This is a genomic window from Kurthia gibsonii, assembly GCF_006539985.1.
GTDB classification, from domain to species: domain Bacteria; phylum Bacillota; class Bacilli; order Bacillales_A; family Planococcaceae; genus Kurthia; species Kurthia gibsonii.
This window is the reverse complement of sequence record NZ_BJOB01000005.1, coordinates 57,672-105,006: the sequence shown is the minus strand read 5'-3', so window position 1 is coordinate 105,006 and position 47,335 is coordinate 57,672. Positions and strand designations below refer to the sequence as shown.

General features: G+C 37.0%; 36 protein-coding genes and 2 pseudogenes (1 of these 38 running past the window's edge). All 38 read right to left on the bottom strand.

What is annotated here, in order from left to right; genetic code table 11:
* Positions 1-103: 103 nt before the first annotated feature.
* Complete coding sequence (locus tag KGI01_RS02905; protein ID WP_141273108.1) at positions 104-1,570, bottom strand: multicopper oxidase family protein; 1,467 nt, start codon at positions 1,568-1,570, stop codon at positions 104-106.
* Between the two features lie 51 nt (positions 1,571-1,621).
* On the bottom strand, positions 1,622-2,665 hold the full coding sequence (locus KGI01_RS02900; RefSeq protein ID WP_087680146.1) for a sensor histidine kinase: 1,044 nt from the start codon (positions 2,663-2,665) through the stop codon (positions 1,622-1,624).
* A complete protein-coding gene (locus KGI01_RS02895; RefSeq protein ID WP_068454670.1) occupies positions 2,655-3,323 on the bottom strand; it encodes a response regulator transcription factor in 669 nt (222 codons plus the stop codon). Before KGI01_RS02895 ends, KGI01_RS02900 begins: the two co-directional genes overlap by 11 nt.
* Before the next feature lie 392 nt (positions 3,324-3,715).
* A complete protein-coding gene (locus KGI01_RS02890) occupies positions 3,716-4,513 on the bottom strand; it encodes a TIGR00282 family metallophosphoesterase (protein ID WP_141273106.1) in 798 nt (265 codons plus the stop codon).
* 81 nt (positions 4,514-4,594) lie between these two features.
* Complete coding sequence (gene rny, locus KGI01_RS02885) at positions 4,595-6,151, bottom strand: ribonuclease Y (RefSeq protein WP_068454677.1); 1,557 nt, start codon at positions 6,149-6,151, stop codon at positions 4,595-4,597.
* 377 nt (positions 6,152-6,528) lie between these two features.
* The gene (recA, locus tag KGI01_RS02880) at positions 6,529-7,593 is read right to left on the bottom strand and encodes a recombinase RecA (protein ID WP_141273104.1); all 1,065 of its coding nucleotides are present in this window, start codon (positions 7,591-7,593) and stop codon (positions 6,529-6,531) included.
* A 160-nt stretch (positions 7,594-7,753) separates the two neighbouring features.
* On the bottom strand, positions 7,754-9,010 hold the full coding sequence (locus KGI01_RS02875; RefSeq protein ID WP_141273101.1) for a competence/damage-inducible protein A: 1,257 nt from the start codon (positions 9,008-9,010) through the stop codon (positions 7,754-7,756).
* 105 nt (positions 9,011-9,115) lie between these two features.
* Positions 9,116-9,694, bottom strand: a complete 579-nt coding sequence (gene pgsA / locus KGI01_RS02870; RefSeq protein WP_141273099.1) for a CDP-diacylglycerol--glycerol-3-phosphate 3-phosphatidyltransferase — start codon at positions 9,692-9,694, stop codon at positions 9,116-9,118.
* A gap of 90 nt (positions 9,695-9,784) precedes the next feature.
* Complete coding sequence (locus KGI01_RS02865) at positions 9,785-10,693, bottom strand: helix-turn-helix domain-containing protein (RefSeq protein WP_141273097.1); 909 nt, start codon at positions 10,691-10,693, stop codon at positions 9,785-9,787.
* Between the two features lie 21 nt (positions 10,694-10,714).
* Complete coding sequence (locus KGI01_RS02860) at positions 10,715-11,512, bottom strand: DUF3388 domain-containing protein (RefSeq protein ID WP_141273095.1); 798 nt, start codon at positions 11,510-11,512, stop codon at positions 10,715-10,717.
* A gap of 194 nt (positions 11,513-11,706) precedes the next feature.
* The gene (gene ymfI, locus KGI01_RS02855; protein ID WP_141273093.1) at positions 11,707-12,435 is read right to left on the bottom strand and encodes an elongation factor P 5-aminopentanone reductase; all 729 of its coding nucleotides are present in this window, start codon (positions 12,433-12,435) and stop codon (positions 11,707-11,709) included.
* Positions 12,436-12,439: 4 nt separating this feature from the next.
* Entirely contained in the window at positions 12,440-13,738 is a 1,299-nt protein-coding gene (gene yfmH, locus KGI01_RS02850; RefSeq protein ID WP_141273091.1) for an EF-P 5-aminopentanol modification-associated protein YfmH, read from the bottom strand.
* Entirely contained in the window at positions 13,739-15,004 is a 1,266-nt protein-coding gene (gene yfmF / locus KGI01_RS02845) for an EF-P 5-aminopentanol modification-associated protein YfmF (protein ID WP_141273089.1), read from the bottom strand. It abuts the gene before it with no gap.
* 221 nt (positions 15,005-15,225) lie between these two features.
* Positions 15,226-16,185 carry an ABC transporter permease gene (locus KGI01_RS02840; protein WP_068454702.1) on the bottom strand — a complete coding sequence of 320 codons (960 nt, stop codon included), beginning with the start codon at positions 16,183-16,185 and terminating at the stop codon, positions 15,226-15,228.
* A 1-nt stretch (position 16,186) separates the two neighbouring features.
* Positions 16,187-17,254 (bottom strand): ABC transporter permease, encoded by a 1,068-nt coding sequence (locus KGI01_RS02835; protein WP_141273087.1) that lies wholly within the window; start codon positions 17,252-17,254, stop codon positions 16,187-16,189.
* Complete coding sequence (locus KGI01_RS02830; protein WP_141273085.1) at positions 17,254-18,792, bottom strand: ABC transporter ATP-binding protein; 1,539 nt, start codon at positions 18,790-18,792, stop codon at positions 17,254-17,256. Before KGI01_RS02830 ends, KGI01_RS02835 begins: the two co-directional genes overlap by 1 nt.
* A 159-nt stretch (positions 18,793-18,951) precedes the next feature.
* The gene (locus KGI01_RS02825; protein WP_141273083.1) at positions 18,952-20,016 is read right to left on the bottom strand and encodes a BMP family lipoprotein; all 1,065 of its coding nucleotides are present in this window, start codon (positions 20,014-20,016) and stop codon (positions 18,952-18,954) included.
* A gap of 61 nt (positions 20,017-20,077) precedes the next feature.
* Positions 20,078-20,806 (bottom strand): GntR family transcriptional regulator, encoded by a 729-nt coding sequence (locus KGI01_RS02820; RefSeq protein WP_141273080.1) that lies wholly within the window; start codon positions 20,804-20,806, stop codon positions 20,078-20,080.
* A 339-nt stretch (positions 20,807-21,145) separates the two neighbouring features.
* A complete protein-coding gene (locus KGI01_RS02815) occupies positions 21,146-23,506 on the bottom strand; it encodes a DNA translocase FtsK (protein ID WP_141273078.1) in 2,361 nt (786 codons plus the stop codon).
* 83 nt (positions 23,507-23,589) lie between these two features.
* On the bottom strand, positions 23,590-25,257 hold the full coding sequence (locus tag KGI01_RS02810) for a ribonuclease J (protein WP_141273076.1): 1,668 nt from the start codon (positions 25,255-25,257) through the stop codon (positions 23,590-23,592).
* 195 nt (positions 25,258-25,452) lie between these two features.
* Complete coding sequence (dapA, locus tag KGI01_RS02805; protein ID WP_141273073.1) at positions 25,453-26,349, bottom strand: 4-hydroxy-tetrahydrodipicolinate synthase; 897 nt, start codon at positions 26,347-26,349, stop codon at positions 25,453-25,455.
* Positions 26,350-26,379: 30 nt separating this feature from the next.
* On the bottom strand, positions 26,380-27,420 hold the full coding sequence (locus KGI01_RS02800; RefSeq protein ID WP_141273071.1) for an aspartate-semialdehyde dehydrogenase: 1,041 nt from the start codon (positions 27,418-27,420) through the stop codon (positions 26,380-26,382).
* A gap of 221 nt (positions 27,421-27,641) precedes the next feature.
* On the bottom strand, positions 27,642-28,865 hold the full coding sequence (locus tag KGI01_RS02795; RefSeq protein WP_141273069.1) for a M16 family metallopeptidase: 1,224 nt from the start codon (positions 28,863-28,865) through the stop codon (positions 27,642-27,644).
* Positions 28,866-28,970: 105 nt separating this feature from the next.
* Positions 28,971-31,091 carry a polyribonucleotide nucleotidyltransferase gene (gene pnp, locus KGI01_RS02790; RefSeq protein ID WP_141273067.1) on the bottom strand — a complete coding sequence of 707 codons (2,121 nt, stop codon included), beginning with the start codon at positions 31,089-31,091 and terminating at the stop codon, positions 28,971-28,973.
* 201 nt (positions 31,092-31,292) lie between these two features.
* Positions 31,293-31,562: a 30S ribosomal protein S15 gene (rpsO, locus tag KGI01_RS02785; RefSeq protein ID WP_087680152.1), complete on the bottom strand. Its 270-nt coding sequence runs from the start codon at positions 31,560-31,562 to the stop codon at positions 31,293-31,295.
* A 174-nt stretch (positions 31,563-31,736) separates the two neighbouring features.
* A complete protein-coding gene (locus KGI01_RS02780; protein ID WP_141273065.1) occupies positions 31,737-32,684 on the bottom strand; it encodes a bifunctional riboflavin kinase/FAD synthetase in 948 nt (315 codons plus the stop codon).
* A gap of 11 nt (positions 32,685-32,695) precedes the next feature.
* Positions 32,696-33,607 carry a tRNA pseudouridine(55) synthase TruB gene (gene truB, locus KGI01_RS02775; protein ID WP_141273063.1) on the bottom strand — a complete coding sequence of 304 codons (912 nt, stop codon included), beginning with the start codon at positions 33,605-33,607 and terminating at the stop codon, positions 32,696-32,698.
* A 68-nt stretch (positions 33,608-33,675) separates the two neighbouring features.
* Positions 33,676-34,023 (bottom strand): 30S ribosome-binding factor RbfA, encoded by a 348-nt coding sequence (gene rbfA, locus KGI01_RS02770; protein ID WP_068454743.1) that lies wholly within the window; start codon positions 34,021-34,023, stop codon positions 33,676-33,678.
* 18 nt (positions 34,024-34,041) lie between these two features.
* Complete coding sequence (locus tag KGI01_RS02765; protein WP_141273061.1) at positions 34,042-34,320, bottom strand: DUF503 domain-containing protein; 279 nt, start codon at positions 34,318-34,320, stop codon at positions 34,042-34,044.
* Positions 34,320-36,299: a translation initiation factor IF-2 gene (gene infB / locus KGI01_RS02760; protein WP_141273059.1), complete on the bottom strand. Its 1,980-nt coding sequence runs from the start codon at positions 36,297-36,299 to the stop codon at positions 34,320-34,322. The genes KGI01_RS02765 and infB overlap by 1 nt, the downstream gene beginning before the upstream one ends.
* 182 nt (positions 36,300-36,481) lie before the next feature.
* Positions 36,482-36,802: a YlxQ family RNA-binding protein gene (locus tag KGI01_RS02755; protein WP_068454751.1), complete on the bottom strand. Its 321-nt coding sequence runs from the start codon at positions 36,800-36,802 to the stop codon at positions 36,482-36,484.
* A 1-nt stretch (position 36,803) separates the two neighbouring features.
* Positions 36,804-37,076, bottom strand: coding sequence for an RNase P modulator RnpM (gene rnpM / locus KGI01_RS02750; RefSeq protein WP_068454754.1), 273 nt, complete (start codon positions 37,074-37,076; stop codon positions 36,804-36,806).
* Between the two features lie 18 nt (positions 37,077-37,094).
* A complete protein-coding gene (gene nusA / locus KGI01_RS02745) occupies positions 37,095-38,222 on the bottom strand; it encodes a transcription termination factor NusA (protein WP_141273058.1) in 1,128 nt (375 codons plus the stop codon).
* 18 nt (positions 38,223-38,240) lie between these two features.
* Positions 38,241-38,723: a ribosome maturation factor RimP gene (gene rimP / locus KGI01_RS02740; RefSeq protein WP_141273056.1), complete on the bottom strand. Its 483-nt coding sequence runs from the start codon at positions 38,721-38,723 to the stop codon at positions 38,241-38,243.
* A 137-nt stretch (positions 38,724-38,860) separates the two neighbouring features.
* A pseudogene (locus KGI01_RS02735) lies at positions 38,861-40,264 on the bottom strand (PolC-type DNA polymerase III); the annotation flags it as partial.
* Between the two features lie 108 nt (positions 40,265-40,372).
* Positions 40,373-42,199 (bottom strand): group II intron reverse transcriptase/maturase, encoded by a 1,827-nt coding sequence (ltrA, locus tag KGI01_RS02730; RefSeq protein WP_141273052.1) that lies wholly within the window; start codon positions 42,197-42,199, stop codon positions 40,373-40,375.
* Positions 42,200-42,917: 718 nt separating this feature from the next.
* A pseudogene (locus tag KGI01_RS02725) lies at positions 42,918-45,851 on the bottom strand (PolC-type DNA polymerase III); the annotation flags it as partial.
* 115 nt (positions 45,852-45,966) lie between these two features.
* Positions 45,967-47,335, bottom strand: the 3' portion of a protein-coding gene (locus tag KGI01_RS02720; RefSeq protein ID WP_141273048.1) for a proline--tRNA ligase. Its footprint extends 341 nt past the window's final position; only the last 1,369 of its 1,710 coding nucleotides appear in the window; its start codon lies beyond the right edge, outside the window — the gene reads right to left on this strand; its stop codon occupies positions 45,967-45,969.

The window sequence follows — 47,335 nt, the reverse complement described above, 5'->3', positions numbered from 1 at the left end:
TCAGGAGTCGTTTTCTACGCATTCAATTGATTTGATTATTCGCATTTGAGCCATATTATTTTGTTCTGTCCCAGCCTCTTTACTTCACTCATCTATATGACTATTAATTCACTTCAATTTGCCCCATCATGCCATTATCTTCATGTTCAAGAATATGACAATGGTACATATATATACCTTTTCCTTTGAATTTAACTGCTATTTTTGCCTTTTGCCCAGGCTCTAATGAAATTGTATCTTTCAAACCTGATAAATTGGCAGGTGGTTCTTTACCATCAATTGATACGACTTGAAACTGTGTCCCATGAATATGGAAAGGATGTCTCATTCCACCCATAGCGTCTTTTACGTTTTCGATTTCCCAAACTTCCATTTTATTTTGCTTTTGGGTAAAATCAATGCGATTAGGATCAAATTTTTTATTGTTAATCGTTACATGCTGCATCATACCAGCCAATTTGATTTTCTTTGTAACTTTTTTATTTTTTATTTCATCTGACACTTGAAGTTGATTTAAGTTCTGTTTTATTTGTTTAGAAGGTAATTTTTCTTCTTTTACATGAATTGGCAAAACATTGACACCATCTTCATTTATGAGTGTTACCTCATTTGTTTTTACTTTCGTAAAATCTACAATTATTTCTGCTCGTTCTGAGGGGGAAAGCTGAATCGTCTTAGTATTATATGGTTTATTCAGTAAACCCCCATCACTTGCAATCTGTTGAAATTCCATATCATTGTTAAAGCGTAGTATATAGTTTCTCGCATTTGAACCGTTTAAAATTCGTAGACGTACTTTTTTTCTATCGACAGTTAGTTTTGGATCAATGACACCATTAATTAACAAGATATCTCCTGTTGTACCATCTGCATTCATTACTTGGTCATAATCAAGTTGATTTTCATCAGTAAATTTTTTATCTTGTAAAATAATCGGCAAATCATCTACACCATAGCGATCTGGTAAATTTAGATTTTTATCGTCAATATAAAGTAATCCCGTCAAACCTTTAAATACTTGTTTTGCAGTTTGATGCATTGGATGTGGATGAAACCAGAGTGTAGCAGCATCCTGTTTTACGTTGAATTGAATGGTTTCTTTTTCCCCTGCTTTTAACACCTTGTGCGGTCCACCATCTTCATTCCCTGGTACTTCGAGTCCATGCCAATGAAAAGTAGTATCTTCTTTCAACTCATTAACTAAATGGATTGTAACATTCATTCCTTTTTCCATCCGTACGACGGGTCCAAGAAAACGACCATTATATCCATATGTTTCCGTTTCAAACCCATTCAAAAATTTTGTTTTTCCTTGTTGCGCTTTTATGGTATATACAACCGCATTATCTGTCAGGCTATCGGGTTTTAGTACTTTTGGAAACGTTAATTCATGTTCGCCCTTACTACTTTTTAAATTAGCAGTTGTCTCGTGACCCATCTCCTCGTCCATGCGATGATTTGAATGATTCATCTCTGTACTATTCATAGAAGAATTATTACGATTATCCATACTGCAAGCAGTCAGTAACCCTAAAAGAATCAAAATACCTACTATTCTCATTTTCTTCATATAAACACGTCCTTTCTGTATAAATAATCATACAGAATAGTTATGTAGAAATTATGTAGAAAACGGTATTTGTATATGAAACGTTGTACCTTCGTTTAAGTTACTTTTAACTGTAATTTCTCCTCCATGTGCTTCAACTAATTTTTTCGTGATGGTCATACCAATCCCTCTACCTTCATATGCATTTTTCCCTCTATAATTCCATTCAAAAATTCGATTCCTTGTTTCTAAATCCATGCCTACACCGTTATCATAAATCAAAATGCAAAAATGCGTTTCCTCACGAAATAATGTAATTTTAATGGTTCCTTCTTTGCTCACATGATACATGGCATTTTTAATAATATTATGGAGAACTTGGTTAATTCTTAACTCATCAACTTCTGCATAGATTGTTTCATCTACTTCTAATTTTAAATGAATTTCTTTTTCTAATAATTCACTTGCTACTCCTGTAACAGCTTTTTCAATGAGTTTAGCTATATTACAGTCATTTTTCGAAATTTTAAATGTCGGATGATTAATATCATTTAATGTATCTAACTCACCAATCAAAGTGATTAATCGGTCCATTTCCTCTGTACAAGCTTGTAAATTTTTAGTAGTCGGATTCAAGATACCGTCTTGAAATGCACTTAGATAACTTTTCACAGATGCCAACGGATTCCTAATCTCATGAGCAAGTTCTTGCGTCATCTCTTTTCGACGTCTCTCATAAACTGTTAACGTCTGGTCTAACTTTAATAGAGATTGTCCTAGTTGTCCGATTTGGTCATCAATTGTATAGTTGATTTTTAAATTTCGCTTTCCTTTTACTAATGACAGAGCAAATTTATTCATTTCATGTATGGGCTTGGTCAAAATTCTTGCAATTAATAGGCTTGAAATCATAATCACGATTAATAAGAGTGCAATAGACCAAAGTGCTGTTTCTCTTAACGCTAAATCGAAGTGATGAATTACTTCTTGGGAGTTTGTAATGTTGAGCATCATTAAGTGCTCATGACCTTTATATAATAAAATCACTGTAATAATGAACAACATACTCATTGTAAAGGCAGCAACAATAAACGCTATTTTTATATTAAATTTCATTTTTCATAACCTTTTCATTCATTTTATAACCCAGACCAAAAACCGTTTGAATTACATCAGCGCCCACTTTTTTTCTTATATTCTTAATATGTTGATCAATAACTCGTGGATTCGTTTCTGAATCAATCCCCTCTATTTTGTTAATTAAATCTTCTCGACTAAACACCTGTCTTGGATTTTCAATTAATAAGCATATAATGATAAATTCATGTTGTGTTAAGTGTATAGTTTTACCTTTTAAACATATGTTGTTTTCATTTGTATATATTTTTATATCTCCAAATTGAAGTATTTCTTTTTGAGATTGATTTGGTCGTAATCTCTCTGCTCTCACGACCACTTCTTTTGGATGAAAAGGTTTCACAACATAATCATCTGCACCCATGCGAAAACCTTTTAATTTATCATCAATTGCTATTTTGGCAGTTAACATGATTATCGGAATATTATAATACCGTTTGACATACTCACAAATATCTTCTCCATCCATATCTGGTAACATCAAATCTAAAATAATAAGGTCTATCGATGTTTCTTCTATAATTTGAATTGCCTTTTCACCTGTATGAGAAATATAAGGAGTGTCACCATTTTTCTTAAAATACAAAGCTAAAATTTCTGTAATTTTTTCTTCATCATCTACAATTAATACATTCATCGTTCCATTCACCTGCTTTTCTAGCTTCATTACAATTATATCTATACTATACGCTATTTATTTCTCAGGAAAAAGGAAGATATTTCATATTAATAGGATGTAACATAATACTTTATTTAACAAAATTGTTCTTCATAAAATTTAACTCTGAATCGTATTAAACATACATTGGACAAAATAGCTTGTCGTAAAAAGTATTTTGAATAGAAAATATACGAATTTAAGTTCAATATATTTTCAAAACAGACTCGGACAAAACATTTCTTTTTAAGTGTTCGTAACGAAAAAACGAAACCACGCAATAGCGCAATTTCGTTTTTTCGTGAATATAATATTGTGTTTTTATACTTATGTTCAAGCCTATTACCTATATTCAGAATCCGGTCATTTCATTAGCCTTTAAATGGATGATCCTTATTAATTAAAATACGCTCACAGTGCGTTGCTTGACCATTCTTATCATCAATCTCTACAAAGAATGCACTGAGTACTTCCGCACCTCTTTCTGGCACTTCAAAGCGTACGGGCATATTCGTTTTAAAACGATAGATGACACTTTCTTTTTTCATACCTAGCACTTCATCATACGGCCCTGTCATACCTACATCTGAAATATATGCTGTGCCACCTGGCAAAATACGTTCGTCAGCTGTTTGTACATGTGTATGTGTGCCGACAACAACAGAAGCTTGTCCTGCTAAGTGCCAACCGAGTGCAATTTTTTCTGATGTTGTTTCTGCATGAAAATCAACGAAAACAATCGGTGACTGTTTCTTCGCTTCTGCAATTAATTCTTCCGCCATCGCAAATGGTTCATCATGTGCAGGTAAGAATACACGACCATGTAAATTGATTACAGAGATTGCCTGTCCATTTTTCGTAATCGTTGTTATTCCTTTACCTGGTGCTTCCTTTGAGAAGTTAGCTGGACGAATTAAATAATCCGTATCATCGATGAAATCATAGATTTCACGTTGATCCCATGTATGATTCCCCATTGTAATTACATCAACGCCCATCATTAATAAGTCTTGATAAATACGCTTTGTAATACCACGACCCTTCGCTGCATTTTCACCATTGGCAATAACTACATCAATTTGATATTTCTTTTTTAAACGCGGTAAATATTTTTCTACTGCGTCAATTCCTAAATCTCCTACAATGTCACCAATAAATAATACTTTCATTTGAACTCCCTTTTCTATGAAAAAAAGAGGGCTTCTTAGAAGTAATCACTTTAAGAAATACCCTCTCCTCTTATTTTATAGTTATTTTGCGTATTCTACTGCACGTGTTTCACGGATTACCGTTACTTTAATATGCCCTGGATAATCCAGTTCTTCTTCAATACGCTTACGAATATCTCTCGCTAAACGATGGGCTGTTAAATCATCTACTGCATCCGGACGAACGATAATACGTACTTCACGACCTGCTTGAATCGCAAATGATTTTTCAACGCCTTCATAAGACTCTGAGATTTCCTCTAACTTCTCTAAACGACGAATATAATTTTCAAGTGTTTCACTACGAGCACCTGGACGAGCTGCTGATAAAGCATCTGCTGCTGCTACTAATACCGCAATAACTGATGTTGCTTCAGTATCACCGTGGTGAGAAGCAATACTGTTAATGACAACGGGATGTTCTTTATATTTTGTCGCAAGCTCTACGCCAATCTCAACGTGACTACCCTCTACTTCATGGTCAATTGCTTTACCGATATCATGTAATAAACCTGCACGCTTCGCAAGCGTCACATCTTCACCAAGTTCAGCCGCAAGTAAACCTGCTAAATGTGCTACTTCAATTGAGTGTTTCAACACATTTTGACCATAACTTGTACGATATTTCATACGACCTAAAATTTTCATTAAATCTGGATGTAAATTATGAATACCTAATTCAAATGTTGTTTGTTCGCCTGTTTCACGAATTTGTTCATCTACTTCACGACGTGATTTTTCGACCATTTCTTCAATTCGTGCTGGGTGGATACGACCGTCTTGTACTAATTTTTCAAGTGCTAAACGTGCTGTTTCACGACGAATTGGATCGAAGCCTGATAAAATAACCGCTTCAGGTGTATCATCAATAATTAAATCAATACCTGTTAATGTTTCGAGTGTTCGAATATTTCGACCTTCACGACCAATAATACGGCCCTTCATTTCATCATTTGGTAAGTTTACAACAGATACTGTCGTTTCTGCGACATGATCTGCAGCAAAGCGTTGTACCGCAAGTGATAAAATTTCACGTGCTCTTTTGTTCGATTCTTCTTTTGCACGAAGTTCTGCTTCTTTCGTCATCACTGCAACATCTGTTGTCAGTTCATCTTCTACTTCTTTTAAGATGATCGTACGTGCTTCATCACGTGTTAATGCCGAAATTCGCTCTAACTCTGACTCCTGCTTTTGTAGAAGTTCATCCACTTTGCTTTCCATCTGTTCAATATGCTGTTGTCGATCAGCTAGACCGCTTTCTTTGCGTTCTAAACCAGCTTCCCTTTTATTAAGAGCGTCATCTTTACGATCTAGATTTTCTTCTTTTTGTAATAAACGGTTCTCTTGTTTCTGAAGTTCAGAACGACGATCACGAATGTCATTCTCTGCTTCAGTTCGAAGTACGTGAGTTTCATCTTTTGCTTCTAGGATAGCTTCCTTTTTCAAGGCTTCCGCTTCTCGTTTCGCTTCTTCAACGATTAGTTCTGCGGAGCTTTTTGCACCAGTCACTTTTGAATCATTCACTCGTTTAATTATGACATAGCTAACAACGGCACCGACGATCAGACCAATCAAAGCGGGGATGATGTAACTACTCATTCGAACACCTCCTCTAGCTCTAATGTTTGTGATTTTTAGTCGGCTGTGAATTGTTTTGACAATATACTGCCTATTTCATTTCGATTTTAGAAATTTAAAAGAATACATCCTTAATTGTATAGATGTCATGTAACGATGTCAAGGTTTCACAGTTATTGTAAGCCTTTTATTCACTGGTCTCTAAGCCTTTTCATTCCTCACTTTATAAGACTTTTACGACATTGTTTTACCATCTAGTTACATACATTTTTTAACATCAAAGTTTTTTTAGGTATGCAAAATCAAGCATTTATTCACATGTACTTTCTTTTCACATAAATTAAGCATATAAAAAGAATTGTGCCGTAACGACACAATTCTTTTGTATAGTATAAAGTTTATTTTTCTTGGTCTAATAGTAATGTTAATTCTTCATCCATTACTTCATCTTCTTCAGGAGTTGCTACGAACTCAGTTGTTGCAATACCTGATTTTTCGCGAATTTTTTGTGCGATTTCAGCTTGAACTTCTGGATTTTCTTTTAAGAATTCTTTTGCATTTTCACGACCTTGACCTAAACGCTCGTCACCATATGCATACCAAGAACCTGATTTTTGAACAATCTCTTTTTCAACACCGATATCGATGATTTCTCCTTCTTTTGAAATCCCTTCACCGTACATAATATCAACTTCAGCTGTTTTAAACGGTGGAGCTACTTTGTTTTTAACAACTTTGATTTTTGTGCGGTTACCAACGATATCATTACCTTGCTTAATTGATTCAGCACGACGAACTTCTAAACGTACAGAAGAATAGAATTTTAATGCACGTCCACCTGTTGTTGTTTCAGGGTTACCAAACATAACACCAATTTTTTCACGTACTTGGTTAATGAAGATTGCGATACAGTTCGACTTATTAATAATACCCGATAATTTACGTAAAGCTTGAGACATTAAACGCGCTTGTAAACCCATGTGTGAGTCACCCATCTCGCCTTCAATTTCAGCTTTTGGTACAAGTGCTGCTACAGAGTCAATAACAATAATGTCAATTGCGCCACTACGTACAAGCGCTTCTGTAATTTCAAGTGCTTGTTCACCTGTATCAGGTTGTGAAAGTAATAATTCATCAATATTAACGCCTAATTTTTGTGCATATACAGGATCTAGCGCATGCTCTGCATCAATGAAAGCTGCTTGACCGCCTGCTTTTTGAATTTCAGCAATTGCATGTAGTGTTACTGTTGTTTTACCTGAACTCTCAGGCCCATAAATCTCTACTACACGTCCTTTAGGATAGCCACCTACCCCAAGTGCTGTATCAAGTGCTAAAGAGCCACTTGGTGATGTTTGGATTTTGCGGTCTGCCTGTTCGCCTAACTTCATAACAGATCCTTTACCAAATTGTTTTTCGATTTGCTTTAAAGCATTATCTAATGCCGCTTTACGTTCGTTCAAATCATTTCCTCCTTCAGAAAGTACGTTCTCTTTTTATATCATAACTATACTTTATTTTTGAGAAAATCTCAAGTAAAAAGGGAACATTTATTCGTTTTTTTTATTTTAAGCTATTTTTAATATATATTTTCAAAAAACATATACATTCTCATTTTTATTATTAGATTTTACGGTAGCCTTTTGAACTTAATAATTGAATAATATGGTGAATTGCCGTTTTAACGGCGCGAATTCGATTCGTATTACGCATACCTTGTAAATTCAATTGATACGTAAGTGGCTCATCTTGGCCATACACAATCCCAATCCATACTGTGCCAACTGCACGCCCACCATGTTCTGCTGGACCAGCTGCGCCTGTTAAACCAACCCCTAAATCCGTTCCAAACTTCTCTTTAATACGAACAGCCATTTCTGCTGCACATTCCGCACTGACAACAGAATATTTATCGATTAACTCACGCGATACACCTAGTTGATTCACTTTCACATCTTCATTATATGTGACCATACCACCATATAAGACTTCACTAATTCCTGGGTTAGCAGCTAATTCTGATTGGAATAAACCAGCTGTTAAGCTCTCAGCAGCAGAGATTGTAATCTCATTCTCGATTAACATGTCCGCCAATTTAGAAGAAAGCGAGTCATCATTTACACCATATAAATACTCGCCTACTAAATCTAAAATTTCTTGACGTGTTGGTGTAATTAGTTCCCAAGCTTCTTCTTCTGTATCAGCTTTTGCTGTAATACGAAGTGTTACTTCCCCATCACCTGCTAATGGGGCAATTGTTGGATTTGTTTGTGCATCTAATAAATGCTGTACGCGATCTTCTAACTCAGCTTCGCCGATACCGTAAAAACGCAGTACATGTGACACGATTAATCCACCATCAGATACACGTTTTGCTAACTTTGGTTTCGCTTCAAATTGAAACATTGGTTGCATCTCTTTTGGTGGTCCTGGTAATAAAATGTACGTATGTGTATCATTTTCAAAAAGCATCCCTGGAGCCATACCATTCTCATTTCGCAGTACTTCACAGCCCTTTAACACAAGTGCTTGTTTACGATTATTCTCTGTCATTTTGCGATTACGCTTTTCGAAGAAAGTCGTAATGTATTCCATCGCATCATCATTTTGTTCAAGTGGTACGCCTAAATGTTTTGCAATCGTTTCTTTTGTTAAATCATCTTTCGTTGGCCCAAGTCCTCCTGAAAAAATAATTAAATCTGCGCGTTTTTCAGCATGTTCAATTACTTCTTCTAAACGTTTTGGGTTATCCCCTACAACAGTATGATAAAACACATTAATGCCTAACTCTGATAATTGACTTGAGATAAAACGAGCATTCGTATTTACAATTTGTCCTAATAATAATTCTGACCCTACTGCAATAATTTCTGCATTCATTTCATACACTCCCATTTCCATAGTTAATCGACAAAAAAAGACTCATTCGCAAAAGCGCCTTTTAAAAGGTTGTGAAAATTCGTCACAAAATGAGTCATACATAATTTATTTTGATTCTAATAGCACGCGACGATTCAACCAGAAATACTCGATTCCTGACCAAACAGTAAATACAAGAGCTACCCATAACATGATGATATCAGCTGGTATATGCCACATGTCAAAGATCATATTATTTAGCAATAATAATACAATCGCTAAAATCTGTGCCCACGTTTTGATTTTGCCCAATTGGTTGGCTGCCACAACTTCACCTTGTTCTGCACAAATTAAACGTAAACCTGTTACTGCAAATTCACGACTAATAATGATAATAATAATCCATGCTGGTGCCTTGTCCAACTCTACAAGTAAAATAAAAGCTGCTGATACAAGTAGCTTATCAGCCAATGGGTCTAAAAACTTACCCATATTTGTAACTAAATTATGTTTGCGTGCATAGTGACCATCAATCCAGTCTGTTAATGAAGCCACAATGAAAATCATTGCACCTACAAAATGTTCTACCGGTAATGTAGCACCTAATAGCGTCATATTTCCCCACCCAAAATTCATGACCATTAAGATGACAAATACAGGTATTAAGGCGATGCGGGATAGTGTAATTCTATTAGGAATGTTCATATTTTTCACCCTTCTTAACGCTGACGTTCATTTTTATAAGCACAACAACAGGAGCATAGTTCTATCATACTAGGCTCCTGTTATTCGCTGTTACTCTTCTTCAGCCAATTTGATTACAATATTTTGTGTCGGTTGTTCCGATGGTGATGTGACAAACTTCACTTCTTCACCATTTACAAATACTTTACCATTTGCAGCTGCTCCAAGTCGAATACGAACACTTTTCTTACCTTTTGCATTCTCTTTAATTTGGTCGCCTGCTGCGAACATACCAGATTCTCCAAGTGTTGTTCCATTTTCATCTGTAATGCCCACCCAGTTTTCACCTGTTACGTCCACGCGAATACTAAACTTCTTCGTACCTGATAAAGTATATGTTGTTGTAATATTATCAGCACTTACTTCACCATCTGATAATTTCTGTTTTGGTTGATCTTCTTTTTTCGTTTCTTCTTTTGTTGTATCTTCTTTTTTGTCTGTAGCATCTGTTGCATTATTTTTACTTGTATCTACATTTGTATTTTCTTGTGTTTTTGGTGTCTCTTTTGGCTCTTCGACAGTATTGCTCGGTTGTTTTAACATTAAGAATGCAAAACCAGCAATAATCACAACGATAAATAGAGCAACAACAAATTTGGGCATTACATCTCCAAATTTCTTATTTGGACCTGAAGAACGTGCAACATTCGAGCGACGTTTATTTCCAGACACTTGGTCCCCTTTTTGTATTGATACACCTGAACCTAGTGTTTCTGCAGTCTTGTTAGTAGGGAGCTCCGTTTTATACGTTTCCAAAAGTTCCGTTGGATCTAAATCGACTGCTTCTGCATATTGTTTAATGAACGCTCTTACATAGAACGTACCTGGCATCACACCGTAATTACCTTCTTCAATTGCAGAAAGATATCTTTTTTGAATCTTTGTTTTTTCTTGTAAATCATCCAGACTATAGCCCTTAGCTATTCTCGCTTCTTTCAAGCGCGCACCTAATTCAGTCAATTTTACACACCTACCTATCTCTTAAAAATTAAATCCTCCAAAACCGCCAAAACCGTCTGAATCTTGAAAACTATTTTCACGTTCCAATAATTCATATGTGATTTCTTCATCTGGATGATGTCTTAATTCAATCATATAATCGAAATCATCAATTGTGTATTCCGAATGTTGTACGAAGATGTCCGGATGCTCCACGACTTTAATTGTCGGTAACTTCATGATTTCTCGTACAAGCTGATGATGACGTTCATCGTTTGAGCGACGTGTTACAGCACCATCTAACACAAAAATATTTTGATTGCCGTACTCATCTCCATGTAATCGATTACGAGCTGTTTGTTTAATCATTGTTGAAGATACAAATAACCACTTTTTGTTCGCACAAACACTTCCAGCTACAATTGATTCCGTTTTACCGACACGCGGCATACCACGAATACCAATTAATTTATGTCCTTCTTTTTTAAAAATCTCAGCCATGAAGTCCACTAAAATACCTAGTTCATCGCGTACAAAGCGAAACGTTTTCTTTTCGTCTGCTTCTCGTTGAATATAACGCCCATGACGAATCGCTAAACGATCACGTGTTGTTGGTGGTCTAAATTTTGTTACCTTAATCATTTCCATAATGGAAACGATATTCATAAAACGTTCGATTTGTTCTTCTTTTTCTGCACGTAGTAACATGCCTCGACGTACTTGGTCTACACCATTGATTGTAACAATATTTACTCGCAGCATACCTAACAATGAAGAAATATCTCCTAATAACCCTGGACGATTGACTTGAATTTCGTATTCAAAATACCATTCTTTCACATACAACGATCCCTTCTCTTATACAACGAATAAAACATTTCTATGTTCCATGATAGCTGATTTTTGCTTACATTTAAAGTGGAAATGGGGAATGTGTACAATGAATTCACTGTTTTTTTATCCTTTATTTTGAAAAATAAACAAATGACTTATTTATTATCGTAAAAAAACAAAAAATCATTCCCCGGGAAATATTAAATATACCAGCCACCATTCAAACGTAATACTTGTCCCGTCATATAATCTGCTTTTCCTGATTGTAAAAACTGAACTAAATCGGCTACTTCTTCTGGCCTTCCAGCACGTTCCATTGGAATCTCTGCTAATACATTCGCTAGTTCTTCATGCGACAAATGTCCATTCATCTTCGTATCAATAAGTCCAGGTGCTACAGCATTTACATGAATTCCGTTATACGCTACTTCTTGCGCATAAGCTTTCACAAATGCGTGAACGGCACCTTTTACTGTAGAGTAAAGTACTTCACCAGCACCACCCGCTTCGCCCCAAATTGAACCAATCATCGTAACGTAGGATGTTTCATGTTGTCTTAACTTATACCCTAATTTTGTAATTAATTCAATTGGCGTTTGAACATGTACACGCCAAAGTGCTTGCATATCTTCTGGTGTTGTATCTTCTACTAATTTATAAAGAGATTGGCCACTTGCTACGACAATGGATTGTAGCGAAAAAACAGATTGTGTAATCCGTTCAGCTGCACCTTCTTCTAGTAAATTAGCTTGTATAATTAAAAATTCTTGTTGTGGATACATCATTTCTAATTCTTTTAGCAATGACTGAACTGGCTCTACTTGCGAATTATATTGTAAATAGAGTGACCAACCATCTGCGGCTAGTTTTTGTGCAATCGCTGAACCAATTGCACCTGAAGCTCCAAGTATTAAACTAAACTTCTTCATTCTTTTATTTCGCTTCTTTCAATGGTTTCACTGTAAATGTCGACTGTTGTGTAATGCCTTGAATAGATTTCATCGCTTGTTCGACATCTTCCATTGTCAATTCTTCAATAACTGGAACTGCATCGAATAAATTCATGTCATTGAACTTATAACGCGTGAATTGATTCGCAATAAATTCAATTGAATTCATCGCACGTAAGAAGAAACCAATCTTACGGCGTTTTACACGTTCTAATTTTTCTGCATCGAACGGTAGTGCCGCTTCTGACTCATTCATAACTGTTTTAATGGCATTCTCTAATTCAACTGGATGATTCGTATCTGACCCAACCATTGCAAAACCAAACCCTTTTTCTAAAGAGAAATCATATGAATAAGATTCGTCAATCCACCCTTTTTCATACATTTCTTCATAAAACGCTGATGAGCGTCCGTACATGAGGTCTAAAGCTAATTGGATAGCTAACTCTTGCTTTAACATTTCGTGCCCTTGTAAATGTGTTTCACGCGCTTTGAACGATACATATGCTTTTGGTTTTTGAATATCCATACGTAACTCATTCGCTACACAGTTCACTTCTAATGGCTCATCGACTTCGATGCGTTGAATCGGTGTCGCCTCTGCAAATGTTTTTTGCGCTTGGTTCTCACGAATATGCGCCATCATTTTTTCAGGTTCTACTGAGCCAATGACGAATAACAGCATATTTGAAGGATGATAGAATGTATTGTAGCACGTATATAAATGTTCTGCTGTAATCTCATCAATCGTTTCAATCGTACCAGCGATATCAATTTTCACAGGATGATTTTTGTATAGATTTTCAATCGAACCGAAGTATGCACGCCAGTCTGGTTGGTCGTCATACATTGTAATTTCCTGACCAATAATCCCTTTTTCCTTATTGACTGTTTGCTCTGTAAAGTATGGTTGCTGAACAAAGTCTAATAAAGTAGTTGTACTTTCGTAAATATGATTCGTTGCTGAGAATAAATACGCTGTACGCGTAAATGATGTAAAAGCATTTGCTGATGCTCCATATTGCGAGAACTTTTGAAATACATCTCCATCTTCTTTTTCGAACATTTTATGCTCTAAAAAATGCGCAATGCCATCTGGTACAGTTACAGGCTCTGTTTCGCCTAGTGGCACAAAGGTACGGTCAACTGAACCATACTTCGTTGTAAAAGTTACAAAGGTCTTTGAGAAGCCTTTTTTCGGTAAAATGTATACGTCTAAGCCATTGTCTAGCTTTTCATAATAAAGTTCTTCACCTAATTGTTCAAATTGTACTTTTTCCATCTATGCTTCCTCCATTCCTGTTAAGAAGAATACCGTTTGTTTTTCAACTTGTTTTGCTATTTCTTGTACATCTTCTTTTGTAACAGCATCCCACTGCTCACTTAATGCCTCTACAGTAAATGGAATTGGTAACTCACGATATTGATCAAATACTTCAATCTGTCCACGTGCAGAATCCAAAGCCTCTTTTAATTGGTTTTTTAACATGGCTTTCGTCTGATTCAATTCCATATCTGAAATATCCCCTTGTTGAATCGCTTGTAATTGCTCATCAATTAAACGAACTACCTTTTCCTCATTCTCTGCTTCAATTCCTGACGTCACATATAATACACCATACTGTGACACATACGAACTTCCACAGTAGTATGCTAGGCTTTCTTTTTCACGTACATTCATAAATAACTTTGAATGTGGATAGCCACCGAAAATACCGTTAAAGATTTGCATTGTAAAGAATTTCGGATTGTCAAAACGTACAGGTGCTTTATAGCCAATATGAAGCTTCGCCTGACGCATTTCTACCTGTTCTTTTTTATAATCTGTTAGCGGCTCTGTATCTTTGAATGTTACTTTTTTATATGGGTTTGGACGATCTTCAAGAGGTAGTGCTTCTTTTAATGACGCCACCATCTTATCTTCATCAATATCGCCTACAACGAAAATATCCACATCATCATATTGAAGCATCGCTTCATACGCATCTTTCAAAGTTTGAGGTGTAATCGCCTCTACATCCGCGACTGTTCCGTTTACTGAAATAGAAGCTGGATGATTTGGACGGAAGATTTTTTGTAATTGCGTTTGTGCATAGCGTGATTTTTCATCGAAAATAGATTGAATACGATCAATAACCATCGCCTTTTCACGCTCTACAATACTCGATTGGAATAAATCGTTTGTAAAGTTTGGTTTAAACAATACTGTATGCACTAAATCGAGTACTTTATTTAATACGTCACCACTTTTTAAATAGTGATCGTTTACAGTTTCTACATTCAATAAAACAATTTGTTCGTTACCTTTTTTCGTTGTATCTAAATACATGACCGTTCCATATAAATCATCTAAATACATACGAAGTGATGCAGCAGTTTGATATACCGCATTACTATGTTGTAAAACATTTGTTAAAACCGTTCGTACGGCTGTATCTTTTGTTGATAATTCTTTTTTAAATTTAATTGAAAAATTCACCGTTTTAAATTGGTCTGTCTTTCTCGTAAAAACGTTAACACCTTTAGCAATTTCGGTTGTGTTAAACATAAAAACCCTCCTGTCGTAAATAAAGCGCTATTTTCATCATACCTGTCTAATTCCCTATTTGGCAACTAATTGTATTTAAAAATATAGTTATATAATGTTTATTGTAAGCCTTTCATATTAAATAGGAAAATATTATGGATGATTTTTATTTTAAAATAAAACAAAGCGTAACGACTCGTCTTGAATCGTTACGCTTCATAGAATAATTAGTCATTCAACTATTATCTTTTACCTTTAATGTAAGGCTTACCTGATGCTTTTGGTGCTGTCGCTTTTCCAACGAATCCAGCTAAAGCTAAGATTGTTAATACGTATGGAAGGATGAATAATACTACTTCTGGTACATCTCTTACATATGGAATCGACGTTCCAACAATACTTAGTGATTGCGCTAAACCGAAGAATAGAGCTGCTCCTAATGCACCTAGTGGATGCCACTTACCAAAGATCATCGCTGCAATCGCGATGAAACCTTGACCACTAATAGTGTTAGCTGCAAAGTTACCAGTGATTGCTTGTGCATAAATCGCACCACCAATACCACCTAATGCGCCTGAAATCATAACCGCATAGTAACGAATACGTGTTACTTTAACACCCATTGTATCTGCTGCCATTGGATGTTCACCTACAGAACGAATACGTAAACCAAATGGTGTTTTAAATAGAACAAACCATGCTAAAATCGCTACGACGATCGCTAAAATCGATGTACCATATACGTCTGTAAAGAACATCTTCCCTAAAACAGGGATATCGCTTAATACTGGAATATCAAAACGTGAAAAACGTTGACTAATCGAATCCGTTTGACCTTTTTCATAAATTAATTTTGTTGAAAACACTGCAACTGCTAAAGCTAGCATATTCAGCGCTACCCCAGATACGGTCTGGTCAGCTCGAAGTGATACAGCTGCGACTGCTAAAATTAATGAGAAAAGTAAACCAACAACCATTGCTACAAGTAGACCTACCCACGGGGTCCACGTACCTAGTTGATCTGCAAAACTTAAGTTGAATACAATACTGATAAATGCTCCGATTACCATAATACCTTCAAGACCGATATTTACAACACCAGAACGCTCAGTGAATACGCCACCGATTGCTGTGATAATTAATGGAGAAGCATATAGAATCGCAGAAGGAATAATGAACTCCAACACATCTAAAAAGCTCATATTATTTCTCCTCCTTTACAGTCTTCTTAGCAGCTTTATTTTTTGCAATTTTAGATAAAGCTAATTGGATGATGTAGCCTGAAGCTACGAAGAAAATAATTAATGCAATAACAATTGTTACGATTTCGTCTGGGATACCTGCTGCACTTGGCATGTTTGTACCACCATTTTTCAAACCACCGAATAAGATTGCGCCAAGCAATACACCAAATGGTTGGTTTGCACCTAATAATGCAACCGCGATCCCGTCAAATCCAATTCCTGTGAAGGCTGTCATACGTGAGATATTTCCAAATGTACCTAACGCTTCCATCGCACCACCTAGACCAGCAAAGGCACCTGAGATAACCATTGCCATGATGATATTACGACTTACATTCATACCTGCATATTCAGAAGCATTCTTGTTGAATCCAACTGCTTTTAATTCGTAACCTGTCTTTGTTTTTTCTAGAATGAACCACATAATAATAACGGCTAAAATTGCGACAATGAAGCCCCAGTGTAAACGTGAATATTGTGTAATACTTGATAAAAATTCAGAAGAAATACGAGCTGAATCATGAATATCTGGCGTCTTTTCACCACCATTTGACATTGCACTAATCGCCGCATTGACTACATGAAGTGCGATGTAGTTCATCATAATTGTTACGATTACTTCATGCACTTGTAACTTTGCTTTTAATAGACCCGGAATGAATGCCCATAAACCACCTGCTACTGCTGCTGCTAAAATAGCCACAACTGCATGTAAACCTGTTGGTAAGTTGAATGCATAACCTACGTATGCTGCTGCTAACCAACCCATGATTAATTGACCTTCAACACCGATGTTGAACATACCTGTACGGAATGCAAATGCAACCGCTAAACCGGCAAATACATATGGAATGATTGTACGAACAGTTTCACCAATGTTATATGTGTCACCAAAAATACCTTCCCATAATGCTAGGTAACCATCGACTGGGTTAAAGCCTGTAGAAGCCATAACGATTGCACCAACAATTAAACCTAAAATAATCGAGATAATTGGAATCATAATCGCATTAAAACGACTAGACATTATTCGTCACCTACCTTATCTTGCTCAGCATGTAGTGACTGACCAGCCATTAATAAACCAAGCTTTTGTTCTGTTGTTTCTTGTGGTTTTACTGTATCGATGATTGAACCATCATGAATAACGGCAATGCTATCTGATACGTTCATAACCTCATCTAATTCAAATGAAATAAGTAATACTGCTTTTCCTTTATCACGTTGTTCAATTAAACGTCTGTGAATAAATTCAATCGCACCTACATCTAGACCACGCGTTGGTAGTGCGGCAATTAATAATTCTGGGTCACGATTTACTTCACGACCAATAATTGCTTTTTGTTGGTTACCACCTGATAATGCGCGTGCTTCTGTTGAAGGACTTGGTGTACGCACATCATATTCTTCGATAATTGCTTCTGCTAACTTGTTTACTTTTTTGTAATCAATAATGCCGGCTTTCGAAATCGGCTTTTGATAGTATGTTTGTAATGCAATGTTATAGCTAATTGGATAATCAAGTACAAGACCATGTTTATGACGGTCTTGTGGAATATGTCCAACACCCGTTTCAGTAATTTTACGCGGTTTTAAATTCGTTAAATCTTTTCCTTTTAAGGTAACTTTACCACTTGATACCTTGCGAAGACCGGTAATTGCTTCGATTAGCTCAGATTGACCATTTCCATCAATTCCGGCAATCCCCACAATTTCCCCAGCTCGAACGGATAAGTTTAAGTTTTTAACGCGCTCAATATTACGGTTATCAGTTACAGTTAAATTTTCCACTTGTAAAATCACTTCTTTTGGATGTGCAGGTGTTTTTTCAGTTTTGAAGACAACTTGTCGTCCAACCATCATCTCAGCTAATTGGTCTGGGTTCGTCTCAGCAGTTGTTACTGTTCCAATTCCCTTACCTTTACGAATAATCGTTACGCGATCTGATACTTCCATGATTTCTTTTAATTTATGTGTGATTAAGATAATTGACTTACCTTCAGCGATTAAACGCTTCATGATTTGAATCAACTCTTCAATCTCTTGTGGTGTAAGAGAAGCGGTTGGTTCATCAAAGATTAACATCTCAGCGCCACGATACAACGTTTTTAAAATCTCAACACGTTGTTGCATACCAACCGAAATATCTTCAATTTTTGCGTATGGATCAACATTCAATCCATATTGCTCCGATAGGGCTTTTACTTTTTTCGCAGCTTTGCGAATATTGATTAACCCCATCTTCGTAGGTTCACTACCTAAAATGATGTTTTCCGTCACCGTAAAATTTTCAACTAACATAAAGTGTTGGTGAACCATCCCGATGCCAAGTTCATTAGCTTTATTCGGGTCGGTAATTTGAACTTCTTTACCGTTTACTTTGATTTGGCCCGCTTCTGGTTGGTATAAACCAAAAAGTACGTTCATCAAAGTTGATTTACCTGCTCCATTCTCACCAAGTAAGGCATGGATCTCACCTTTTTGCAGTTGAAGGGTGATATCATCATTTGCAACGAAATCCCCAAACTGCTTGCGAATTCCCAGCATCTCAATCACATATTCCAATGTGCTCACTCCTTCAGGCTCTATATAGTAATAAATAAGTTAACAAAGGTTAAAAAATTAACACAACGAAAAATACAGAAAAGTATATTTTTCCCTCTATTAATTTTAATGTTAAAAACATCATGGAGGAGTATTCCTCCATGATGCAGTAATACAAAATTATTTACCTGGTTTTTCAGGAACTGTGATTTCGCCTTTGATGATTTTTTCTTTATATTCATCAATTTTCTTTTGTGTTTTTGAAGTGATTGCACCGTGAGAATCAGCTAAACCAACACCATCGTCTTTTAGACCGTAAGTGATTGTTTTACCGCCAGGGAATTTACCGTCTTTACCTAAGTTAGAAACGTCTTTTGCAGCGATATCAACACGTTTTAACACTGAAGTTAATACGATGTTTTTGTCGCCAACTTTACCTTCGTCGTATTGATCACGGTCTACACCGATTGCCCATACGTCTGCATTAGGATCTTTTTTCTTACGTTCTTTTGCTTCAGTGAATAGACCTGTACCTGTACCACCAGCTGCGTGGAAGATAATATCTGCGCCTGAATCATACATACGTTTTGCAATTGTTTGACCTTTTGCTGCATCACCGAATGAACCAGCGTATTGAACGTCAACTTTTACTTTCGGGTTAGCTGCTTTAACACCCGCTTCAAAACCAGCTTGGAAACCGTCGATTACTTCACTCTTAATACCGCCGATGAATCCAACTTTATCTGTTTTTGTTTGTAATGCTGCTGCAACACCTGCTAAGAATGAAGCTTCGTTTGCTTTAAACATAATTGATGCTACGTTATCTTGACCTTCAACAATTTCATCAATGATTGCAAATTTAGAATCTTTTTGTTGTTTTGCAACTTGTGATACTGAATCGTGTAGTTTATAACCTACAGCGAAAATTAAGTCGAAGTCACGACGAACTAATTTTTGAAGATTTGTAGTAAATTCTGAATCTTGGTTCGATTGTAGGTAGTCAATTCCACCATCACCTTTTGTTAGGCCGTTTTCTTTACCGTACTCTTGGATACCATCCCAAGTAGATTGGTTGAATGACTTATCGTCAATACCGCCTGTATCAGTTACCATAGCAACTGTGAAGTTGTCTTTGTCCTCTTTTTTTGTATCGCCTTTTTTTGCATCATCTGAACCACAAGCAGCTAATAAAGTACTTGAAGCTAAAACAGCTGTTAATGCTAAACCTAAGTTACGCTTTTTCATTTTGGTGTCCTCCCAAAAAGTAATTAGTTGTATTTTCGATAGCAGGAACGAATAGTTGATGTTAAACGCGTTTTCGAACTACGTGGAAACTGAATTTATCAGCTCTAAAGTAGTTTTTAGAATACAGTACCACACGATCGTTATCATCGTAATGGAGCTGTGTTAATAAGAGCAGTGGAACGTCTTGTCCACTCTTGAGTATTGCAGATACTTCTGGATGTGCTCCGACTGGGTTAATATATGTTACCGCATAGGCTACATGAATTTTCCCTGTTTCTTCTAAAGCTGAAAAAATGGAAGAATCATGTCGGTTCTCAAAATCCCTAGGCATGTGTTGACTAGGTACTTGATCTACGCAGTAAACGACTGGCTCGCCATTTGCAGTACGAACACGTTTAATCGTTAATATATAATCACCTTCATCGCATTGAAAGCGTTTAATATCTTCTTCATTCGAAAGGGTCTTTGTTGAATTCAAATAAATGGTCCCTGGTTCCATTCCTGCATCTTGAATCATGGACGAAATACTTCTAAGTTGTTCAATGCCGGAAGTGAATACTGGCTTAGGATTGACGAACGTACCAACTCCGTGTCGACGAACAATGATATTTTCCTCTTCCAACAGTCTCAGTGCTTCACGGAGTGTTGCACGACTGACTCCAAGTGATTTTGAAAGCTCAAATTCAGATGGTAGTTTTTCATTCTCTTTAAAAACCCCATTTTCTATATCAGCCTTCAAGTGATCAATCACTTGTAGATACAAATGACGATAATCTGATTTTATAGACATTCAAATCACCACCAATTAGACATCAGACATCAGACGTAAAACATTCCTGCTAATCAGACATTACTATACCATTTTTAAAACATGAAATAAATAGATTTCAAAAAAATCTGTGTTAAAACAGTCGTTTTTTTCTTAAAACTGTCATGGTTTTACTATTTATTTGTCACAGATGTATATTTTTAGTTATTTATAATTCACTTTTTATACATCTATACTACTCACTCTCACTACGCGTTTCCTTGCTTAAAGTTCCGTTTATGCTCGAAAATACTTACTCGATTTTTTGATTTTTTATTTTCCTTAACCATACATCTCGCATATTACATACAAACATCTGTATTAATATCGATTTTGCAATACTTGTCTCGGCTTACTTTTTTCAGCTGGTCCAACGATGCCTCGTTCTTCCATTTGATCCATGATACGTGCTGCACGTGCATAACCTACTTTTAATTTACGTTGTAGGAATGAGACGCTTGCTGTATCTTGTTCAATCACTAAGTCCACCGCTTGTAAATAAAGCTCATCTAAATCTTCGTGATCCGTTGCTTCCTCTTCCTCACTTGGAATCATCTCTTCTTGATACTGTGCCTTTTGTTGACCGATTACATAATTCACGATTTCTTCTACTTCTTCATCCGATACGAAAGCACCTTGTACACGTACAGGCTTCGATTCACCTGCTGGTAAAAACAACATATCTCCTCGTCCAAGTAAGCGCTCAGCACCCCCCATATCTAAAATCGTTCTCGAATCAATCGCTGAAGATACAGCGAAAGCGATTCGCGATGGAATATTGGCTTTAATAACACCTGTGATGACATCTACAGAAGGTCTTTGTGTCGCAATGATTAAATGAATTCCTGCTGCACGTGCCATCTGGGCTAAACGTGTAATAGAATCTTCAACATCATTGGAAGCCACCATCATCAAATCTGCCAATTCATCTACAATAACAACAATGAAAGGTAGGTGTGGATGCTTTTCATCATTTTCTGCATTAAATCGATCCACATGATTATTATACCCTTCTATATTCCTTGTACCCGTATGTGAGAACAAATCATACCTACGTTCCATTTCTGACACAACTTTTTTTAATGCTTGTGAAGCTTTTCGCGCATCTGTTACAACAGGGGCAAGTAAATGAGGAATACCATTATACACATTCAGTTCCACCATTTTTGGATCGATCATCATTAATTTAACCTCATGTGGTTTTGCACGCATTAGAATACTAACAATAATCCCATTAATACAAACCGATTTACCACTACCTGTAGATCCTGCTACAAGTAAATGGGGCATCTTATTGAGTTGCGCAAGTTTCGCTTCACCTGAAATATCACGCCCTAAACCAATCAATAATTTGGCATCTGGTTGATTATTTTCTTTTGCCTCTAATACTTCGCGTAAACCGACCATCGCCACTTCTTTATTCGGCACTTCAATTCCTACAGCAGATTTCCCTGGAATCGGTGCTTCAATTCGAATATCTTTTGCTGCAAGTGCTAAAGCCAAATCATCTTGTAAATTAACAATCTTACTGACTTTTACACCGCGATCTGGTAATACTTCATATTCTGTTACAGCAGGGCCGAGATGTACTTCTGTTACAGTTGCTTTCACACCAAAAGACTGGAATGTTTGCTCTAGCTTCATCGCATTTTCTTGAATAACAGAGAATTCGCCACTTTGATCCGTTGGTTTCGGCATTTTTAGTAGTGTCATTTGAGGTAATTTATATTGTTTATTTTCAAGCTCTCCCTCTTCTTGTAGCACCACACCATCCTTTAATTCTTCTTCTACTAATTGCTCAGCTGTTGGTTCTTCCGTAAGCGTCTCCTCTACGCGCTGCGTAAAAGCAGAGATTTTCGGTTCTTTTTTCGGTAAAGGTGGTTGTTCTTCTACTACTTCTTCTACAGCTAGCTCTTGCTCTCTTTCAGGCATTGGAATGATTGTAGTTTTTGTTTCTTTTTCTACTTTTTGATTTTGTAATTGTTTTTTGACAGCACGTCGATATTTTCTTGCTTCTCTTACTTCTTTGCGACGACTTACAATAGACTCTTTCCAAATAGGCCATTGCTGCATAAGATAGGGTACTAATGCACGTCCTGTAATCAGAATAAATGCTACAACACCGAGTAACCACGCCATAATTGTAGCACCCGTTGTATCAAATAAAACATGGCAAAATGCAAATAATAAACCACCTACCATGCCACCACCAAGCGATGCATCTAGTTCAAGTACACCTCGCTCACTTACTAATACACGCCATGTTTGAACTAGTACAGATTGTTTTTCAGACATATTCTCTTTAAATAAAGCAATTTGACTAAATAATGTTGCACTTGCTAATAAAATTGAAAATCCCCATACAAAACGATTTTTAAATTCTGGTAATGCGCGAATAATCATCATATATACAGCATATCCCGTCATTAGAAACGGAACCACCACATACCAATTACCAAATAAAAATTTCATGACCGCTTGTAGACTATCACCGACAATTCCTAATCTAAAAAAAGAAACAATTGCAATCGCAATAATGGCGAGTCCTATAATTTCATATATTAAAGGCGAAAGTACCTTCTTCTTTGCCGTCACTTTTCGTTTAGTAGGTGCCGCTTTCTTTCGCGTAGTTTGCCTTTTTGTTGTAGTTGGTTTTTTTGTTGTTTTTCTTGAAGTTGCCATGATTCCACCTCCTTTTCTCTATTATAAAACAAAAAAGGATTTCCTACCCGTATTGGTAAGGAAATCCTTTTATTCGTTGCTTCTTAGTATTCCATAATAATTGGGATAATCATTGGACGACGCTTCGTTTGTTGGAATAGATAACTATTCAACGTATCACGAATCTCTTGTTTGATTGCAGTCCATTCATATGAACCTTTACTTACATACTTCTCTACAACGCCACGAACTAATTTCGCAGACTCATCCATTAATTCTTCTGATTCACGTACATATACGAAACCACGAGATAAAATTTCTGGACCTGAAGCAATTTGTTTTGATTTTTTATTGATTGTCACAACGACAATAAAGATACCATCTTGACTTAATAGTTTACGGTCACGTAATACGATATTACCTACGTCACCGACACCAATACCGTCAATTAGAACATTACCTGCATTGACACGACCTGCCATACGCATCTTACCGTTCTTATATTCAACGATATCGCCTTTATCTGCGATAAAAATTTGTTTTTTATTCATACCTAATTCTTGTGCTAGTTTCGAATGTGAAATTAACATGCGGTATTCACCTTGAATTGGAATGAAATATTTTGGTCGCATTAAGTTGATCATCATTTTTAAATCTTCTTGAGAACCATGACCTGATACATGTACTTTTTTATCAGCAGCCATTACTTTTACGCCCATTTTTGCTAATGTGTTCATTGTTTCAGAAATTTGCACTTCCATTGCTGGAGATGGAGTGAATGTAATTAAAACCGTATCTGATGGTTTTAAACGGATATCGCGGTGATGTTTACGGATAATTTTTTCTAAACCTTCTAGTGGTTCACCTTGATTTCCTGTAATAATTGCTACAATTTCTTGGTCTTCATAATCGTTCATCTTACTTACTGGGATTACGTATTCTGGGTCGATTGATAAATAACCTAAGCGCATGCCAACTTCAAATGTATTTTCTAAACTTCTACCTACAATCGCTACTTTTTTCTCAAGCGCTATTGCTTGATTAAAGACTTGTTGAATACGAATAAAGTTTGAAGCATAACAAGCAACTAAAATACGTCCTTCTGCTTGATGGAATGTTTTTTCTAGTCTTTCTTTTACAACATTTTCAGAAATTGTATGACCAGGACGTTCTGCTTCTGTAGAATCTGACATCAAAATAAATACGCCTTCGTCTCCTAGTTGCGCCATTTTTGAAATATCTGGACGATACTTCCCTTGTGCAGATTGGTCGAATTTGAACTCACCTGTGTGTACAATTGCACCTTCTGATGTGTGGAACACAATACCTAATGAATCTGGAATACTATGTGTTGTATTAAAGAATGTTACATAGGTTGTTTTAAAATTCATACGACTTTTATTTGTTACTTCAAAGAACTTCACTTGATGTGGAGCAGGCTTCTCTTTTAAATGTTCTTTTGCAAGAGCAATCGTCAATTTAGAGCCATAAACTGGTGCATTTACTTTATTTAATAAATAAGCAATTGAGCCAATCGCATCTTCATGACCATGCGTTAAGAAAATACCTTTCACACGTTCTTTGTTCTCTACTAAAAACGACATATCTGGAATAACATAATCGATTCCTAACATATCATCTTCTGGGAACATTAATCCACTATCTACGACAAATAGATCTTCGTCAATTTCTACGACGTACATCGCTTTGCCAATTTCACTAACGCCACCTAGTGGAATGACGCGTATAACTTCATTTTTAGTTTTAGCCACTTCTTTTCCTCCTAAAATAATCCCGTACAGCAACCACTTACATTCATTATAAGGCTTGAAACCGTTTTTCACAATTAAGAAATGACGGTTCCTTCTATTTTTATTTCAGAAGAAATCTAGCCTCTATTTCTAAAAAATAAAAAACAAGCCGTTCATCTATGCGTCTCAGATGAATAGCTCATTATAATTATTGAATTAAGCAAATGTTTTTTGTGTTTGGAAATAGTGATCCCAAACTTGATCAAATGCTGCTTTTTCTTCATCTGTTAAATTAACAATTGGTAAACGAACATTTTCGTTACATAAACCTAGTTTCGATAATGCATATTTAACAGGCGCTGGACTTGGTTGTGCAAATAGAGCACGAATTAATGGTAATAATGCTTGGTGAATTTTTGCTGCTTCTGCATGGCGTCCCTCTTTGAATAAAGAAATCATACGCTGCATATCTTCCCCAACAACATGTGCTGCTACAGAAATAACGCCATGACCGCCTGCTGCAAGAAGTGGTAATGTAATACCATCATCACCGCTATATACTGTGAAATCATCATCTGTTAAAGAAAGAATTTCAGTCATTTGGTCTAAATCGCCACTTGCTTCTTTAATAATTTGGATGTTTGGAATTTTACTTAATTTTGCTACTGTATCTGGCTCGATATTAATTCCAGTACGTCCTGGAATATTATAAAGCATGACAGGAACTGAAACAGACTGCGCAATATCAGCAAAGTGAGCATAAATACCACGTTGGTTTGGCTTATTATAGTAAGGTGCTACAAGCATAACCCCGTCTACCCCAGCAACTTCAGCTTTTTGTGCCATAATTTTTGAGTAGTATGTTTCGTTGTCACCTACACCCGCGATAACTGGTACACGTCCATTTACTTGATCGACTGTGTATTTTAAGACATCTAATTTTTCTTCCGTTGAAAGCGTTGGCACTTCCCCTGTTGTACCTAATACAACAATTGTATCTGTACCTGTTTTAATTAAATGTTCAATCATACCTGCTAAATGTTTATAGTCAACCATCCCACCATCTTTTGTAAATGGTGTTACCATTGCCGTCCCAATATTACCAATATTCATAAAAAATCCAACCCCTTTATTATTTTTATATTATAGTAGTCCGTCTTCTAACATGGCTTCTGCAATTTGAATTGAATTCAGTGCAGCACCTTTTAATAGGTTATCTGCTACAATCCATAGATGGAATCCGCGATCATTTGCTAAGTCTTTACGAATACGTCCAACAAATGTTGGATCTTCGCCTTCTGCAAATAATGGCATTGGATATTGTTGATTCGTGATATCATCTTGTACAACAACGCCTGGTGCATTTTCTAATGCTTTACGGAATTCTTCTACTGTTACACCCGTTTTATCTACTTCTACAAATACAGACTCAGAATGACCTGCTACAACTGGTACACGTACACAAGTTGCTGCAACTGCTAATGCATCATCATGCATAATTTTCTTCGTTTCGTTAATCATTTTCATTTCTTCGTACGTAAAACCATTTTCTGTGAAGACATCAATTTGTGGTAGTACATTACGTGCGATTGGGAAGTGCTTCTTGTCGCTCTTTACAGGTAAAATATTTGCTTCTACATTTTTACCTTCATCCCACGCAAGACTTTGCTGATGTAATTCTTCAATTGCACTGACACCTGAACCAGATACTGCTTGGTATGTAGATACAATAATATTTTTCAAACCAAATGCTTGACGAATTGGCTCTAGTGCGACAACCATTTGAATTGTTGAACAATTTGGATTCGCGATGATTCCATTATGTTCTTTTAAATCTGCGCGGTTTACTTCTGGTACAACAAGTGGTACTTCTGGGTCCATACGGAATGCACTTGTATTATCAATCACAACCGCACCACGTTTTGCAGCCTCTTTTGCTAATACTTTTGAAACCGAACCTCCTGCACTAAATAACGCAACATCTACGCCTTCAAAAGCTTCTGGTGTTGCTTCTTCAATTGTGTATGTTTGACCAGCAAAATCCAGTGTATTCCCTGCTGAGCGCTTTGATGCAAGTAATTTCAGCTTACCAACTGGAAACTTTCGCTTCACAAGCTGCTCCATCATCTTTGTTCCTACTGCACCTGTAGCTCCTACAACAGCTACTGTTAATTCTTTAGCCATTCAAACATCTCTCCCTATTCCAATATATAATGGCGTAATTGTACCATACCCCAATTAAATTGTGTATAATAATTCAATTATTTAGTATATTAAATCTTTTTTCAACTTAAAAGGCTATTGAAATACCATTTTCTCTCTTTTTTTATTTTTAAGTATTAAATGATTTTTAAAATACAATCGATTCATATCCAAATAAAAAAACTCCCAATCAGGGAGATTTTTTAAAATTCACTGCTAATGATTGATTTCGCATGTGGTTGATTAAAAGTTGCTGCGATTTGTTCATTCACCTGCTCAACCGTTACATGGCTTAATAGTTCTAGCGCTTCTTCAATTGTGCGTTCACGACCATAAATAATTTCATTCTTCGCATTGCGTGTCATGTAATCATATGATGTTTCGAGCCCTAATAATAAATCACTTTCCAACTGACGTTTCGCTGAAATTAATTCTTCTTCTGTAATACCTGTTTGTTTAAACTCTTCAATTACTTCAAAGATTGTTTTTTCCATTAGTTCACGCTGTTTCACCGATGTACCACCATAAATCATGAATGCACCTGTATCTTGATAAGCTGCGTAATATGAATATACTGTATAAGCCAGCGCTTTTTCTTCACGTACTTTTTGGAATAAACGCGACGACATCGAATCACCAAAGATATTATTCATGACAAGGTACGGGATTGTTTGCTCATCTGTTACAGCAAGACCCGGGAAACCAATGACAACATGTGCTTGCTCAACTTGGCTTTTCTTCGTTGTTTCTACTGCATGGAAAACAGGCTGATCGAATGTAATCACACCACGTGATTCTTCATTTTCAAATTGGTCAAACAATATTTGTAGTTTTGAAATGAGTGCATCATCAAAATTCCCTGCAACTGATAACACTACTTGGTCTGGAGTATAATGCGTACGAATAAAATCCTTTACTTGTTGCTGCGTGAAAGATTGTAATGTCGCCTCAGTTCCTAAAATTGGTGCGCCAAGTGGATGTCCTTCAAACATCGCTGCCCACAAACGTTCATCTACATCATCATCAGGCGCATCTTCTGTCATTGCCATCTCCTCTGCAATTACTTGTTTTTCTTTTTCCATTTCTTCTGGATCAAATACAGAATGGAAAAACATATCCGCTAATATCGTCACAGCTTCTTCAATTTGTTGATCCATCGCGACAACGTAATAACATGTTTGATCTTTTGATGTAAAAGCATTTGTCTGTGCACCGATGCGATCAAAGTCTTCTGCAATTTGTTTAGCACTACGTGTTTTCGTTCCTTTAAATAGCATATGCTCAATAAAATGTGTTAAACCATTCTCTTCTGGTGTTTCATAACGCGAACCAACATTTACCCAAATACCAAAAGATACAGAACGAACGTGAGGCATTTTTTCTGCTACAATACGCAAACCATTTTTAGCTGTATATTTTTCTAACATTTTTTCACTCCTATTTTAAAAAAGAGGTATACCCTTTGCTTTTCAATTACGTTCGAAAAGCGACAAGGCATACCTCTTTCTGCATTCAACTCATTACATTAAAAATTAATCAGCTGCTTTTTCTTTTTCTTCTTGAACAACGACTTTACGAGAAAGGTTGACACGATTTTGACGGTCGATTTCGATACATTTTACAAATAGCTCGTCACCGATTTTTAATACGTCTTCAACATTTTTCGTGCGCTCATCTTGAATCTCAGAAATGTGTAATAAACCATCTTTACCTGGGAAGATTTCAAGGAAAGCACCGAATTTCTCGATACGTTTTACTTTACCTAAGTAGTACTCCCCTACTTTTGCTTCACGTACGATACTTTCAATCATATCTTGTGCACGTTGAATCATCTCTTCATCAACTGATGAGATAAAGATCGTACCGTCTTGTTCCGTATCAATTTTTACGCCTGTTTCATCAATAATTTTATTGATTTGTTTACCACCAGGTCCAATAACATCACGGATTTTATCTGGTTTAATATGAATTGATTTAATTTTTGGTGCATATGCAGATAACTGTTCACGTGGTTCAGCAATTGTTTGTAACATTGACTCAAGAATCACCATACGACCGTGTTTTGCTTGTGTTAATGCTTCTTCTAAAATTTCACGTGATAAACCGTCGATTTTAATATCCATTTGTAGTGCTGTTACACCTTTAGCTGTACCTGCTACTTTGAAGTCCATATCGCCTAAGTGGTCTTCCATACCTTGAATATCTGTTAAAATTGAGTAGTGTTCACCTTTTTTGATTAAGCCCATTGCAATACCAGCTACCGGTGCTTTTAAAGGTACACCTGCATCCATCATCGCTAGTGTTGAACCACAGATTGACGCTTGAGAAGTTGAACCGTTTGATTCCAATACTTCAGATACACAACGGATTGTGTAAGGGAAGTCTGCTTCATCTGGAATAACTGCTAATAATGCACGTTCACCTAATGCACCGTGACCAATTTCACGACGACCTGGTCCACGCATTGGTCCTGTTTCACCAACTGAGAATTGTGGGAAGTTGTAGTGGTGCATGAAGCGTTTGTTTTCTTCTACACCTAAACCATCGATAATTTGTACATCACTTAATGAACCTAGTGTGCAAATTGATAGTGCTTGTGTTTGACCACGTGTGAATAGACCCGAACCGTGTGTACGTGGTAATAAACCAACTTCAGATGATAGAGGACGAATTTCGTCTAATTTACGACCATCAGGACGTACTTTATCTTCTGTGATTAAACGACGTACTTCGTCTTTCACCATTTTATCTAAAATTTCATTTACTTGTTTTAATGTTGTATCACGATCTTCTGCGTCTGCTAATTTCTCTTCATATGCAGCTACTACAACTGATTTAACAGCTTCGATTGCTTCATCGCGTGCATGTTTTTCATGTGTTTGAATGGCTGCATTCATTTCTGTTTCGTGCGCAGCTTTAATTTCTTCATATAATTCTTCATTGATTGTTTGTAACTGTACTTCCATTTTTTCTTTACCACATTCAGCAGCAACTTGCTCTTGGAAGGCAATTACTTTTTTGATTTCTTCATGACCGAAAACAATCGCTTCTAACATTGTTTCTTCTGGTACTTCAAGTGCGCCAGCTTCAACCATGTTAATCGCATCTTTTGTACCTGCAACTGTTAAATCAATTGTTGAATTTTTTAATTGTTCCACTGTTGGGTTAACAATGAATTCACCATCGATCATACCGATTGTTACACCTGCGATTGGGCCATCAAATGGAATATCTGATACCATTAATGCAAGTGAAGAACCTAGCATTGCAGCCATTTCTGAACTACAATCTGGATCATTCGACATGACCATAGAGATTACTTGTACTTCATTACGGAAACCATCAGGGAATAGTGGACGGATTGGACGGTCGATTAAACGAGATGTTAAAACTGCTTTTTCTGAAGGACGACCTTCACGTTTAACGAATCCACCTGGAATTTTACCAGCAGCATACATTTTTTCTTCGTAGTTCACTGTTAATGGGAAGAAATCTGTTTGCTTTGGTTTTTTTGAAGCTGTTGCGTTACAAAGTACTGCTGTGTCACCGTAGCGTACCATAACTGCACCGTTTGCTTGTTTTGCTAATTGACCTACTTCTACAACTAATGGCTTACCTGCCCACTCATAGCTATATACCTTTTTTTCGTTCATTTATTGAACTCCTCTCTCAAAAACCGTATTGCCATTTATTTTATTTATGTAATCACTAGCTAGTTTATCAAAAATGTGTTTTCATTGCGAAACATTTCATACTTGATGAAGCAATTTTTCATATTTTGGGATTGGCGTGTGATTCTTTTTTTCTGTAACATAAAGAAAAAGCGGGACTAGCCCGCTTTTTCAAGTTGCATTTTATCGACGTAAGCCAAGTTTACCAATTAATTCACGGTAACGTTGAACATCGTTTTCACGAAGATATTTCAGTAAGTTACGACGACGACCTACCATTTTGAATAAACCGCGACGTGAATGGTGATCTTTTTTATGAGTACGTAAGTGCTCGTTTAAGTTGTTGATATCCTCAGTTAGTACAGCGATTTGTACTTCTGGAGATCCAGTATCACTTTCATGTGTACGGTATTCAGCGATGATTTCATTTTTACGTTCTTGTGTTAATGCCATCTTGAATACACCTCCCAAATTATAAAATATCCCCTGTTACTGAGTGATTCGTTGGAGAATCGAAATACCAAGTAAAGGTTCTGTGCTTTTATCAAGTCACTTATGAAATAGTAACATAAAGAAGGTCTCTACGCAACTAAAATCACTGTAAAATAAACGATTCTCTCTACATTACTATACTTCTTTGAAGAAATCGATTGCGGCTTGTTTATCTTTTGTGAGTTGTGCAACAAGCGCCTCAATTCCGTCGAATTTTTGCTCTGGGCGTACCCAATCATACCAATCAATCGCTACTGCTTCTCCGTAAATATTTTTATCGAAACCTACGATATGCACTTCAATTGTTAAGTTTTTCTCGTTTGGATTTTTAAATGTCGGTTTGTACCCAATATTACATACACCGATAAACCATTCTTGTTGTACACGTACCTTGACTACATAGACACCGTTTGCAGGAATAAAACTACCTTCATCTGCTTGTACATTCGCCGTCGGGAATCCAATTGTGCGTCCACGTTTATCACCATGTACAACTACTCCCGGTGTGCGATATGGTCTACCTAATAATGCGTGAACCTCTTTTATATTACCTTCTTTTAATAATGCACGAATACGAGTAGAGCTAATTTTCTCATCATCTTCTATTTGTTTTTCAACTACTTGCACGGTAATGTCCTCACCACATAGCGCTGGCATATCCGCCATCGTTCCACTACCTTTTCGTCCAAATGTATAATCAAAACCTGCTGTGACATGTTGTACACCTAAGTCTTTAATAAATAGTTGGACGAATTCCTCTGGTGATAATTGTGCAAAGTCAGATGTAAACCGAACGACGAATAACGTATCAACACCCGATTCTTCTAAAATCGTGATTTTTTGTTGTAGGGGTGTAATGTAAAATACTTTTTCTTTACTTTGACCAAGAACAATCGAAGGGTGAGGGTCAAATGTCATAACCGCTAATTTTGTCCCCGTTTCTTCTGCTTTTTTTTTCGCTTTATTAATCACCGCTTGATGCCCTCTATGTACGCCATCAAAAAATCCTAGCGCAAGTGAATAAGGACCTGTTAATTGTTCTGAAGTAATTTGGTTTGGATATGATAATTGTACAACTTGCATGTCGTAACCTCCTAGTTTACTTTAGGAAACATCTTTTCGGGTTTCATTAATCCTGTTTTAGTTGGATGTACTACATAAATAGCTACAGCCTGATTATTTTCCACGTACACTATCTTATCAGATTCTTTTAGAGAAGGGTGTACTGGAAGCACTTGTCCATTCGAAATTTCTTTTCGATTTGCATCTGTAATCGCAATTTGTGGGTATTCTGTTAATGCTGTTTCAAGTGGACGAATCGCTTCACTTAATGTTCCCTGTTCTTTCATCTCTTGTAATTCACCAAGCGTTTTACATTCATCTTGTGTATAACTTCCTGACATCGTACGTATAAGTTTTTTCATATGAGCTGGGTATCCAAGAATCTCACCAATTTGAACGGAAAGCGTACGAATATAAGTACCTTTTCCACAAGCAATTCGAATAGAGAACATCACTTCTTCACCTTCATATACTTCTTGCGGCTCAAGTAATGTTAATTCTTTGATTTCGACAAGTCGTGTCGGACGTTCCACTGTTTGACCAGCACGTGCATACTCATATAGTTTACGACCATTTACTTTAACAGCAGAGTACATTGGCGGTGTTTGTTCAATTGTACCTGTTAATAAGTGCAAAGCTTGTTCAATTGCTTCACGTGTAATCACTTTATGCGTATGATTTTGTGTAACGACTTCACCTTCTGCATCTTCTGTCGTTGTTGCAGTTCCAATCGATACAACCGCTTCATATACTTTTCCTGCGTCTGTAATATATTCTGCTAAACGTGTTGCATTACCTACACAAATCGGTAGTACACCTTCTACTGCTGGATCAAGTGTACCTGTATGCCCTACTTTTTTCGTGCCTAAAATTTTTCTTAATTTAAATACACAGTCATGAGATGTCATGCCTGCTTCTTTCCATAATGGTAAAATCCCGTGCATTCATATACCTCCATTTACATAAAAAAGAAAGGCTGATCCAATAAAGGACAGCCTCTTTTTTACGATTGTTATCTATCAGATTCGTGCAGTTTGCGTAACAAATCGTCAATATGATTACCGTACTCAATTGAGGCATCAAATTCGAAAAATAGTTCAGGAGCAATGCGTAAACGGATACGCTTACTAATTTCAGAGCGAATAAAGCCTTTTGCTTTTTCGAGCCCTTTTAATGTTTCCTGTTTTTCTCGTTCTGTACCTAAACTAGTAATATAAATTGTCGCTTGTTGTAAATCGCCTGTTACTTCTACATCTGTAACTGTAACAAATCCTACACGAGGGTCTTTTAGCTTACGACCAATAATATCGCCAAGCTCTTTTTTAATTTGCTCAGCTACTCGATTTGAACGTAATGACATAATCGATTCACCTCAGTTTCATAAATATTCTCGATATAAATCAAGAAGTTCCCACTCAGGATTCGACTCTAAATGTGCAATGGCGTGATCCATTTCCCGATTAGCAGCTTGCTTATTCGAGGAAACGGTCACAATTGCTAAGCGTGTTCTTTGCCAAACATTTTGATGATCAATCTCTGAGATAGCTATATTATAACGCTGTTTGGTCCGGACTTTCATCTTTTCTAACACAGCTCTTTTTTCTTTTAATGAATGTGCGGCTGGAATCATAAATTCACATTCCACATAAACAATCATTAGCGTTTAATTTCTTCCATTACGTATGCTTCAATTACATCGCCCACTTTAATATCATTAAAGTTTGCAATTGTGAAACCACATTCGTAACCCTTTGCTACTTCTTTTGCATCATCTTTGAATCGTTTTAATGAAGACAATTCACCTTCAAAAATAACGATACCATCGCGGATAACACGTACACCTGCGTCACGTACTAACTTACCGTCTGTAACATAACCACCTGCAATTGTACCCACTTTTGATACTTTGAATGTTTCACGTACTTCTGCATTACCCACAACTTTTTCTTCGTATTCTGGGTCAAGCATCCCTTTCATCGCCGCTTCAATCTCTTCGATTACTTTGTAGATGATACGGTGTTGACGAATATCAACGCCTTCTTGTTCTGCTGCACGTTTTGCATTTGTATCTGGACGTACGTTGAAACCAATTACGATTGCATTTGATGCTGCTGCTAATGAAATATCAGACTCTGTAATCGCACCTGCACCTGTGTGAATAATTTTCACGTTAACGCCTTCTACTTCAATTTTCATTAATGAAGCAGCCATCGCTTCTACTGTACCTTGTACGTCAGCTTTTACGATTAAGTTTAATTCTTTCATATCGCCTTGTTTCATTTGGTCGAATAGGTTATCTAAAGTTACACGTTGACCTTCACCACGTTGTTCTTGGATTGCTGTCATTTCGCGTGCTTCTGCTACTTGACGTGCAGATTTCTCATCATCGAATACAACGAAACGATCACCCGCTTGTGGCACATCACTTAAACCTGTGATTTCAACTGGTGTTGATGGACCTGCTTCTTTTACACGACGACCATGGTCATTAATCATCGCACGTACACGACCGTGAGCATGACCTACAACGATTGGGTCACCTACTTTTAATGTACCATTCTGTACTAAAAGTGTTGCAACTGAACCGCGACCTTTATCAAGTTGTGCTTCAATTACAGTACCCATTGCATTACGTTTTGGATTTGCTTTTAATTCGCCTACTTCTGAAACTAATAAAATCATTTCAAGAAGTTGATCAATTCCTTCACCTTTTAGTGCAGAAATTGGTACGAAGATTGTTTCGCCACCCCAAGATTCTGCTACTAAACCATGTTCCATTAATTCTTGCATAACACGATCTGGGTTCGCTGAAGGTTTATCCATTTTGTTTACTGCAACGATGATTGGAACCTCTGCAGCTTTCGCATGGTTGATTGCTTCAACTGTTTGTGGCATAACACCATCATCAGCTGCTACAACTAGAATTGTTAAATCAGTAACTTTTGCACCACGTGCACGCATTGTTGTGAATGCAGCATGTCCTGGTGTATCAAGGAATGTGATTTTTTTGCCTTCTACTTCTACTTGGTAAGCACCGATATGTTGTGTGATACCACCTGCTTCACCCGCAGTTACTTTTGTGTTACGAATTGAGTCTAGTAATGTTGTTTTACCGTGGTCAACGTGACCCATAATTGTTACAACTGGAGGACGCTCTACTGCTTCAGCATCTTCTACTACTTCTTCATCTTCGAAATATGTTTCTAAATCGGTACGGTCAATACGAATTTCTTCTTCTACTTCTACACCGTAGTCTGTAGCGATTAATTCGATTGTATCTTTATCTAATTCTTGGTTAATTGTTGCCATTACACCAAGTAAGAATAATTTTTTAACGATTTCTGAAGGCTCGCGACCTAGCTCTTTCGCTAACTCTCCTACAGTTAATGATTCATAGAACGTGATTTTTTCTGGTAATGCTTTTGGTGCTACAGGTTGTGGAGCTGGACGGTTTTTACGACGTTGACCTCCGTTAATTCCTGGACGACGACGTTGTTGTGGACGACCACCTGCTTGTCCTCCGCGGTTTTGTCCGCCACGATTTTGTTGTCCGCCACGACCTGCGTTATTGCCGCCTGAAGACGGGCGTGAAGTATTTGTTTTATTATTATTATTATTAGATGAGTTATTTGTCATAGTACATCCTTATTCATATGAAATTTTTGAGTGTTCGCTATTAATTTCTTACATCGTCATCGAACTAATAGCAGGACGAGTTCCTGGCTGTCCCTTGGCGCTCATTGATGACTTGGTGAAATAAGGACTTTCACACTTGGATCTTATTTGACAGCTTCTGTCTTGATTCCTCATGTACTGCATTATTGTGATTCAAGTTGTTGGAATAACTCCGACAGTTTTTTCGCAAAACCGCGGTCCATAATTGCTAAGGATACACGTGTTTCTCGACCTGTCGCATGACCTAGTACTTCACGTGTACTAAATTCATGCAATTCAACTTGAAATGAGTTACATTTATCGCGCAACTTTTTTTGCGTATTCTTTGAAGCATCTGTGGATAAAATCACAAGTTTAGCCGATTGTCCTCGAACTTCCTTCACCACTTGTTCTTCGCCTGATACTACTTGTCTTGCTCTCGCTGCAATTCCTAGTAAATTTAAAATGGCTTGTTCAGTTGTCATGTTATTTACCCTTTCGAATAACTGCTAGCAAATCATCATAGATGTGTTCTGGAATTTCAACTTCTAATTGATTTTTCAAAACATTCTTCTTCTTTGCTGCTTCTACTGCAGCTTCTGATTTCGATACGTAAGCACCGCGACCAGACTTTTTACCAGTCTCGTCTACGGATACTTCACCTTCTTTTGAACGTACAACACGTACCATGTCCTTTTTTGGTAACATGTCACCTGTTGCACAACATTTTCTTAATGGTACTTTTCGATTGACTGGCATCTTCTAAACACCTTTCAATTAATCTTCGTCGTGATATAAATCGATTTCTACATCTTCTTCTACAGATGGCTCTTCTTTTACAACGATTGTTGCATTCGCTGGGTCATATAGGCCTTGCTCTATTGCGTCTGTTTCAGATTTAATATCGATTTTCCAACCTGTTAATTTCGCTGCTAAACGTGCATTTTGACCACGTTTACCAATTGCTAATGATAGTTGGTAATCTGGTACGACAACTAATGTTGATTTTTCTTCTTCATTTACTTGAACATCTAATACTTTTGATGGGCTAAGTGCGTTCGCTACGAATTCAACTGGATCTTCTGACCATTCTACAATGTCAATTTTCTCACCGTTTAATTCATTTACAATTGTTTGGACACGTGCACCTTTTGTACCAACACATGCACCAACTGGATCTACTTCATCGTTATGCGCGATAACAGAGATTTTTGAACGATCTCCTGCTTCACGTGCAATTGTTTTGATTTCAACTGTACCTTCAAAAATTTCTGGTACTTCTAATTCAAATAGACGGCGTAATAAACCTGGGTGTGTTCTTGAAACGAATACTTGAGGTCCTTTAGAAGAACGTTCTACTTTTGTAATGTACACTTTAATACGATCGTGTGGCTCATATGATTCACCTGGAATTTGCTCGTTCGGTAATAATACCGCTTCGATTTTGCCAATTCCTACATAGATATTACGTGCATCCAGACGTTCTACAACACCGTTGATAATATCGTCTGCACGATCTACATACTCTTCATAAATTAAGCCACGTTCTGCTTCGCGGAAACGTTGTGTCATAATTTGTTTTGCTGTTGTTGCTGCAATACGTCCGAAGTCGCGTGGCACTTCCTCTGTTTCAACAATGTCACCAATCTCATACGCTGGGTTGATTTGGCGTGCATCCTCTAACGACATTTCTAATAAATCGTCCTCTGACTTTTCAACAACTTCTCTGCGTGAATAGAGATGCATTGTTCCTTTATCAAGGTTTAAGTCCACACGTACATTCGCTTCGTCATAGTTCTTCTTATATGCTGTAATTAATGCCGCTTCAATTGCATCTACGATAATTTCACGTGAGATTCCTTTTTCTTCAAGCGCTTTAAGAGCACCTACTAGTTCCTTGCCCATTTTTGTTTCACTCCTAGATTATTGTTCTTTAGAAAAATCAATTGCTAAGCGAGCTGCCGCAATTTTCTCTTTCGGAATTAATACTTTTACTTTTCTTGTTTTGATTAACATGTCTAATGCGGCACCTTCATCTGTATAAGATGTTAAGTAACCTTCAAATACTTTTTTGCCATCAATTGCTTCGTATGTCTTGATGTGAACGTATTGGCCAATTGCTTGAATGTAATCAGCTTCCTTTTTTAAAGGGCGTTCCGCTCCTGGAGAAGATACTTCAAGGTAATAATTTTGTGAAATCGGATCTTTTTCATCTAACTTTTCGCTTAAACGCTCACTCACTTGTGCGCATTGATCGATATCAATATTGCCTTCAGGAGTATCAACATATACACGTAAAAACCAATCGCGCCCCTCTTTTACAAACTCAACCTCTACTAGCTCCAATGTAAGCTCCTCAACGATTGGCTTTACAAGTTCTTCGATTTCCGTAGTAATTTTGCTCATACAATCCTCCTGACTTTAGAGTTACTGATAAATACAAACAGAAAAGAGTGAGGAATCCCCACTCTTTTGCCGTCTGTTCTATCAACAAAGTAATTGTTTTTATTTTAGCATCAATTCACGATTTATGCAAGTAAACCCTAGAATAGCGATAATTGATTGGCATCTGGCATACCTTCTAAACAACCTAATTTATCCATATACTCAATCAATGTTTTCGATACGCGACCACGAATTTGTAAATCTTCTTTTGATAAAAATTCACCATCTTGTCTTGCGCGTACAATCGCTTCAGCTACGTTATTTCCCAAACCTGGAATCGCATTGAATGGTGGAATTAAAGAATCTCCATCAATGACAAATTCTGTTGCTTTTGAGCGATATAAATCCACTTTTTGAATCGTTAAACCACGTTCTGTCATTTCTAAAGCAAGTTCTAAAACTGTTTGTAAAGAGCGCTCTTTAACCGATGCCTCTAATCCCTTGCTCTCAATTTCTTCAATACGTGCTTTGATTGTTTCAGAGCCATTCACCATCGCAAGTAAATCAAAATCAGAGGCACGAACTGTAAAGTACGCACAGTAGTAAACGATTGGGAAATGAACTTTAAAATACGCAATACGCACCGCCATTAAGACATAGGCAGCCGCATGGGCTTTCGGGAACATGTACTTAATTTTCTTACATGATTCGATATACCATTTCGGTACATTTTCAGCCATCATCGCTTCTTCCATATCTTCCGTTAACCCTTTACCTTTACGCACATGTTCCATAATTTTAAAGGCTAGTGAAGGTTCTAATCCTTGATAGATTAAATAAACCATAATATCGTCACGACAACCGATTACTTCAGATAATACGCACGTTCCATTTTCAATCAGCTCACTTGCATTGCCAAGCCATACATCTGTTCCATGTGAAAGCCCTGAAATTTGAACTAACTCTGAGAAAGTAGATGGTTTCGTTTCTTCTAACATTCCACGTACAAACTTCGTACCAAACTCAGGAATACCATACGTTCCTGTTTTGGCTTTAATTTGTTCAGGTGTTACACCAAGCGGTTCGGGTCCTTGGAAGATTGCCATTACTTCTGGATCGTCTGTTGGAATGGTTTTTGGGTCAATCCCTGTTAAATCAAGTAACATACGAATAACAGTCGGATCATCGTGTCCAAGTATATCGAGTTTTAAAATATTATCATGAATTGAATGGAAGTCGAAGTGTGTTGTTCGCCATTCTGAACCTTGATCATCTGCTGGATATTGAATCGGTGTAAAATCGAAAATATCCATATAGTTCGGTACAACAATGATACCACCAGGGTGCTGTCCTGTTGTTCGTTTCACGCCTGTACAACCTTGAACGAGGCGGTCTACTTCTGCTCCTCTAAAGTTAATATTATGGTCTGTTCCATATCCTTTTACATAACCATATGCCGTCTTTTCAGCTACTGTACCAATTGTTCCAGCACGAAACGCATAGTCTTCACCGAACAATACTTTTGTATAGTTATGCGCCTGTGGTTGATACTCACCTGAGAAGTATGACGATAGGTAAGCTTTTGAAGTTATCACCAGCTTTTCCCCCGTCCCACACCGTACGTGACCCTTTCAGTGTCATACGGCGCTCCATCGTTAGTTTTGTTGAATTTATAGACTAAGTTTTGGATTTCCTACTTCCGTTCTTAGCCTGTTTAATTTATTAATTGCTTTTACTTCGAATTTACTTAATATCTTTTGATACTCTTTATTTCTTAAAGGGTCTGAGTTGTGAATGAGCATATGATACTTTCTATTGATAATTATCAAGTTATCGTATTCATCTGTACCACCTTGTGCTGTTGGTTTTATATGATGACATAAAGCTTGATGAGGAGTTAACCGTTCACCCGTAATGCCACAACAGCCTTTTTGTGCTACATATTTACTCAATCGGTTGTTTTCATACAGAACACTTTTTGATTTGTAAATTCCCTTACGAAACATTTCTATTTCTCTTATGGACACTTGTTTTAAATCTTTATGGACCGCTTTTCTGTCATCCTCGTTGTAAATCGTAAATTCTGGTTTGCGTTGTCCCCGTATATCGTGTCGAACTGCCTCAATAGGATAGACTAACAATCCATTGCTTTTGAATCGCGGATAATTGTAGTCTCCATAAAATTTATCAATCACTCCGTTTGTTTCTTTTGTTTTCACAAAGATTTTTCTTATCATGAGTGATTTGATATTCGGATGAATGTTATGCCTTATCTCATTAAAATCCTGAGCGATTCGAGTTGCGATCTTATAATAATTTTGCAACCCTAAAATATTCGCATTAAAATTCATCACTTTTTGTGGAGTAGGACTTTTTCTTAGTTTAACTAATTGATGCCTTATGACGCCTTGTACCTTTTCTTTTGCTTTTGGGTCCATCTTAGAATTAACAATGTAACCCGTTTTTGCATTGCCTTTTTTTACCGCTCTAAAGCGAATCCCTAAAAAGTCTGTACCATTCTTACGCAAATTTGTGATTTTACTTTTTTCTTCACTGATTTCTAGCCCTAGCCGTTCCATCAACCATTTTTCAACGGCGATTTTAACCTTTCGGGCATTTTCATAAGAATTCGTGAAAATTTTAAAATCATCTGCATATCGAACTAAATACATTGGTTTTAACGCTGTCTTTTTAAGTGCATCCGTTTTATTACGTTTTAGCTTATAAGGTACTCTTGTCGATTTCGTTTCCCATTGATTTGAAATCCACCAATCTAACTCGTTTAAAACTATATTTGCGAGTAACGGAGATAAAATACCTCCTTGGGGAGTCCCTTTCATTGGTAATCCTTCACCTGTAATTTCGGCTTTCAACATCTTCTTAATTATCACTAATACTTTTTTATCCCTTATACCAATCGTCCATAATTGTCTCATTAGCTTTTTATGATTAACATTATCGAAGAAACCTTTAATATCGATATCAACTACAAAATGTTGATGACTATGATTCACCATATGATAGCATCTTGCAAGTGCATCATGTGTGCTTCTTTTCGGTCTAAAACCATAACTTTGCGGATGAAATTTCGCTTCCGTAATCGGTTCTAATACTTGCAAAAACATTTGCTGTATTAATCTATCCTCAATAGTTGGGATACCAAGAGGTCGCATTTTTCCGTTTGGTTTTGGTATGAATAACCTTCTAACTGCGTGTGGTGAATAATCTTCTAGTCTTCTTCGAACAAGCTTGATTAGTTTATTAGCGTTCATTTTGTTCAAATGTTTAATTGTGTGTCCATTTGTACCTTTCGTTTTACTACCTGTATTGCTTTTCAAGTTACGAAAGGCAAGCAATATATTTTCTTCGGAAACAATCAAATCATAAAGGTCTGTAAAATAGCGACCACTTTTACTTTCGTTATAAAGATTATCAAAAGTGGTTTGTAACCCAAAATACTCGTTGTTTCTTAACTTTTGAATCATTAAGTCAGCCAACTAATCACTCCCTTGAGCTTTCGTTCTCTTTAGTCATACTAGAATCTGACTTTTTGTAGGTTTAATTTCAACACTAACGACTTGTGCCCTTCCCTCTGAAATGTTTTATCCTCCGACCTATTGATTATTCAGTCATCACAGGCATTTCTTCAACGGTACTACAGCACTACTGCCACTCCATCAAAGTACGTTATAACTTATTCAGCATTTCCGTACACCGTCGTCATCGACATGCAACTGTCTCTTACGTTAGGAGCTTCACACGTTCCACTATTTCTATCTGTACATCTTCCCTTAGGTTCCCCCTAAATTCCGCTAGGCTTGCATGTGCCTGTAACACAAGATGGGTTTTCATAACCAAACGCTTACTCATCCATACCTAGAAGTCCTAATTTGGACCCCGCAGCATTTCTACTACGTGACATTCACGAAAAGTCAATCGAGGGTTCGTCCCAGTCATTCTACTGATTCTAACCATAGGAAGTTTATAGACACCAGACCTATCATTCACAGGATATCTCCCTTTCCACAGCCGTACTGTTTGGGTGAACTTCAGCCTACTTTAACGAGCTTCATACAAGTTTTTGTTTTGCAGTCATCCGCTTGCATGTCGTAGCTTCAGCGAGTGTGTTTCGGGGCGTTACTCCGTCATTCCACACTTCGAAATAGCAGTTCTACCAATAATGGTGACTAGTCTTTTCAACTAGCAACGTGTCGCACTCAAGTCAATATCGGGTACCTTGTCTCCCTTGAACCCTAAGAAGGTTTCAAACGGAATATCTTGTCCATCTTTACTGTATGGAACATGACAATCTGGACAATCTTTATTTGGTAAATCGTAACCTGAACCTACAGAACCATCATCGAAGAACTCTGATTTTTTACAGTTTGGACAGACATAGTGCGGCGGCAATGGATTTACTTCTGTAATCTCCATAAAGGTCGCAACGAGTGACGAACCTACAGAACCACGCGAACCTACTAAATAACCATCAGACAATGATTTTTTTACAAGCTTATGCGAAATTAAATAGATGACAGAGAAACCATGACCGATAATCGACTTCAACTCTTTATCAATTCGTTTTTCGACAATTTCAGGTAATTCCTCACCATAAATATGATGCGCCATCTCATATGTCATGCGACGTACTTCATCTTCTGCACCATCAATTTTTGGTGTATATAAATCATCTTTTAATGGAATAACTTCATCCATTTGTTCAGCTAAGGCACGCGAATTATCTACAACAATGCGTTTTGCCTCATCATCACCTAAAAAAGCAAATTCGTCGAGCATTTCATTCGTTGTTCTAAAATGTACGTCTGGCAGTGTATTTCGGTTTAAAGGATTCGCACCGCCCTGTGAACGAATCAGAATCTGTCTAAAAATCGCATCTTCTTTGTGTAGGTAATGTACGTTCCCTGTCGCAATAACAGGCTTATCTAGCTTCTTCCCAACTTTAATAATTTTACGGATAATATCTTGCATGTTCCACTCATCTTTAATTAACTCGGATTCAATGAGTGGCGCATAGACTGCTGGTGGATGTACTTCTAAATAATCATAGAACTTCGCAATTTCCATCGCTTCATCTAATGACTTTTGCATGACTGCTGTAAAGAATTCCCCTTTACTACATCCTGACCCTACAATTAAACCTTCGCGATAACGCTGTAGTGTTGAACGCTTAATACGCGGCATACGGTAGAATGTCTCTGTATAAGATTCACTCAACATTTTGAACATATTTTTTAGACCATCATTTGTTTTTGCAAGTACCGTACAATGTGTTGGTCGTGCACGTTTGTAAGCATCTCCACCACCGATATATTTATTAAAGTCATCATGATATACGATTCCTTTTGCAGTTGCTTCCTTCATTAAATGAAGTAGTAAGTAACCTGTCGCTTCCGTATCATAAATCGCACGGTGATGCTGTGTTAATTCGATATTGAATTTTTTACATAATGTATTTAAACGGTGGTTCTTCATCGTTGGATGTAAAAAACGTGCCAACTCTAATGTATCAATTACAGGGTGATGGAAATCATCAATATTCGCTTGTTTATATGCTTCATACAAGAAACCAATATCAAATGATGCGTTATGTGCAACGACAATGCCATCACCAATAAAGTCATGGAATTTCGCAATCATATCGACGACTTCCGGCGCATCCTGTACCATATCATCTGTGATACCTGTCAATTCAATCGTTGTAGAAGATAATTTATGATGTGGATTTGCAAAACTTTCAAATTTATCCACTACTTCACCATTTACAATCTTAACAGCAGCTAATTCGATGATTGTATCATAGGCTGCAGATAGACCTGTTGTCTCAACGTCAAAGACGACATATGTCGCATCTTCTAACGCGATATGTTGTTCATCATAAGCGATTGGTACACCATCCTCTACAAGATTAATTTCGACACCGTAAATTACTTTTACGCCATGCTTTTTCCCTGCATTATGTGCATCAGGGAATGATTGTGCTACGTTGTGATCGGTAATTGCAATGGCTGGGTGTCCCCACTTTGCAGCTGCTGCAATTAAATCAGCTGTTGGTGTAACAGCATCCATCGTACTCATCGGTGTATGTAGATGCAGTTCAACACGCTTTTCATCTTCAGGTGCTGTATCTTGTCGAATAACCGGTTTTGTTTCAACGATATCTTGTGCCATCACAATTAAATCACGCACGAATGTATCATTTTGTACAGAACCTCGTACCTTTACCCACATCCCTTTTTTCGCCATCTGCATAATAGCTGCATCTTCTTTATCACGTGAGAACATCTTCACAAGAATCGAGTCTGTATAATCGGATACTTTCAATGTTAATAATGAACGACCACTTCGCAGCTCTTTCACTTCTGCATCGAATACAAAACCTTCAATAATAACGCGACGTTCTTCATCTTGAATTTGATGAATCTCCATAAAGTTTTCATCATTTTTAATTGGAATACCCAGTTGGAACGGTTGATTTGATACATCAATACCATCTGGATTTTGTTGACGTTCCTTCTCACGTTTTTGTAAGTCTTCCACTGCTTTTTTCGAAATTTCTTCTTCTTCAATACGACGCTGTTCTAAGAATTTTTGCTGTGCTTCCGCCATCTCCTGCGTAACATCCTTCACTTGGAAATCAAAGTGTAATGGTGGGAATCCATATTGCTGATAAGTTTCACTTAACTTTTCTGCATATTTATTACGGAGTGTTGCTTGTTCAAAGTCTTGGTTACAGTATAGAACCAGCTTCTGTCCCATCATTTCAGGTACTTGCTTCGATAAAATTTCACGTAATGGGGGCGATAATTCATCTTGGTCTTGTACGACGCGCGTCCAATAAGAACGAATAAGCTCCTCATCTATTTCAGGTTGTGCAACTGTAATGGCTAATTGTGTTGTTGCAATACTTTTAAAAGCATTCATCACATGTTGCTCAAAACGCGCGAAATAACTATACGGTAAAATACGGGGTAGCTTTAAAGCAAATAACCATACACGTTTTGATTTTTGAACCGTTAAGCGCTGTAATTCACCGCCTTCTACATAGTGAAGATCTTGGTCTTCAGTTAAACCAATTTGTTGTAACAAAATATGAAACTGTTGACGTGCTTCTGTTGCTTCTTGTGACATATAAATCTCCTTTCATTTAAAAGTCGAAAAGGCTGCCCTGAAAAGTCATCTATACACATGACTTTTAGAGACAACCTTTCTCCTTCATTCGTTTATAACGTATTTTTCAATCGACTTATAGTGTTTGAAAAATGTTGTTGATACGATCCACAACTTCTTCTTTTGCACATTCGAATGTTTCGCCACTATGACGAATTTTCACTTCTACAATACCTTCAGAAGCTTTTTTACCTACTGTAATACGAACAGGTAAACCAATTAAATCTGCATCTGTAAATTTAACGCCCGCACGTTCTGCACGTTCATCAAATAATACCTCATAACGATATGATTTTAATAATTTGTACAGTTCTTCACCTAGTTCTAATTGTGCTTCATCCTTTGGATTAACTGAGATTAAATGCACATCGTAAGGCGCAATTTGTTTTGGCCATACAAACCCGTATGAATCTTGGCATTGTTCTGCTACTGCAGATAGAATACGTGATACACCAATACCATAACAACCCATAATGAATGGTTGCGCACGACCATTTTCATCTAAAAATGTTGCTTTCATTGAATCTGAGTATTTTGTGCCTAATTTGAAGACATGTCCTACTTCGATTCCTTCTGCAAACTTAATTGTACCTTCACCATCTGGAGATGGGTCTCCAACTTGAATAAATCGGATATCTTCATAGCGATCAATCGCAAAGTCACGACCTGGATTTACATTGATATAATGCATACCATCTTCGTTCGCTCCAGCTACACCGTTACGAATTGACTTAATCGCGTGGTCTGCAACGACTTTCACACCGATTGGTAATTTGATTGGACCTAGGCTACCAACATGACTACCAAGTAATTCATGAATTTCAGCATCTTCTGCTAGTTCAACAGAAGTTGCACCTAATGCATTTTTTAGTTTAATGTCATTTACTTCGTGGTCGCCACGACATAAAACAACAACTAATTCTTCGTCTACTTTAAATACTAATGTTTTAATAATATTTTCAGATACGATATCTAAGAAAGCTGATATTTCTTCGATTGTTTTTTGCTCTGGTGTTGCTACTTTTTCTAATTCTTTCATTTCTTCATCTGAGTGGCTATATTCTACTTTTACTTCAGCCATTTCAATATTTGCTGCATAATCTGAAGAATCTGAGTAAGCAATTGTATCTTCACCGATTTCAGAAAGTACCATGAACTCATGTGTACCTGCTGTACCACCAATTGAACCAGAGTCAGCGATTACTGCACGGAAGTTCAAACCAAGACGGTTAAAGATATTTGTATATGCTTGTACCATGTCGTTATATGTTTCATCTAAGCTGTCATATGATGCGTGGAATGAATAAGCATCTTTCATGATGAATTCGCGTCCACGTAATAAACCAAAGCGAGGGCGTTTTTCATCACGGAATTTTGTTTGAATTTGATATAGCGTTAATGGTAATTTTTTGTACGATTTCAACTCGTCACGAACAAGTGATGTA

What these genes read in the sequence shown, in the direction of transcription:
- KGI01_RS02780 (WP_141273065.1), bottom strand. Translation starts at nt 32,684, where the DNA reads ATGCAAGTTGTACAATTATCATATCCAAACCAAATTACTTCAGAACAA.
- KGI01_RS02795 (WP_141273069.1), bottom strand. Translation starts at nt 28,865, where the DNA reads ATGTTAGAAAAATATACAGCTAAAAATGGTTTGCGTATTGTAGCAGAA.
- KGI01_RS02800 (WP_141273071.1), bottom strand. Translation starts at nt 27,420, where the DNA reads ATGGCTAAAGAATTAACAGTAGCTGTTGTAGGAGCTACAGGTGCAGTA.
- rnpM (WP_068454754.1), bottom strand. Translation starts at nt 37,076, where the DNA reads ATGCCAGTCAATCGAAAAGTACCATTAAGAAAATGTTGTGCAACAGGT.
- KGI01_RS02815 (WP_141273078.1), bottom strand. Translation starts at nt 23,506, where the DNA reads ATGGCAACTTCAAGAAAAACAACAAAAAAACCAACTACAACAAAAAGG.
- yfmF (WP_141273089.1), bottom strand. Translation starts at nt 15,004, where the DNA reads ATGTTTAACACAACCGAAATTGCTAAAGGTGTTAACGTTTTTACGAGA.
- KGI01_RS02840 (WP_068454702.1), bottom strand. Translation starts at nt 16,185, where the DNA reads ATGAGCTTTTTAGATGTGTTGGAGTTCATTATTCCTTCTGCGATTCTA.
- ymfI (WP_141273093.1), bottom strand. Translation starts at nt 12,435, where the DNA reads ATGAAGAAGTTTAGTTTAATACTTGGAGCTTCAGGTGCAATTGGTTCA.
- rpsO (WP_087680152.1), bottom strand. Translation starts at nt 31,562, where the DNA reads ATGGCATTAACACAAGAACGTAAAAATGAAATCATCGCTGAATACCGT.
- pnp (WP_141273067.1), bottom strand. Translation starts at nt 31,091, where the DNA reads ATGAACGAAAAAAAGGTATATAGCTATGAGTGGGCAGGTAAGCCATTA.
- KGI01_RS02900 (WP_087680146.1), bottom strand. Translation starts at nt 2,665, where the DNA reads ATGAAATTTAATATAAAAATAGCGTTTATTGTTGCTGCCTTTACAATG.
- KGI01_RS02905 (WP_141273108.1), bottom strand. Translation starts at nt 1,570, where the DNA reads ATGAAGAAAATGAGAATAGTAGGTATTTTGATTCTTTTAGGGTTACTG.
- rimP (WP_141273056.1), bottom strand. Translation starts at nt 38,723, where the DNA reads ATGAGCAAAATTACTACGGAAATCGAAGAACTTGTAAAGCCAATCGTT.
- truB (WP_141273063.1), bottom strand. Translation starts at nt 33,607, where the DNA reads ATGCACGGGATTTTACCATTATGGAAAGAAGCAGGCATGACATCTCAT.
- KGI01_RS02890 (WP_141273106.1), bottom strand. Translation starts at nt 4,513, where the DNA reads ATGAAAGTATTATTTATTGGTGACATTGTAGGAGATTTAGGAATTGAC.
- dapA (WP_141273073.1), bottom strand. Translation starts at nt 26,349, where the DNA reads ATGAATATTGGTAATATTGGGACGGCAATGGTAACACCATTTACAAAA.
- KGI01_RS02755 (WP_068454751.1), bottom strand. Translation starts at nt 36,802, where the DNA reads ATGACAACTGAACAAGCCATTTTAAATTTACTAGGAATTGCAGCGAGA.
- KGI01_RS02820 (WP_141273080.1), bottom strand. Translation starts at nt 20,806, where the DNA reads ATGTCTATAAAATCAGATTATCGTCATTTGTATCTACAAGTGATTGAT.
- rny (WP_068454677.1), bottom strand. Translation starts at nt 6,151, where the DNA reads ATGAGTAGTTACATCATCCCCGCTTTGATTGGTCTGATCGTCGGTGCC.
- yfmH (WP_141273091.1), bottom strand. Translation starts at nt 13,738, where the DNA reads ATGGAAAAAGTACAATTTGAACAATTAGGTGAAGAACTTTATTATGAA.
- pgsA (WP_141273099.1), bottom strand. Translation starts at nt 9,694, where the DNA reads ATGAACATTCCTAATAGAATTACACTATCCCGCATCGCCTTAATACCT.
- infB (WP_141273059.1), bottom strand. Translation starts at nt 36,299, where the DNA reads ATGACAAATAACTCATCTAATAATAATAATAATAAAACAAATACTTCA.
- KGI01_RS02765 (WP_141273061.1), bottom strand. Translation starts at nt 34,320, where the DNA reads ATGATTGTTTATGTGGAATGTGAATTTATGATTCCAGCCGCACATTCA.
- rbfA (WP_068454743.1), bottom strand. Translation starts at nt 34,023, where the DNA reads ATGTCATTACGTTCAAATCGAGTAGCTGAGCAAATTAAAAAAGAGCTT.
- KGI01_RS02875 (WP_141273101.1), bottom strand. Translation starts at nt 9,010, where the DNA reads ATGAATGCAGAAATTATTGCAGTAGGGTCAGAATTATTATTAGGACAA.
- KGI01_RS02835 (WP_141273087.1), bottom strand. Translation starts at nt 17,254, where the DNA reads ATGTCTAGTCGTTTTAATGCGATTATGATTCCAATTATCTCGATTATT.
- KGI01_RS02895 (WP_068454670.1), bottom strand. Translation starts at nt 3,323, where the DNA reads ATGAATGTATTAATTGTAGATGATGAAGAAAAAATTACAGAAATTTTA.
- KGI01_RS02825 (WP_141273083.1), bottom strand. Translation starts at nt 20,016, where the DNA reads ATGAAAAAGCGTAACTTAGGTTTAGCATTAACAGCTGTTTTAGCTTCA.
- nusA (WP_141273058.1), bottom strand. Translation starts at nt 38,222, where the DNA reads ATGGGCAAGGAACTAGTAGGTGCTCTTAAAGCGCTTGAAGAAAAAGGA.